The sequence below is a fragment of the Winogradskyella sp. genome (genome assembly GCF_045105575.1).
Classification (GTDB): domain Bacteria; phylum Bacteroidota; class Bacteroidia; order Flavobacteriales; family Flavobacteriaceae; genus Winogradskyella.
Genome location: NZ_JBGCDQ010000006.1, coordinates 1 through 57671 on the forward strand (window position 1 = coordinate 1; position 57671 = coordinate 57671).

53 protein-coding genes (1 of these 53 running past the window's edge) are annotated in these 57671 nt (G+C 34.4%); 32 read left to right on the plus strand and 21 right to left on the minus strand.

What is annotated here, in order from left to right:
* Both AB8B52_RS00985 and AB8B52_RS00990 read left to right on the plus strand, forming a co-directional pair.
* The coding region (locus AB8B52_RS00985; protein ID WP_406024528.1) for a T9SS type B sorting domain-containing protein at window positions 1–179 on the plus strand (179 nt) is incomplete at its 5' end.
* 65 nt (window positions 180–244) lie between these two features.
* Entirely contained in the window at window positions 245–955 is a 711-nt protein-coding gene (locus AB8B52_RS00990; protein ID WP_406024339.1) for a GDSL-type esterase/lipase family protein, read from the plus strand.
* Between the two features lie 13 nt (window positions 956–968).
* Here the strand turns inward: AB8B52_RS00990 and AB8B52_RS00995 are convergent, their stop codons facing one another.
* The 5 genes from AB8B52_RS00995 to AB8B52_RS01015 form a co-directional block, all read right to left on the minus strand.
* Entirely contained in the window at window positions 969–1304 is a 336-nt protein-coding gene (locus tag AB8B52_RS00995; protein ID WP_406024341.1) for an antibiotic biosynthesis monooxygenase family protein, read from the minus strand.
* A gap of 144 nt (window positions 1305–1448) precedes the next feature.
* The gene (locus AB8B52_RS01000) at window positions 1449–2351 is read right to left on the minus strand and encodes an SH3 domain-containing protein (RefSeq protein WP_406024343.1); all 903 of its coding nucleotides are present in this window, start codon (window positions 2349–2351) and stop codon (window positions 1449–1451) included.
* Window positions 2352–2562: 211 nt separating this feature from the next.
* On the minus strand, window positions 2563–8151 hold the full coding sequence (locus AB8B52_RS01005; protein WP_406024345.1) for an alpha-2-macroglobulin family protein: 5589 nt from the start codon (window positions 8149–8151) through the stop codon (window positions 2563–2565).
* Window positions 8152–8273: 122 nt separating this feature from the next.
* The gene (locus tag AB8B52_RS01010; protein WP_406024347.1) at window positions 8274–9344 is read right to left on the minus strand and encodes an isoaspartyl peptidase/L-asparaginase family protein; all 1071 of its coding nucleotides are present in this window, start codon (window positions 9342–9344) and stop codon (window positions 8274–8276) included.
* 67 nt (window positions 9345–9411) lie between these two features.
* Window positions 9412–9804, minus strand: a complete 393-nt coding sequence (locus AB8B52_RS01015) for an endonuclease domain-containing protein (protein WP_406024349.1) — start codon at window positions 9802–9804, stop codon at window positions 9412–9414.
* A gap of 178 nt (window positions 9805–9982) precedes the next feature.
* On the opposite strand from AB8B52_RS01015, the gene AB8B52_RS01020 reads away from it, so the two are divergent.
* The 7 genes from AB8B52_RS01020 (at window position 9983) to AB8B52_RS01050 (ending at window position 17255) form a co-directional block, all read left to right on the plus strand.
* The gene (locus AB8B52_RS01020; protein WP_406024351.1) at window positions 9983–11536 is read left to right on the plus strand and encodes an aldehyde dehydrogenase family protein; all 1554 of its coding nucleotides are present in this window, start codon (window positions 9983–9985) and stop codon (window positions 11534–11536) included.
* Window positions 11537–11658: 122 nt separating this feature from the next.
* Window positions 11659–12357, plus strand: a complete 699-nt coding sequence (locus tag AB8B52_RS01025) for a hypothetical protein (RefSeq protein ID WP_406024353.1) — start codon at window positions 11659–11661, stop codon at window positions 12355–12357.
* Window positions 12335–12991 (plus strand): hypothetical protein, encoded by a 657-nt coding sequence (locus tag AB8B52_RS01030; RefSeq protein WP_406024355.1) that lies wholly within the window; start codon window positions 12335–12337, stop codon window positions 12989–12991. The genes AB8B52_RS01025 and AB8B52_RS01030 overlap by 23 nt, the downstream gene beginning before the upstream one ends.
* 109 nt (window positions 12992–13100) lie before the next feature.
* Window positions 13101–14030: an OmpA family protein gene (locus tag AB8B52_RS01035; RefSeq protein WP_406024357.1), complete on the plus strand. Its 930-nt coding sequence runs from the start codon at window positions 13101–13103 to the stop codon at window positions 14028–14030.
* Between the two features lie 23 nt (window positions 14031–14053).
* Window positions 14054–14581 (plus strand): hypothetical protein, encoded by a 528-nt coding sequence (locus tag AB8B52_RS01040; protein ID WP_406024359.1) that lies wholly within the window; start codon window positions 14054–14056, stop codon window positions 14579–14581.
* A 113-nt stretch (window positions 14582–14694) separates the two neighbouring features.
* Window positions 14695–16056, plus strand: coding sequence for a DUF1800 family protein (locus AB8B52_RS01045; protein ID WP_406024361.1), 1362 nt, complete (start codon window positions 14695–14697; stop codon window positions 16054–16056).
* An 11-nt stretch (window positions 16057–16067) separates the two neighbouring features.
* Window positions 16068–17255, plus strand: coding sequence for a DUF1501 domain-containing protein (locus AB8B52_RS01050; RefSeq protein WP_406024363.1), 1188 nt, complete (start codon window positions 16068–16070; stop codon window positions 17253–17255).
* 215 nt (window positions 17256–17470) lie between these two features.
* On the opposite strand, the gene AB8B52_RS01055 is transcribed toward AB8B52_RS01050, so the two are convergent.
* The 4 genes from AB8B52_RS01055 to AB8B52_RS01070 all read right to left on the minus strand — a co-directional run bounded on the left by AB8B52_RS01055 (window position 17471) and on the right by AB8B52_RS01070 (window position 21031).
* Window positions 17471–18604: an ATP-binding protein gene (locus AB8B52_RS01055; RefSeq protein ID WP_406024365.1), complete on the minus strand. Its 1134-nt coding sequence runs from the start codon at window positions 18602–18604 to the stop codon at window positions 17471–17473.
* 29 nt (window positions 18605–18633) lie between these two features.
* Window positions 18634–19260 (minus strand): hypothetical protein, encoded by a 627-nt coding sequence (locus tag AB8B52_RS01060; RefSeq protein ID WP_406024367.1) that lies wholly within the window; start codon window positions 19258–19260, stop codon window positions 18634–18636.
* On the minus strand, window positions 19257–20048 hold the full coding sequence (locus AB8B52_RS01065) for an SDR family NAD(P)-dependent oxidoreductase (protein ID WP_406024369.1): 792 nt from the start codon (window positions 20046–20048) through the stop codon (window positions 19257–19259). The genes AB8B52_RS01060 and AB8B52_RS01065 overlap by 4 nt, the downstream gene beginning before the upstream one ends.
* A gap of 119 nt (window positions 20049–20167) precedes the next feature.
* Window positions 20168–21031, minus strand: coding sequence for an aldo/keto reductase family oxidoreductase (locus AB8B52_RS01070; RefSeq protein ID WP_406024371.1), 864 nt, complete (start codon window positions 21029–21031; stop codon window positions 20168–20170).
* A gap of 104 nt (window positions 21032–21135) precedes the next feature.
* Here AB8B52_RS01070 and AB8B52_RS01075 point away from each other — a divergent pair, with 104 nt between their 5' ends.
* The 15 genes from AB8B52_RS01075 to can all read left to right on the plus strand — a co-directional run bounded on the left by AB8B52_RS01075 (window position 21136) and on the right by can (window position 39285).
* Window positions 21136–21699 (plus strand): DUF4382 domain-containing protein, encoded by a 564-nt coding sequence (locus AB8B52_RS01075; protein WP_406024373.1) that lies wholly within the window; start codon window positions 21136–21138, stop codon window positions 21697–21699.
* Window positions 21700–21880: 181 nt separating this feature from the next.
* Window positions 21881–22882, plus strand: a complete 1002-nt coding sequence (locus AB8B52_RS01080; RefSeq protein ID WP_406024375.1) for an AAA family ATPase — start codon at window positions 21881–21883, stop codon at window positions 22880–22882.
* 96 nt (window positions 22883–22978) lie between these two features.
* Window positions 22979–23845 (plus strand): DUF58 domain-containing protein, encoded by an 867-nt coding sequence (locus tag AB8B52_RS01085; protein ID WP_406024377.1) that lies wholly within the window; start codon window positions 22979–22981, stop codon window positions 23843–23845.
* A 15-nt stretch (window positions 23846–23860) separates the two neighbouring features.
* Window positions 23861–25588 (plus strand): hypothetical protein, encoded by a 1728-nt coding sequence (locus AB8B52_RS01090; protein ID WP_406024378.1) that lies wholly within the window; start codon window positions 23861–23863, stop codon window positions 25586–25588.
* Entirely contained in the window at window positions 25588–26592 is a 1005-nt protein-coding gene (locus AB8B52_RS01095; protein ID WP_406024380.1) for a vWA domain-containing protein, read from the plus strand. Before AB8B52_RS01090 ends, AB8B52_RS01095 begins: the two co-directional genes overlap by 1 nt.
* Window positions 26585–27625 (plus strand): VWA domain-containing protein, encoded by a 1041-nt coding sequence (locus tag AB8B52_RS01100; RefSeq protein ID WP_406024382.1) that lies wholly within the window; start codon window positions 26585–26587, stop codon window positions 27623–27625. Before AB8B52_RS01095 ends, AB8B52_RS01100 begins: the two co-directional genes overlap by 8 nt.
* Window positions 27626–27709: 84 nt before the next feature.
* Window positions 27710–28561 carry a tetratricopeptide repeat protein gene (locus AB8B52_RS01105; protein ID WP_406024384.1) on the plus strand — a complete coding sequence of 284 codons (852 nt, stop codon included), beginning with the start codon at window positions 27710–27712 and terminating at the stop codon, window positions 28559–28561.
* Between the two features lie 71 nt (window positions 28562–28632).
* Window positions 28633–29457 carry a BatD family protein gene (locus tag AB8B52_RS01110; protein ID WP_406024386.1) on the plus strand — a complete coding sequence of 275 codons (825 nt, stop codon included), beginning with the start codon at window positions 28633–28635 and terminating at the stop codon, window positions 29455–29457.
* Between the two features lie 20 nt (window positions 29458–29477).
* Window positions 29478–31247, plus strand: coding sequence for a BatD family protein (locus tag AB8B52_RS01115; RefSeq protein WP_406024388.1), 1770 nt, complete (start codon window positions 29478–29480; stop codon window positions 31245–31247).
* Window position 31248: 1 nt separating this feature from the next.
* Complete coding sequence (locus AB8B52_RS01120) at window positions 31249–32007, plus strand: tetratricopeptide repeat protein (protein ID WP_406024390.1); 759 nt, start codon at window positions 31249–31251, stop codon at window positions 32005–32007.
* Window positions 32008–32182: 175 nt separating this feature from the next.
* A complete protein-coding gene (locus AB8B52_RS01125) occupies window positions 32183–33631 on the plus strand; it encodes a proton-conducting transporter membrane subunit (protein ID WP_406024392.1) in 1449 nt (482 codons plus the stop codon).
* Between the two features lie 2 nt (window positions 33632–33633).
* Window positions 33634–36012, plus strand: coding sequence for a DUF2309 domain-containing protein (locus tag AB8B52_RS01130; protein WP_406024394.1), 2379 nt, complete (start codon window positions 33634–33636; stop codon window positions 36010–36012).
* 22 nt (window positions 36013–36034) lie between these two features.
* Complete coding sequence (locus tag AB8B52_RS01135) at window positions 36035–36547, plus strand: universal stress protein (protein ID WP_406024395.1); 513 nt, start codon at window positions 36035–36037, stop codon at window positions 36545–36547.
* 221 nt (window positions 36548–36768) lie between these two features.
* The gene (locus AB8B52_RS01140) at window positions 36769–38631 is read left to right on the plus strand and encodes a SulP family inorganic anion transporter (RefSeq protein WP_406024397.1); all 1863 of its coding nucleotides are present in this window, start codon (window positions 36769–36771) and stop codon (window positions 38629–38631) included.
* 12 nt (window positions 38632–38643) lie between these two features.
* The gene (gene can / locus AB8B52_RS01145; RefSeq protein ID WP_406024398.1) at window positions 38644–39285 is read left to right on the plus strand and encodes a carbonate dehydratase; all 642 of its coding nucleotides are present in this window, start codon (window positions 38644–38646) and stop codon (window positions 39283–39285) included.
* On the opposite strand, the gene AB8B52_RS01150 is transcribed toward can, so the two are convergent.
* Complete coding sequence (locus tag AB8B52_RS01150; RefSeq protein ID WP_406024400.1) at window positions 39282–40244, minus strand: sodium-dependent bicarbonate transport family permease; 963 nt, start codon at window positions 40242–40244, stop codon at window positions 39282–39284. The genes can and AB8B52_RS01150 overlap by 4 nt on opposite strands.
* Window positions 40245–40335: 91 nt before the next feature.
* On the opposite strand from AB8B52_RS01150, the gene AB8B52_RS01155 reads away from it, so the two are divergent.
* A complete protein-coding gene (locus AB8B52_RS01155) occupies window positions 40336–41259 on the plus strand; it encodes a LysR family transcriptional regulator (RefSeq protein ID WP_406024402.1) in 924 nt (307 codons plus the stop codon).
* On the opposite strand, the gene AB8B52_RS01160 is transcribed toward AB8B52_RS01155, so the two are convergent.
* Window positions 41256–41774 carry a CvpA family protein gene (locus AB8B52_RS01160; RefSeq protein ID WP_406024404.1) on the minus strand — a complete coding sequence of 173 codons (519 nt, stop codon included), beginning with the start codon at window positions 41772–41774 and terminating at the stop codon, window positions 41256–41258. The genes AB8B52_RS01155 and AB8B52_RS01160 overlap by 4 nt on opposite strands.
* A gap of 292 nt (window positions 41775–42066) precedes the next feature.
* On the opposite strand from AB8B52_RS01160, the gene AB8B52_RS01165 reads away from it, so the two are divergent.
* From AB8B52_RS01165 to AB8B52_RS01175, 3 genes are all read left to right on the plus strand, one after another.
* Window positions 42067–42423 carry a hypothetical protein gene (locus AB8B52_RS01165; RefSeq protein ID WP_406024406.1) on the plus strand — a complete coding sequence of 119 codons (357 nt, stop codon included), beginning with the start codon at window positions 42067–42069 and terminating at the stop codon, window positions 42421–42423.
* A gap of 156 nt (window positions 42424–42579) precedes the next feature.
* Complete coding sequence (locus AB8B52_RS01170; protein WP_406024408.1) at window positions 42580–43599, plus strand: phenylalanine--tRNA ligase subunit alpha; 1020 nt, start codon at window positions 42580–42582, stop codon at window positions 43597–43599.
* A gap of 73 nt (window positions 43600–43672) precedes the next feature.
* A complete protein-coding gene (locus AB8B52_RS01175; protein WP_406024410.1) occupies window positions 43673–44068 on the plus strand; it encodes a hypothetical protein in 396 nt (131 codons plus the stop codon).
* Window positions 44069–44124: 56 nt separating this feature from the next.
* Here the strand turns inward: AB8B52_RS01175 and AB8B52_RS01180 are convergent, their stop codons facing one another.
* Window positions 44125–45126, minus strand: a complete 1002-nt coding sequence (locus AB8B52_RS01180; protein WP_406024412.1) for an NAD(P)H-dependent glycerol-3-phosphate dehydrogenase — start codon at window positions 45124–45126, stop codon at window positions 44125–44127.
* A 110-nt stretch (window positions 45127–45236) separates the two neighbouring features.
* Window positions 45237–45374 (minus strand): hypothetical protein, encoded by a 138-nt coding sequence (locus AB8B52_RS01185; protein WP_406024414.1) that lies wholly within the window; start codon window positions 45372–45374, stop codon window positions 45237–45239.
* A gap of 45 nt (window positions 45375–45419) precedes the next feature.
* Between AB8B52_RS01185 and AB8B52_RS01190 the strand changes: the two genes are divergently transcribed.
* Complete coding sequence (locus tag AB8B52_RS01190; protein ID WP_406024416.1) at window positions 45420–46352, plus strand: nicotinic acid mononucleotide adenyltransferase; 933 nt, start codon at window positions 45420–45422, stop codon at window positions 46350–46352.
* A 136-nt stretch (window positions 46353–46488) separates the two neighbouring features.
* Here the strand turns inward: AB8B52_RS01190 and AB8B52_RS01195 are convergent, their stop codons facing one another.
* The 3 genes from AB8B52_RS01195 to mfd all read right to left on the minus strand — a co-directional run bounded on the left by AB8B52_RS01195 (window position 46489) and on the right by mfd (window position 52272).
* Window positions 46489–47790, minus strand: a complete 1302-nt coding sequence (locus AB8B52_RS01195) for a TlpA family protein disulfide reductase (protein WP_406024417.1) — start codon at window positions 47788–47790, stop codon at window positions 46489–46491.
* 56 nt (window positions 47791–47846) lie between these two features.
* Window positions 47847–48710, minus strand: coding sequence for a DMT family transporter (locus AB8B52_RS01200; protein WP_406024419.1), 864 nt, complete (start codon window positions 48708–48710; stop codon window positions 47847–47849).
* A gap of 211 nt (window positions 48711–48921) precedes the next feature.
* A complete protein-coding gene (gene mfd / locus AB8B52_RS01205) occupies window positions 48922–52272 on the minus strand; it encodes a transcription-repair coupling factor (RefSeq protein WP_406024421.1) in 3351 nt (1116 codons plus the stop codon).
* Window positions 52273–52387: 115 nt separating this feature from the next.
* Between mfd and AB8B52_RS01210 the strand changes: the two genes are divergently transcribed.
* A complete protein-coding gene (locus AB8B52_RS01210) occupies window positions 52388–52819 on the plus strand; it encodes a TerB family tellurite resistance protein (protein ID WP_406024423.1) in 432 nt (143 codons plus the stop codon).
* A 130-nt stretch (window positions 52820–52949) separates the two neighbouring features.
* On the opposite strand, the gene AB8B52_RS01215 is transcribed toward AB8B52_RS01210, so the two are convergent.
* The 5 genes from AB8B52_RS01215 to fbp all read right to left on the minus strand — a co-directional run bounded on the left by AB8B52_RS01215 (window position 52950) and on the right by fbp (window position 56653).
* Complete coding sequence (locus AB8B52_RS01215; RefSeq protein WP_406024425.1) at window positions 52950–53813, minus strand: alpha/beta hydrolase family protein; 864 nt, start codon at window positions 53811–53813, stop codon at window positions 52950–52952.
* 69 nt (window positions 53814–53882) lie between these two features.
* Entirely contained in the window at window positions 53883–54536 is a 654-nt protein-coding gene (locus AB8B52_RS01220) for a Crp/Fnr family transcriptional regulator (protein ID WP_406024530.1), read from the minus strand.
* Window positions 54537–54632: 96 nt separating this feature from the next.
* On the minus strand, window positions 54633–55193 hold the full coding sequence (locus AB8B52_RS01225) for a helix-turn-helix domain-containing protein (protein WP_406024427.1): 561 nt from the start codon (window positions 55191–55193) through the stop codon (window positions 54633–54635).
* 11 nt (window positions 55194–55204) lie between these two features.
* On the minus strand, window positions 55205–55543 hold the full coding sequence (locus tag AB8B52_RS01230) for a type II toxin-antitoxin system HigB family toxin (RefSeq protein ID WP_406024429.1): 339 nt from the start codon (window positions 55541–55543) through the stop codon (window positions 55205–55207).
* 105 nt (window positions 55544–55648) lie between these two features.
* Window positions 55649–56653 carry a class 1 fructose-bisphosphatase gene (gene fbp / locus AB8B52_RS01235; protein WP_406024431.1) on the minus strand — a complete coding sequence of 335 codons (1005 nt, stop codon included), beginning with the start codon at window positions 56651–56653 and terminating at the stop codon, window positions 55649–55651.
* Window positions 56654–56781: 128 nt separating this feature from the next.
* Between fbp and AB8B52_RS01240 the strand changes: the two genes are divergently transcribed.
* Both AB8B52_RS01240 and AB8B52_RS01245 read left to right on the plus strand, forming a co-directional pair.
* Complete coding sequence (locus tag AB8B52_RS01240) at window positions 56782–57258, plus strand: GNAT family N-acetyltransferase (protein WP_406024432.1); 477 nt, start codon at window positions 56782–56784, stop codon at window positions 57256–57258.
* Window positions 57258–57671, plus strand: the beginning of a protein-coding gene (locus tag AB8B52_RS01245) for an aspartate kinase (protein WP_406024434.1). It continues 837 nt past the right edge of the window; the window shows 414 of its 1251 coding nt (coding positions 1–414); it begins with the start codon at window positions 57258–57260; its stop codon lies beyond the right edge, outside the window. Before AB8B52_RS01240 ends, AB8B52_RS01245 begins: the two co-directional genes overlap by 1 nt.

Genomic DNA, 57671 nt, shown 5'->3' on the forward strand with positions numbered 1-57671 from the left:
ATATATTTGACCGTTACGGAAAGCTATTAAAGCAATTAAGTCCCACCGGAACAGGTTGGGATGGTACCTTTAATGGCAGTATGATGCCAACGAGTGATTACTGGTTTACAGTAGAGTACACCGAGCCAGGCACCACAGAACCTAAAGAATTTAGAGCCCATTTTACTTTAAAGCGTTAAAGAAATCTATCCTTATTAATAACTTTAAGACTATTATATCATAGTTGTTAGGTGCATAAAAGTTCATGAAAATTTTATTTCAAAAAATCACTTTAATAGGGTGTTTATTGGCTATTACAACATCATGTTCTCCCTTAAAAAGATATACTGGTACAGCTAAGACGTTTGAATCTCAGGTTAGAGATCTTGAAAGAAGAGATAGAACAGAAACTTTCCCAGAAGATTATATTCTTTATATCGGGAGTTCTAGTATTCGTCTTTGGGATTCTATTCACAAAGATATGGCACCTTATCATTCTGTAAAAAGAGGCTATGGTGGTGCGCATTTTTATGACTTAATACAATTCACAGAACGTTTAGTTACTCCTCATAAAAAAGCAAAAGCTCTTGTCTGTTTTGTAGCGAATGATTTGACAGGTGTTTGGGACGAACCTAAAACTAAAGTTACACCAAAAGAGGTCAATCGTTTATTTAGGTACTTCACAAAACAAGTTGAAAAAATAGCTCCAGAGATGCCAATTTTTTTAATTGAAATTACAGCAACACCAAGTAGGTGGAATATTTGGCGCAAAACGTCTAAGGCTAATGATTTAATGAAAACCTATTGTGAAACGAAGGATAATCTTCATTTTATTTCTACAAGTCAAGAGTTTTTGGATGAAAATCAACAGCCAAGACCAGAGTTGTTTGTTGAAGATCAGTTGCACTTAAATAGGGAAGGCTATAAACTTTGGACTCAAATAATTAAGTCTAATTTAGATAGAATTTTAAAGTAATAAATTATATAGTTTAAACATTAAATTCATATTCACGCTCTACTTTACAAATTCTTACATTATACCAATTGTACCATTGCTCACGTCCTTTTTGCTGTGCGAATAAGTGCTTTGAATTTGCTTTCCAATTTTTAATAGCTTCTAAACTTTCCCAATAACTTACTGTAATACCTACACCTGAACTGAGTTGAATTGAAGTGTCATTTCTTGCACTATCAACACTAATGTAGCCTTTTTGTTGTTTGGCTAAAGTCTCCATTTTGTGAGCCATTTCGGCATAACCTTCGGCATGTTCTGTTTGCGTTGATGTAAATATTACAGCAAAGTATGGTTTAAAGTTTTCCTTCATATTATTTCTATGATGTCAGGTTGAGCGCAGTCGAAACCTATTTGAAGTTCTTAGTTTCAAAAGACCTTTCGTATTGCGTTGCAATGTACTTTCAATGAAAATATATTTTCATTTCAGTAATGCTCAAGGTGACATTTTTATTGTTCAAGAGCCTTTAGGTATTTCAAATTCAATAATTTTTTCTGTGATATTATCTTCAAAATCGGTTAGGATAAATTTAACAAAAACACGATTAGTAGCTACACTAACAGGAATGTCCTTTATGTTTTTAATGTTACTTACATAAGCTAACCAATCTTCACCGCATTTCTCAATGACATCATCTTTTAGGTTATTTGTTGCTGCTTCAATAAACTGCTTCCAGTCGTTTTCAGTATAAGTTAAGGTTTCAAACGAATTAGAATTTAATTGCTTTAGTGGCTTCCAATCGGTGTCAAATGTTTTCCATTCGTTTGTATTACAGTTAGCATCTGCACTTATAAAAGAGAAACTGTTTTCGTAGCGTTGAAATAGGCTCACTTGCTTATAATCATTGTCTATAAGGACAATGTTTTTCCCTTCAGGTGAATCACTTTTATCTACATTAATGGTAATAGACTCATCTTCTTTCAATCGATGCGATCTTTTATAGTCACTAGTAGCTAAATTCTTAACTTCAACATTTAAGTTATTAAGTGTAACTCTAATTGTTCGCGCTATTTTGTCTGGTGATAAATAACCATTAAACACATAACCAATATGGTTATTGGTTTCTACCTTTACCCATTTTCCGCTGATTTTTTCTCCTCCATCTAGTACTACCAAATTTTTATCTGTTTCTTCTAAAATTCCAATAACATCGCCATAGGCTAATTTCGTTAGCATTTTTGCACTAACATCTGGTTGATCTCTAAGTGATAATCCACTTTCTGCTGCTACATACGCTTCTTCTTGTGCTGTTGCTATTGCCATATTGAATACCAATGCAATCGCTAAAATCATTTTTAAACTGTTACTCACGCCGCTTTTATTGTTTAAGTGTTCGTGATTTTTCTTTGAAAAATTCATAATTTCTTGTTTTTAAGTTAAACATTTTAGCGGTTTAGTTTTTCTTAGAGTTCTTGTCTGTCGACCGACAAGTTTTAGTTTATACTGAACTTGGTTCAGTATCTAGTTATGCTTACTTATCCTGCAAGGTCTTTTTTCGACCTTGTAGGTATTGGTTTATCTGGTTTAATAGACCTACAAGGTCTTCAAAACCTCGTAGGTCTTCTTCAAGTTACTTCTCAACGGTTACCCATTCTCCTTTATTTCGTACCAAATAATCATCATTATCATACATGGCTTCGGCTTGTGCTCCTGGTAAATAATAGGTGCCTAAGTAAGATGCATTTAGCATTACAGTAAAGTTTTTTGTACCATATTTTCCATTTCTGTTCATATCAAAATAGAAATTAACACGGTCATCTCTTATATCTGTATATCTCGCATTACTTACTGTGGTGTCTCCAAAATCTGTAAAACGTGTGTTTAAAATATCCCAACCTGAAGGGAAAATTTGTGTTAATGCCACATCATTGACATAATCTCTCGTAAGGTTAGAAATACTAACCGTTGCCACAAAATCTTGACCTTGTTGTAATTTAGTGACGTCAATTTTGTTGCCTTGTAAATCTTTATAGACTGTTGAAATTGAGAAACCACGCTGTTCTGCTAGTTCTTCGCCAAGTTTTAGCTTACCCGAATTTAATACACGCACATAAACCAGATTATCTTTTCCGTTCGTGATTGACATTTTATTTACTCCTTCGTTAATAGGAATGTTGCGTTGTGCAATGCCGTTTTTAGTATCAATAGTTTCTGTTTTTCCATTAATCGTGTAAGTCAGTTTTAATTCTTTTCCACCGTTTTGTGTAATCATTTTACCGATGGCTAATAAGTTATAGGCTGTCGTTTGTGTACTCATCCAACGGTCGCTAGCCAAAGATTTTGCAATGGATTTTGCCAATTCTGTTTTCTTAGGATGATTGGTAATCAACATGGTTTCTAAAGCCATAGCTCTATTTCTGTAGAGCGAACCGTAGGTGTAATTATCTCCTTCAGCATCTTGAAAATTAATATTTGCTGTTTTAGAAATGGCGTCGCTCGCCTCTTTTTGTCCTGCTAAAGCATAAGCTGCTGCTAATCTCCATTTGGCATCGTTAGAAATTTCGCCGAATTCTCTTAAGCGGTTCATGCTGGCTAAGTCTGGTGCGCCAGCCAAAGCCAAAGTATATAAACGATACGCTTGTGCAAAATCACTGTGGTAACTTTTATAGCTTGGTCTCCAATTACGAGCCGCTTGTCTTTGGTAGGCAATCCAATTACTTTTAAAGGATAATGGCAATATGAAACCTTTTTTTTCGGCCTCAATCATAAAATGACCAGCATAACTTGTGCCCCAATCATTGGCTGTATTTTCGCCCATCCAATAACCTAAACCACCACTTGCGTTTTGAAAACCTCCTAAACGTCTAATACCGTTTTCAATATTACGCTGTACTTGCTGTTTCTTTTGAGGTGTTAAGTCAAAGATATCTGCTAAGAATAATTGTGGAAATACGCCTGATGTGGTTTGCTCAACACAACCATGAGGATAACGAATTAAATACTCCATTCGTTTTGTAAAATCCATTGGAGGCAATGTTGAAAATTCTACGGTTGCCGAATTAGTTCCCGTGACTCCAAAGGTTGTAATGTCTAGACTTTGTTTTGCATTCGCTTGTAATTCACTATCTATGACACGTGATGTAAAAGGATTAGGATTCTCAACATCAATCTCTACTTTGTAGGTTGATTTTTCGCCATTTCCTGTAGCAACAACTTCTATGGTGTTGATGCCTTTTGCTTTGGTGACGTCTAATTCAAAATAGACCATTTTTTCATCTGGTTTACTGAATTTAAGCGATTGTGATGTGTTACCTTTTATAGTAATGCCATCACTTACATTTACGGTAAGCGTTACGTCTTTCACTTTGTTTTCCATGGCGAAAACTGTTACAGGTAATGTTACTTTTTCACCAGGACTTAATTTTCGTGGTAAGGTGGCCAACACCATTAATGGTTTTTTGACTTGAACTGATTTTTCTGCACTACCATAAGCTTCAGTCGCACTGTTTCCTGCAACGACCATTGTGCGCACAGCGCCAACATAATTTGGCATTTTTAATTGGTGCGTTTTTGTTTGTCCGGCATCTAAAAGAAACGGTCCTAAATACGTCACGACTGGTTTAAAACGATTTGCTTTTTTGTTTTTGCCTTTGGCTGCAGCTCCATCTCCACCAATGGCGAAGACTTGATCGATACTGCCAGAATACGCTCCAATAACATCATCAAAAATATCCCAAGTTTTTACTCCTAAGGCTTCACGCGCATAAAAACTATCCCAAGCATTTGGTGTTTTAAATCGGGTTAAATCTAAAAGCCCTTCTTCAACAACAGCAATGGTATAGGTCATGGCTTTATTGTTCTTTTCAGAGACTTTTATCTCGTATGATTGTTCTGGTTGAATGGCATCAGGCATCTTCAATACAGGTTCTAACTTTGTTTCCGGATTTTCTACGAGCATCGGAATCACACCATACAAACGAATCGGTAAATCATTTGAGGTGATGGCATGTGGTTGCAATAATGAAATATTAATGAACACATTCGGAGCCATTTCTGCAGTCACCGAAATATCAATAGTCGTTTCGCCTGGCTTTGTTTTTACCCATTGGTGTTGTAATATTTCAGTGCCGTTTTCTATACTGACTAAAGCTCTGCCTTCGCTTCCAGAAGGGAAGGTGAGTTTCGCAGTATCACCAACATTATATTGGTCTTTATCTGTTGAGAAGACCAACATTTTCGCCGCTTCCTTATCTCCTGAAGCCGAATTAGACCACCAGTTTTTATAGAAATAAGCGGTTCGTCCTGTGGCATGACCACTAACAGGATCAACCACTCTAATTAAATAACGTCCACGATCACTTTCAGGAATATTTAGTTTAAAACTTGCTTTTCCATTGGCATCAGTATCGACCAAATATTGCTGAACAGGTCTGTGGTAATTACTAGACACATAGCTCGATAGATTATCGTAAGAGGAATTCCACCACCAACGCCATTCAATTTTATAAACTTTTACTTCTAGTTTTTTACGCTGAATTGGTTTGCCATCCGCAGTGACTGTTGCGATATTAAAGGTTTGATTTTCGTCAGTAAAAAACGAGCCATAGTTGTTGCCTTTTGGCGATTGTAAACCAACGAAACTTTCATAAGGTGCGTAAGGCATGGTGAAGGCATCGAGTGAAAAATCACCACCATTTTCAAAGGCTCTTACTAAGAATTGAGCCGTTAACATGCCTGGAGCGTTCTTTCCAATATTTAATTTTGAATTGACTTTTGCTTTTCCGTCTGCATCTAAATTGCCTTCAAAAACATTAGTTTCTTCCGTACTGAAGGTTTTGGTTGGGTCACTGAAAACGTAACCTTTATAGCCTTTAAATCCTGCGTAAGAGGTTGTAAATTTCGCTTTAATTTCAGCTTTTAAATTTTTTGCTGGTGCACCATGTAGCCAAGCCACGTTTAAGTCTCCTTGCAACGGTTTGGTATCAGTTAAAACGTCGTCTTCAAAATCTATTTTAATCTTTAATCGGTTAGGTTTTACGGTTTCAATTTTTAAACTTTTTGAAAAGGACGCTCCACCAACCGAAACTTTCGCATTATAGTTTCCAGTTTTGTAATCTGGTGATGTTGGTACTGTAAAATCAAAGAAATTATTGATGTTATCTATGGATACTTTTCTGTAAACCAATTTGCCAACAGGATCTGTGATTTCGAGTTTTACAGGATGACTTTTAGGTAGTTTATTTGCTTTATCATTTAATACAAAAGTTAAAAATAAACTGTCTCCTGGTCGCCAAACTCCACGTTCTCCGTAGATGTAACCTTTAAGTCCGCGTTGTAATCTGTTACCAGAAACATCAAACTTACTTAGTGATAAAGAATTACCATCAAAAAGTTTCACATAGCTGACGCTTTTACCCTTGGTAACAATAGCAAAAGCTGCACGTTTTTTAGCGTCGATTTCAATAATACCGTCTTTATTGGTGTTACCACTTGCCAATTCTTGTTGCTGGTAATTATATAAAGTAACTTTTGAATTCGCTTCAGGATCTGTAGATAAGATATTTGTCACCGCAAAGAAATAGGTGTTATCATTTCCTTGCTTAGCAATGACACCAAGATCTGAACTCACTAAATTTAATGAGACGGTACGATTTCCGAAGTTAAAATAAGAATCTGTACAAGGGTTATCTCGGTCTCTATATCTGTAATTGGTGTTTCTATAGCTGTAAGTTAAATTGTCCCAATAGCGTTCTTCACGAAGTTCTTGTTCTTCTTCGGTAATATCTTCGGAAGCATAGAAATCTTCTTCGTAATAGTCATCGTAGTAGTCGTCATAGTATTCATCTTCATCGATTTCGGTAGTTTCTGAATTTGATGTACAATCGTATAAGGAATAATCTTTCTTAAAACCGACTTCTACTCTGTAAATAGCACCAGGATCTGCTTGTATATATTTAGATAAATCGATACTGTAGGCTTTCCATTCACCTGTATTTTGGTCTTTATCTTGAATAAGTGTAATCGTTTCTTTAGCAATACGACGACCGACTTGTTTTATGGCGTTTTCATAGTTGCTATTCATGTTATTTTCTTGAAGAAATTGAAGGACGTTATCTTCAAATATTTTAATAATGCGGACATCTACTTTACTAAGATTTACAGCTTCAAAATTGAATTTTAAATCTGATGAATTCGGAAGGATTGAACCATTACTAATAAGTCTGACTTGAGGTTTTAGTTCTTCAAAAGTTAAGGTTTGTGTGAAGACCGTTTTAAGTTTAAAACCATCGGTATTTTTGATGCCAGTAAACACATCGACTTTAATTGCGCCAACTAATTTTGTGTCTGGATAGACTTTTAGCACATTGCCATCAACGATATATTTCGGATTTTTTACATTTTGAATGGTGACTAATCCTGCAAAGTTTTGTTGCTTTTTTAAAGGATCTGAAAAATTAATAGATAAGTATTGTTCTGGATTTTGAATCACCTGTGTTTCAGTAATGGTGAAGTTATTTTTCCCAGGAATATTGATAAAGTTTTCACCTTTATTTTCGGCTTTAATCGCTTTTCCATCCCAAGCGATATCAATTTTACTATCTTCTACTTGGCGTTTGATGCTATCGATTCTGAATTCGAAATATTTAGACTGTTCTGGCATTTCTAACCAAACTAAATTCAGGTCTTTTTTATTCTGCTTTGCAGATACTAATTGTTTTGCATCTTCTAAAGAAATGACATCAGAAGAGCGCAGTTGACCCAATACGTATTGCCATTCTTTACTGTAAGATTGTAGGTTGTTTGTGTTGATACTAAAACTTGGCGTGATGGTTTTAAACTGAAAGGTGTAGTTTTTAAATTCTGCAGGAATGGTTTTATAAATATCTCCCAATTTTACCGTAACTCCATATGCTGTTGCTGGTTCTAAGGCTTCGTCTGGTGTAAACAATAACGTGTGTTTATTGAGTGCTTTTAGTGTGCCTTGAATGTATGGTTGTGTAGAAATTAAGCCAGCATCTAACTCTTGTTCTGTCTCCCAGCCTTCAACTTCTTCGGCTAAATTAATTGTAATCGGAGCTGTTACTGAAACGACTCCAGATGTAGTATAACTGATGTAATCTCTATACTTAAATATATTATCGGTTTCTACTGGCTTCTTTTTACACGAAAATACAAGCGTTACAATAAGGAGTAGGAGGAGGTGCTTTTTGATGTGCATAATTGTTGATGGATTTAGTGTGATACTTCGATTAAAAAGAAGAGTAGGTACTTTCTTGTTAATTAAGTACGCTGGTATTTTAGTGTTTAGACTTAGGGTTTTTGTTAAATTGTTCACAAATATTATTTCTCATAAATGCCAATGGTTAATTCACCCTTATCATTCATGGTTGCACGATACATGCCAGCAGTATTAAATTCCATAACCATATTGCCATTTTTATCCACAGCAATAATACCACCTGTACCACCTAAATCAGTGAGCTTATCTTGAATTACAACTTTTGAAGCTTCTTTCAATGACAAACCTTTGTATTCCATAAGGGCAGAAATATCATGTGCTACCTGCGCTCGTATAAAATATTCTCCCCAACCAGTGCTCGAAACGGCACAGGTTGCATTATTAGCATAAGTGCCTGAGCCTATTATTGGTGCATCACCAATTCTGCCGTAGCGTTTGTTCGTCATGCCACCTGTTGAAGTTCCTGCGGCTAAATTGCCGTTTTTATCTAGAGCAGCGCAACCTACGGTTCCGTATTTTGAGTCTTTAATATAAGGATCGTAAAAGGAGGTTTTGCCATCGTGATCTAGCTCTATCTTTTCTCTGTCTTTGGCGCGTTTTAACGAATTAAACCTGTTTTCGGTATAGAAATAACTTGGTTTAACTAAGGTTAAGCCTTGTTCCTGTGCAAAAGTTTCTGCCCCTTCACCAGACAGCATTACATGTTCTGATTTATCCATCACTGCTCTAGCCAGATTTATAGGATTTCTAACTGTCGTGGTACCTGCGGAAGCTCCTGCATTTAATGTTTTTCCATCCATTATTGAAGCATCTAGTTCATTGGTTTCAGCATTGGTAAAAACAGCTCCTTTTCCTGCATTAAAAAGCGGAGAATCTTCCATAACGTTAATGGTTTTTTCAACAGCATCTAAACTGCTTCCTCCATTTTTCAGAATTTCGTAACCTACTCTAATCGCTTTTTCTAATTTTGCTTGGTACGCGGCCTCTTTCTCAGGAGTCATATTCTTTTTAAGAATCGTACCTGCTCCTCCATGAATGACTATGGCGAATTCTGGCGTTTTAGTTAGTGATTCTTTTGAAGTTTCTGTGTTAGAGATGTCGTTAGATTTTTCAGAATGGTTACAAGAGAAACACAGTAAAATTGTTAGAATGAATGTTAAGATTTTTTTCATGGTATTTGAATAATGATATATGATTTAAAGATAGTGTAAATAAAGCCTTTGCGCTCGCCATAAATCCCTAAAGGGAGCCAGCGCTAAGTTCTGCGTTTATTTTAGACATTACAATTTCAATATTATTTATCACTTCTTTATTTGTAAAGCGCATTTCTTTAATTCCTAATTCGTTTAAAATTTTGGTACGCTCTTTATCTTTAGTTTGTTGTTCTTTCGTCAAATGATAACCTCCGTCAATTTCAATAGAAAGTTTTAGTTTATAACAATAGAAATCAAGAATAAATAGGTTGATTGGATGCTGTCTTCTAAATTTAAAGCCTGAAGGTTTCAGTCTTAGTCGCTCCCAAAGTAACTTTTCAGTTTCTGTCATGGTATTTCTTAAATGAGCGGCATTTTTAAATATACCAGGTGGAGCGTTATTATGCATACCACCATTTTTAAGTTCGTCTTTTTCCATAAATTATCTTTTTTTAGTCAAACGAAGAAAATTCACCCTTTAGGGTTGGGGAAAAGCTTTTCGGCATGATTTTTAACTGCTTTAAAGTTACATTTTTAGAGCAAGCATTTCAACAAAAACAGACAAATTATTAGTAACTTCGCGTGATAATTTAATAATTCACAAAAAATAAGCATATATGGAAGCAAATGCTACCGATTTCGAAATGAAAGACGCTTTAAGACAGTTAGGTGTTAAAGACATTAATGACGGAACATCAACAGGTTCAAATAATTTTTCTAATGGAGATATTATTGAATCTTATTCGCCAGTAGATGGCAAATTAATTGGTAAAGTAAAAACCACAACAAGAGCAGATTACGATAAAGTAATGGATGCAGCAACTACTGCATTTTTATCTTGGAGAGATAAGCCAGCACCACAGCGCGGAGAAATTGTACGTCAGTTTGGTAATAAACTAAGAGATTTAAAAGAGCCACTAGGTAAATTGGTGTCTTATGAAATGGGTAAATCTTTGCAAGAAGGTTATGGTGAAGTTCAAGAAATGATTGATATCTGTGATTTTGCTGTTGGATTATCTAGACAATTAAATGGCCAAGTCATTCCTTCAGAACGTCCATTCCACGTTATGAAAGAACAATGGCATCCAATAGGTGTGGTTGGGATTATTTCAGCATTTAATTTTCCTGTAGCAGTTTGGGCTTGGAACACGGCTTTAGCTTGGATTTGTGGTGATATTTGTGTGTGGAAAGGGTCTGAAAAAGCACCTTTATGTACCATAGCATGTCAAAACATCATTGCTGAAATTTTAAAAGAAAATAATTTACCAGAAGGTATTTCTTGTATCATCAACGGAGATTATAAAGTAGGTGAAATGATGACGACAGACCATAGAATTCCTTTAGTATCTGCTACAGGTTCTACACGTATGGGAAGAATAGTTGGTGCTACAGTTGCAGAACGTTTTGGTAAATCTTTGCTAGAATTAGGAGGCAACAATGCCATTATTATTACACCAACGGCTGATTTAAAAGTTGTGGTGCCAGGTGCTGTATTTGGTGCTGTTGGTACTTGTGGACAGCGTTGTACATCAACAAGACGACTTATTATTCACGAATCAGTTTACGATAAAGTAAGAGATGCTATTGTTGGTGCCTATGGACAATTAACAATTGGAAACCCGTTAGATGAAAAAAATCATATTGGACCATTAATCGATCATGATTCTGTAAATACGTATTTAGCTGCTATTGAAAAAGCAAAAGATGAAGGTGGAAACGTATTGGTTGAAGGTGGAGTTTTAAAAGGCGAAGGTTACGAAAGTGGTTGCTACGTGAAGCCAGCGATTATTGAAGCTGAAAATCATTTTGAAATTGTACAGCACGAAACATTTGCACCAATTTTATACATCATGAAATATTCTGGTGATGTTGAAAATGCTATTGCACAACAAAACGGAGTAAAGCAAGGTTTGTCATCAGCAATTATGACCAATGAATTAAAAGAAGCTGAGAAATTCTTGTCTTATGCAGGTTCGGATTGTGGAATCGCTAACGTCAACATCGGAACATCTGGTGCAGAAATAGGTGGTGCTTTTGGTGGTGAAAAAGAAACAGGTGGTGGACGCGAGTCTGGCTCTGATGCTTGGAAAGTATATATGAGAAGACAAACCAACACAGTTAATTATTCTGATGAATTGCCATTAGCGCAAGGCATTAAGTTTGATTTGTAGACCGTATTAAATTCAAATTAATAGTACTAAGCCATATCGAAAGATGTGGCTTTTTGTTTTTTAACATATTGTAGCGCAACCTTTTCTTACTTTTAGCATCTTTAGTTGACATGCTTTTACTTATGAAATTGAACTTTAGAAACATTGTAAGTTTTACCCTTTTAGTCATGCTTTTTTCTTGCGAAGTACCTTATAAAGACAATGCTAGATTGTTAATTAAAGGCCAAGTACTCGATGAAAATAGCCAACCGATTTCAGGCGCAAATATTTCAATTTTAGCAAGAGAAGGAGTTAGCTTTCTTTCGGGTAGCGCAACAACATTATTAAATGAAATAGAAAGTCTTTCTGATGGCTCTTTTTCAACCATAATGCTATTACCTTTGGACGAGAATTTTGCTATTGAAGTTGCTGTTAATACTGATTATTCTTTATACCAGTATCGTACAAATACCCTAACCTTTACGCCAGATAATTATCTAATTGACCTTGGTACAGTTCCCATAAGGCGCAATGCCATAATGGATTATAATATAGTAAGAGAAAATGTGTCTAATACTGCATTTACTTATACATTTCATTACCAGTTCAATCAGTGTGTAGAAATTTATGCTAACGATGAACTTGATGTAGATGAAACCTTTTGTTTCGAAATGACCTCGAGAGGCAGATCTTTAAGTAATGATAACCCTAATGATATGGGTAATTTTATAACTCCTTTAGGTTCTGAGGTGGTATTTACATATTCCACAAATGGCCAGCCAGAAGAGTCACAAACTATAATTATTGATGAAACAACTAATGAATTTAACTTTAGTTACTAGGCTGCTGTTTTTGTTGCTGATAGCAACATCAGCAAGTTATGCTCAAAGTGATCTTGTACAAAACGAGAATTCTGTAGATAGTTTAAATATCACTAGCAAAGAGAAAGCGGTCATACTAACTGTTGGGTTTTACAAACCTTTTACTACAGAAAATAGTTTTATAGGTCAGGGAACAACTGGTCAAGCTGGTTTCGATTTAGGAATGCAAGTATTTCTATACAAAAACTTTTTTATCGGAGGTTTTGGTGGGTATTTCTTTTTAGATGTAACCGACGCCGATTTAGTTGGTGATTACAGCAGAAGTAGAGTGTTCAGTGCTTCTTTAGAAGTAGGTTACGAATTGCCAATTCATAAAAATATAGACTTAGGTTTAAGTATCGCTCTATTAGGCTATGCGAGTTATCGTAATTTTATCAGTGAAGGTAGAACAAGACAGCAACGTGATGGAGCATCTTCCCGTTTATATCGCGCTTACCTAAGTTATCAATTTGCTAAACATTTCGCTTTTTTTGTCAATTACGCCTTCAGAAACGACAATTCCAGCATAGAAACAGCTCCCGAAATTCAGGATAATTTTAATAAAATACAATACCATAATGTAGGCTTTGGATTAAAATTTACCTTGTTTAAATAGCCGTTTAGATGCTTTATTAGTGACTTTTTTAAGCATTGTGTTTCAGATTAATAGCTAGATATGTTAAATTTTTAATATATTGAAGGCTAATTAACTAAAACACTAACTAATGAGTAAAAAAACAACTTACCTTTTTGGTATTTTTCTTACGATCATTATTGGTACTTTGTTTTATTGCTATCTCTGTGACAACTGTCATTGTTTTCCTAGTGGAGAAGCTACAACCGAAGATACTAATACTGTCGTATTAGAACCAGAAGTGATTCCAGCAACCAGAAATGCCTTTGCTATTTCTGATGCCGACGGAGACTTCAACATTAAAATTAATGACAATTTTAATTTTAAAACGTCCAACTATTCCATTTTAGAACCACTTTCTACGGAAGTAACATCTGGTGTTTCTAAATTGAAAGATTATCTTTTAGCGAATCCTTTAAAGGATATTGATATTACGGGTTACTATCGTAATGATGAAACTAACGATTCTGCCTATCCAAATTTAGGTTTGGCAAGAGCAAACGCGGTTAAGAATTATTTGATAGCGCAAGGTATTCCTTCAAAACAAATTGATACTAGAGGGCAACTTAACGATGGGATCAATCCTAATGATGCTAATACCTTATTCGGACCATTAAAATTCGGGATCATCACCTTAGAAGAAGGAGCTACAGACGACGCTTTGGTAGCAGCTTGTGATGCCATCAAAAAAAATCCGTTGGTATTGAATTTCAATACTGGTCAAGCACAAATTAATTTAACGGCTGAGCAACGTCAAAAAATTGCAGATATTTCAAAATGTGTCGATAAACTTGGTGTAAAAGTTCAAGTGGTTGGGCATACGGATAATACTGGTAATGCAGACAATAATATGGCTTTAGGTCAAGGTCGTGCCGATTTTGCAAAAACTTATTTGGTAAGAAATGGTATTTTGGGTGAAAATATTGAAGCCATGTCCAAAGGGCAAACGCAACCTGTTGCAGACAATAATACAGAAGAAGGACGTACCACAAACAGACGTACCGTAATTACAATTAACTAACTAACTTAAAACATTATAAAATTATGAATTGGTGTATATTAATCCCATTACTTGTAGGTGCCATTTGTGCGCTATTAGGCTATTTATTAGGAAAACTTCTTGGAGGAAGTAACCATGACGACTGCAATGATAGAGTTGCAAAACTAGAAGCGGATTTAGAAGCTTGTAGAAAAGCGAGATTACAATTAGAATCAGATTTAAAACTTGCACAGACAGCAAGTGCTAAAGTTGCAGCACCAGCTGTTGCGCTACTTCCGTTTAATGCGGATGCTGCCAAAGCGGTTTTTGGCAAGAAAATAAAACAAGATGATTTAACGGTTGTTGAAGGTATTGGTCCAAAAATTCAAGAATTGTTCCATAACCACGATGTTAAAACATGGAAAGCATTATCAGAATGTAGTGTAGATAAATGTCAGAGTGTTTTAGACAGCGGAGGAGAACGTTTTAAAGTGCATACGCCAAGAACATGGCCAGACCAAGCTAAAATGGCTTATGAAGGAAAATGGGCTGAACTTTTAAAATGGCAAGATGAACTTGATGGAGGGAAATAGGCCTTCAAAATAATATGAGTAAAAAACCGTTTCTTCTTATACCAATAAGAATTGAAACGGTTTTTTTTGTTTCGTATATTTAAACCAATTATAAATTATAGAGTCTCACTAAAATGAAACAAAAGGAATTGCAACATTTGTATTGGCGTGCCGGATTTGGTTTAAATCCTAAATCGCTAAGTCCAAAAAATAAGGACAGAGCTAGTGTTGTTGAAGCCCTTTTTGAAAATTCTAAATTTAAAACCTCACTACATATAGACTTATCTTATTTAGATGGTGTAACACCTGAGGATGTTAAAAATTTTCCAACCTTAAAGAAAGACATACAAAAAAAAGGACAACAGAAAATACTAGAGCTTAATTATGCTTGGGTGAAACGGCTAATTAACCCTGAGGAATTACTCAGAGAACGGATGACCTTATTTTGGGCCAATCACTTTGTCTGTAGAGATCGAAACCCGCTTTATGCCGAACAATTTAACAATACCCTTCGGTATTTTGCCTTAGGCGATTTTAGAGAATTTGTAAAAGCCATTTCTAAAGAACCAGCCATGCTCAGGTATCTTAATGGCAAACAGAACAGAAAAAACAGGCCTAATGAAAATTTTGCGCGCGAGTTAATGGAACTCTTTACTTTAGGTGAAGGTCAGTATTCTGAAAAAGACATTAAAGAAATTGCAAGAGCATTCACAGGATATAATCATGATTTTGAAGGCAACTTTGAGCTAAGAGAAAAGCAACACGATACCGAAACTAAAATTGTATTTAATAGCATCGGAAAATTTAATGGCGATGATGCTATCGATGTCATTTTGAAAGAAAGACGCTGTGCCTATTTTATTTCAAAAAAAATCTACCGTTATTTTGTAAACCCGAAACCTAACAAAGCACATATCGATGCTATGACCGATGTGTTTTACAAAGATTATAATATTACGAATCTAATGCGCTTTGTATTTATGGCAGATTGGTTTTATGATGACAAAAATATTGGAGTGAAAATAAAATCACCGATAGATTATTTAGTCGGTATGGCCAACACAGTGCCTTTAATTTTTGAAAGAGAACGTGACCTTTTAAAAATTCAGAAATTATTAGGGCAAATTCTCTTAGATCCACCAAATGTAGCCGGCTGGAAAGGTGATAAAGCATGGATTGATGCCAATACCATTATGGCACGTTTAAAATTGCCATCCGTTTTATTGAATAATGGTACGATTTCTTTAAAAGCTGAAGGTGATGTATCTGAAACGTCCTCAGAGCGTAAAAAAATAAAACGCCCTTTTAAAACGCAACCCAATTGGAAGGCATTTTTAAATAATTTTGAAATCGCTAAAACAGAAGAGCTTCAAGAGTATCTTATTCAAGGAAACATTAATAAAGGAACTTTAGATTACTTAAAAAGTTTAAGTAAATCGTCTAAACAAGCCTATTGCATTCAGCTGATGTCCTTACCAGAATATCAAATGTGTTAATACTATAAATTATGGACAGACGTAAATTTATAAAAAATTCTGCATTAGCAAGTAGCCTGTTTTTTGTGCCTAATTTTGTCAAAGCGTTTGAGTCTCTGGCTTCAGAACGTTTAGGTTACAAGCGTTTGGTGATTATTCAACTCGCTGGTGGTAATGATGGTTTAAATACCATAATTCCATATTACAACGATTTATACTACAATGCCAGACCTCGATTGGCTATTATAAAAGGCATTATAAAGTTGAATGACGATTTAGGATTTCATCCAAGTTTAGCACCTTTACAAGCGCTGTTTGATAATGGTGAACTATCGATAATAAATAATGTTGGTTATCCAAATCCGGTACGTTCGCATTTCAGATCTATGGATATTTGGCAAACGGCAAGTGCCTCAGATGAATATTTGCAAAGTGGTTGGTTGGGTCGTTATTTAGATCAGCATGGCAAAAAACCATATAACGCTATGGAAATGGATGAGCAACTCAGTTTAGCCATGAAAGGCAACCATTTTAATGGCATTGCAACTAACGATTATAAAGTACTGTACAATACTGCAAAAGAGCCTTATTTTAAAAATGTGATCAACCATTACAACGATGCACACCTAAGCGAACACAATCTGGGCTATTTGTACCAAACTATGATCGAAGCAAAGTCTTCTGCCAACTATATTTTTGAAAACACCAAGGTGAAATCATCACAAGAAAGTTACCCTCAAAACGGATTTGCAAGACAACTTAAAAATGTAGGTCAATTCATTAATTCTGGTTTAGACACCAAAGTATTTTATACCTCGTTAGGCGGATTTGATACACATGCCAATCAAAATAATAAACAAACACGATTGCTAAAAACCTACGCAGAAAGCGTTTCAGCCTTTGTAAAAGATCTCAAACGAAATGAAACATTTAACGATACGTTGATATTGACCTTTTCAGAATTTGGAAGACGTGTTAAACAAAATGCAGCCAACGGTACAGATCATGGTTCTGCTAATAATGTGTTTATTATTGGTAAGCACCTAAAGAAAGCAGGTTTCTATAACGATTTGGCTAGTTTAAGCGATTTAGACGATAATGGTGATTTAAAATATAGTGTGGATTTTAGAGCCATTTATGCTACAATTCTTTCCAATTGGATGAACGTTTCTACAGAAGGTATTATTCCAACAAAGCAGAACAACCTCAATTTTATATAAGGACATAAAAAAAACCTTGTTTCGGTTTGAGAGTTAACTCAAGAAGAAACAAGGTTTAATAATTGATTAATAGCAATACAAAGATGTGCAATATTCCTCTTGGTCAACAATTTTTTTGATGAATGGTTAAAAAAAATGTATAATCAGTCGCATTTTTAAAGCACTTCCGATAAGGTGCAAAAATCAAGGTTAAAAAATCTATTATTTCCGACGAACTAGTTGTATTTTACTTTTCTTAAAATTCGCATCGTCTCTTTGTAAGACGCATAGAGTTCTGAATTGTAGTCTTTTATATACGGTTTTATGATTTCTAATTTCAATAAGGCGTCTTCAAAACCGTTGAGAAAACAGATTAAATAACTTGCCGCTAAGTTTTTTAAATCTTCGTTTTCAGATGAAGTTAATCTACTATGATTTAGAAGTTTTTCTACAATTGAATTGTTCGCATTAAAAATATGATGTAATACTTTTTTATCAAATTGAGGTGGCTCAAAAATAAGATTAGTGGCTATGGAATAATGTGCATTAGGTTGAAAATGAATGATTTTTTCTTCAAGTTTATAATACTTGTAAGATTTTTGTAAACCAAGTTTTACATATTCTATTATTTTGAAGGCATCTTCGGAATAAGAAATAGACACTTCATCTAAAGTGGAATAAAATATACGTACCTGCTCGTTTACCAATTCAATATCAACTCTAGAGAAAAAGGTTTCATCTTTCACTTGTTTTTTATCGCCAGACCAACACAATACAAAGTACTCTTTAAACACTTTGTACTGCGGTTTGTAATCTTGGCGTTTGTTCATAAAATCAAACACACCATCGAGTGTCAGTTTTATATTGTTTTGCGCATGATTTTCTATCGCAGCAACAATTTTAGAATTGACATCCACAACCTCAATATCAAAAACCTTTGGCATACTAATGCTACCATCTCTAAAAAAGACAGCACCACCATAATATTTCCAAATATTTTTTCTCAGGGAAGTGATCTCGTCAATGGGTCTAATAGTAACCAAACCAACCACCTTATCATCTGGTAAATGCGGAAACGGAATGTTTTCGTATTGCACAATTGGCGGATTATTGAGATAGGCATTAATGAGATTCTGAATTTTGCTGTCATCAAAAAAATCGACACCTACAATTTTATTATCCTCATCGTCAACGCCAATAACGATATAAGCATTGTTTTTAGGATTGCTATTAGACAGCGCACAAACGTGCTTTAAGAATTTTGCTTTACCTTCTTTAAAACCAATATCAATCTTTCGCTTTTTGTCATAGAAACTGTTCTCATCGTTGTGAGCAAGTAAGTTTTTAATTAAAAGCCTTTTGTTTATCATAAAGCCCCTAAATCCCCAGAGGGGACTTTTTAAAGTAGTTTAATTTCTTTTTGTAGATTTTCTCTAGCTTGTTCTTCAAATTGAGCTCTAAATCTTTCTGTGAAATATAAGGTGTCTCGTTCTAGAAAATGTTTGAGCACTTTCTTTCGACCAGGTTGGTACAAAAAATCTGGATAGATGTTATATTCCTTTCTAATATTTTGAATGTATTGACTATAAGTATTCCAATCTGTACCTAGAATAGAAAGGTCTAAATCCAAAAGATAAGCATTATCGGTGTTTTCTGTTGAAATTAATTCGTGGCTTTTAGTCGAAATGATGTTGTTTTTAACTTTTTCTATTTTAAAAGCATCATATTTAAGAATTTTTAAAGCTTTTTCAGCAAAAAACGCACTTTGAACTTCATTGTCTTTTTTCGTGGATTTGTATATAACATCGTGATACCAAATCGCAAATTTCAAACTATTTAAATCTTCAATAGCTGTTTTTAAATCTTCGAGTTGAAGAAACATATTATAAAGATGTGTCAGATTATGATAGTGTCTTTTTTTGGTGTTGTATTTAGTTTCAATAGCCTTCCAAAAAGAATCAACTATGGCATCATCAGCATAACCTGAAGCTAAATCATACCAATAATCTTTTAGCCATTTATTCATAAATCCTTTTTAACAATTGTAGAACTAGCTTGTGCCGTACAAAACATCAAAATATCTGCAATATTTACATGAGCTGGTCTAGATACCGCAAAATAAATCGCTTCAGCAACATCTTCCGCTTGCAATGCTTTGAAGCCTTTATAAGTGTTATTAGCATTTTCCGCACCTTTATATCTTACCTCAGAAAATTCAGTTTCTACCAAGCCAGGATTAATCGCTGTGACTTTTATGCCAAAAGGATTCAAATCAATACGCATACCTTCCGTAATGGCTAAAACGGCATGTTTGCTACCACAATACACATTGCCTTTTGGATAGACTTCTTTTCCTGCAGAAGACCCAATGTTAATGATATGGCCAGATTGTCGTTCGGTCATACTCGGAATAATCGCCTTACTCACGTAGAGTAAGCCCTTTACATTAATATCCATCATGGCATCCCAATCGTCTAAATTTCCCGTTTGTATTGGGTCTAAACCATGCGCATTTCCGGCATTATTAATTAAAATATCTATGGTTTGAAATGCTTCTGGTAAAGAGCCAATAGCCTTAAAAGTAGCATCCTTATCACGTACATCAAAATTTAGGGTATGTACATTCACATGTTTAGACAAGTCTTTTTGTACAGTATCCAAACGTTCTTGCCGTCGTCCACATAATACTAAATTGATACCATGTTTTGCAAATTCCTGAGCCGTTGCTCGTCCGATGCCACTTGTTGCTCCTGTAATTAACGCTGTTAAAAGCTCCTTTTTATTTCCCTTAAGGGGAAGAACACTGTCGCTCATATATGATCTATTTTTATCGTGAAAAACCAATAACTTTAATTAATTGAAGCTTGAGAATGAATACCATAAACAAGCTAAAGCCCTTCCCCTTGGGAAGGGTTGGGATGGGCTGTTTTTTTTTAAGGCACCTTATGACCTTGAGCAGCCACTAAAATCAAAAACCAATCTTCTAATTCTAGTTCAATTTTAGACGCTTCAACGGCTAATTTTAAACGTTCTTTCGTTGTTGTACCAACCACAGGATGAATGTTTGAAGGATGTTTTAGTATCCAAGCCAATAACAACTGATCTTCAGTTGCATTGTATTTATCTACCAATTCACCAAGCTGCTTGTGGATGCGTCTGGTTTGTTCATTATCGGTTTTAAAAACACGTCCTAAAGGAGACCAAGCCATAGGCATTATTCCATTAGTCGTCATATAATCTAAAGTACCGTCATGCATGGCATTATGTTCAGTTAATGAAAATTCTATTTGGTTGACGTCAATATCCATGCGTAAACCAACCATATCCATTTGCGATGGTGTAAAATTAGACACACCAAAATCTCTAATTTTTCCATCTTTTTTTAAAATGGTAATGGCTTCGGCAATGTCTTCTGCTACCATCAACGGACTAGGTCTATGAAGTAACAATAGGTCTAAATATTCAGTTTCAAGATGTTTTAAGGATGCTTCAACAGAATTTATAATATAGTCTTTACTGTAATTGTAATGTTTTACCTTATTGTTCCTAGGGTCACCTTCAAGTTGAAGTCCACATTTAGAAATCAGCTGAATGGCTTCACGTTGTATTCCAGAACTTGAAAAAGCAGCGCCAAAGGCGGCTTCTGTCGTATAAGATCCGTAAATATCGGCATGGTCAAAGGTGGTAATGTTATTAGAAATACAGAAGTGTATTAGAGCTTCCATATCTTTTTTTGAGAGCTGTTTTCCCCAGTTTCCCCAGGTCATTGTGCCTGCTATTAATCGAGAATATGTCACTTAATTTTCAGTTTATATAGGTTTTATTGCAATTCATGCATAAAAATACTGAAAACATTATCAATAGGGTATTATTGATATGTAATTATTCAAAACCCCAAATCATGAAGCATTTACAAGTCACGAAACTAGTCGTTTTAATCTGTCTTATTTTTTTCAGTCTTACCAGTTGTTCTAAAGAAGAAGTAGGTAGAGACCAAGATTTTGCTGGTATTACGGTGAGCCTAAAAAGTGATTCGGGCGAACTGAATAACGTTTTTTTAGATATTGAAGATATTCAGGTTAAAATCACTGAAGATGATAATGCGTCGAGCGCATGGATGAGTTTAAATACAATAAATACAGGTTCACACAATGTTTCTGATTTAAGAGGTGATACAGAATTACTATTAGTCAATCATTATGAAATTAAACCAACTTACATTCACGAAATTAGATTAGTACTTGGTGATAACAATTTTATCAATGTTAATGATATGTTAGTGCATTTAGATGTTACAGAAATAGGAAATGCCAAACCATCTAATTTCGTAAAAAAGGCATTTGAAGGCAATCATATTTATCAGGTAGTTATTAATTTAGATATTGATGCATCTGTAGATTTTAATGCTACTGAAAACATGACCGTTCTCAACCCAAAATTATACACACAAATTAGAAAATTTTAATATTAATTATCCTAATCCACGATTAATAGAACGCTTTACCTGCGTTCAAACTTTAAAAAGAGCGATACTTCGGTATGGCTCTTTTTTTTAACCAATTGTTAACAGCATCTCACGAAAAAAATTAACACTTTGCATCGTCTAAAATTTTTAAATAGAAGTTTTATTCTTAAACCCTTAAATAATGGAAGAAACGAGTACAGTTGATATCAAATCAATTAACGAAAAGATAGAAAGAGAAAGTGCATTTGTAGACTTATTAACCTTTGAAATGAACAAGGTTATCGTTGGGCAAAAACACATGGTAGAGCGCTTACTCATCGGTTTATTAGGTCAAGGTCATATTTTATTAGAAGGTGTACCTGGTTTAGCAAAAACCTTAGCTATTAATACGCTTTCTAAGGCGATAGATGCTAGTTTTAGTAGAATTCAGTTTACACCAGATTTATTACCTGCTGATGTCGTGGGTACACTGATTTTTAATATGAAAGAGAATGATTTCACTATTAAAAAAGGACCAATTTTTGCCAATTTTGTTTTAGCAGATGAAATTAACAGAGCACCAGCCAAAGTACAATCTGCGTTGCTTGAAGCCATGCAAGAAAAACAAGTGACTATTGGTGATGAGACGTTTGTTTTAGACAAACCATTTTTAGTCATGGCAACGATGAACCCTGTTGAGCAAGAAGGAACTTATGCCTTACCAGAAGCGCAAGTGGATCGTTTTATGCTAAAAACAGTGATTGATTATCCGACAATCGTAGACGAACAGCAAATAGTAAGAGCCAATTTAAAAGGGACTTACGAAAAAGTAAATCCTGTGGTTTCCATTAAACAAATTCTCAGCGCTCAAGAAGCTGTTAGAGAAGTTTATATGGACGAAAAAATTGAAAAATACATTCTAGATATCATTTTTGCCACACGTTATCCTGAAAAATACGGGTTAGGTGATTTAAAGCCTTTAATTTCTTTTGGTGCATCGCCTCGTGGAAGTATCAACTTAGCTACATCTGCTAAATGTTATGCTTTTATTAAAAGAAGAGGTTATGTTATTCCAGAAGATGTGCGTGCTGTTGTGCATGATGTGCTACGTCATAGAATAGGCATCACTTACGAAGCCGAAGCTGAGAATGTTACTTCAGAAGATATTATAAATAAGATTGTAAACGAAATCGAAGTGCCATAAATAGTTCGCAGTATTCAGTTACAGTACACCGTTAATTGTGTACGAGATGCTGAATTTACCTACTGAAAACTGAGACTGTCAACTGTTAACTGAGAAATGGATACTAAAGAACTTCTAAAAAAAGTACGAAAAATAGAGATCAAGACACGTCGTTTGTCTGATCATATATTTGGAGGCGAATACCACTCGACTTTCAAAGGTCGTGGTATGACTTTTTCTGAAGTGCGCCAATACCAATTCGGTGATGATGTTAGAAATATAGATTGGAACGTTACCGCAAGAACCAATCAGCCACACATTAAAGTTTTTGAAGAAGAACGCGAGCTTACCATGATGCTTATGGCTGATGTCTCTGGAAGTAAATTATTTGGAACTCAGAATCAATTTAAAGACGAAATTGTAACTGAAATTTCAGCAACCTTAGCGTTTTCAGCTACTCAGAATAATGATAAAATCGGTTTGATTTTGTTTTCAGACGAGATTGAACTTTACATTCCGCCAAAAAAAGGACGTTCTCATGTCCTCAGGATTATACGAGAATTAATAGAGTTTAAGCCAAAAAGTAAAAAAACCAACGTTGCAGAAGCGTTTAAGTTTTTATCTAGCGTCATGAAAAAGAAAGCGATTGTTTTTGTGCTTTCAGATTTTGTGGCAGACGATTACAAACAGAATTTAAAAATTGCAGCCAACAGACACGATATCACAGGCATTCGAATTTACGATAAGCACGAAGAAACCATTCCAAATATTGGTATGGTGCAAATGGAAGATGAAGAAACAGGTGAAATGATGTTAGTCAACACAGCATCAAAAGCGGTGAGACAAAATTACAGCCAATATTATAACGACAAGGTGAATTATTTTAAAGAGAGCTTTACAAAATCTGGAGCAGGAGTTATTGATTGCCGTGTCGATGAAAGTTATGTAAAGAAGTTGTTGGGTTATTTTAAACGAAGAGGATAAGTGGATTTTAGATTTATGAATTACGATTTTAGATATAAAAATATAAACGCAATGGTGAACCGTCTTCGGTCTTCCATCTTCGGTCTATGTTCTATGTTCTATGTTCTTTTCTCATTAACTGCGTCAGCACAAGTCACATCCGAAGCCGACACCACAAAAATCAGAATCGGAGAGCAAATCACCTATAAAATTAACGTAGAAGCAGATTCTTTAGCATTGGTTGTATTTCCAGAAGGGCAAACCTTTATGCCTTTAGAAGCTGTTGAAGCTTTAAAAATTGATACCACAAAAAAAGCGTCTAAATTTTTATTGTCAAGAATTTACAAACTCACACAGTTCGATTCAGGAGTGTACACCATTCCACGTCAAAAAATCATCATTGGCGAAAAACCATTTTTTACAGATTCTTTAAAAGTTGCTGTCAACACTGTTGAAGTTGACACTACCAAACAAAAGCTCTTCGATATAAAACCTATTATAGAAGTTGAGAAGAGTGGTGGCAATTGGTGGAAATGGCTGTTAGGCATTTTGGCAATGATAGCTTTAGTAGCCTTTTTACTCTATTGGTTTATTTGGCGCAAAAAACCATTGACCGAAGAAGAAGAGATTGCCTTGTTACCGCCTTACGATCGTGCAAAATTAGCCTTGAAAAAACTCGATGAGAGTCAGTTTTTAATTCGTGCTGAGGTCAAAGAATATTATTCAGAATTAACCTTTATTATCAGAAAGTATCTTGATGAAAAAGTATATGATCGTGCTTTAGAAAGTACCACGTCAGAACTTATTAGCCGTCTTAATCTATTAAAAGATGGTAATCAAATTCCATTATCTCAAGAAACAATTCTTCATATTGAAAGCATTTTGCAACGTGCCGATTTAGTAAAGTTTGCAAAATCTGCACCAGATATGGCACTTGCAGAGATGGATAAAAAAACGATAGATAAAGCCATTGATAACGTTAAAGTGAGTTTGCCAGAGCCTTCGGAAGAAGAAAAGTTACTCGATCAGAAATACAAAGAAGAACAAGAACGTAAAAAGAAGCGCAGAAAAGTTTTTATTACAGTGGCCATTTCAATCTTTTTATTAATTGCGACGTTTGTCGGTTTCGGAATGAAATATGGTTTTGGCTACGTTAAGGATACCATTATTGGTCATGAAAGTAAATCGCTTTTAGAAGGTAATTGGGTAGAAAGCGCTTACGGATTTCCACCAATTTATATTGAAACACCACAAGTGTTAAAGCGTGAAGCTTATGAAGTTCCTGAGGAATATAAAGATAAACTGAGCACCACGTTATTTAGATATCTTTCGGAAAAAGCAGGCATAGATATTCAAGTAAGTACAACAACGTTTACAAATGCTTCAGATCCTAGTGGTCAAGGTGGTCAACCAAAACCATTAACAGATGAAGAAAAAGCAGCAGATTTAATGCGTGCTACAGAATCTTATCTAAAATTGTTAGAGTCTCAAGGAGCTAAAGATATTGCTGTAAAACGAGAGAAGTTTTCCACACCAAATGGTGCGGAAGGATTAAAAGTATATGGAACAAAAAATATCGTTCTCGATGCCAATGATGTAAGACCAGCTAATTACAAGCTCTTTTTATTTAGAGGAGACAATGTAAGACAGCAAATTATTTTAACGTGGCGAGGAGAGGATAATTATGCGGATGATATTATAGAGCGCATTGTAAATTCCATAGAGTTAAAACCAGACGAGGTCTTAGAAGAAGAGCAAGAATAATGTTGGAGAGTATAGAATTTTTAAATAAAGAATTATTTTGGTTGTTATTGCTTTTGCCAATAGCCATCATATGGTATGTCCTTAAGCATAGCCAACAAACGGCTGAATTAAAAATATCGAGTATTCAAGGATTTAAAGGCGGATCTGGTTTTTGGTCTAAATTCAAATATTTTCTTTTTGCATTACGTTTAATTGCTTTAGGCCTACTAATAACTGCGCTTGCAAGACCAAGAACGGTTGATGTTTCTACCAAAACTAAAACTACACGTGGTATCGATATCGTTATGGCAATTGATGTTTCGGCAAGTATGTTAGCAAAAGATTTGCGTCCTAACCGATTAGATGCTTTAAAGGAAGTAGCATCAGATTTTATAAACGGTCGTCCAAATGATCGTATTGGTTTGGTGGAGTACGCAGGTGAAGCGTATACCAAAACACCAATTACAAGCGATAAATCCATAGTACAACGTTCTCTAAGAGATATTAAATACAATACCATTATAGAAGGCGGAACTGCGATTGGTATGGGATTAGCAACTTCGGTAAACCGTTTAAAAGATAGTCGAGCAAAGAGTAAAGTCATTATTTTATTGACGGATGGTGTTAATAATTCAGGATTTATAGATCCTAAAATTGCAAGTGAATTGGCTGTGGAATTTGGCATTAAAGTCTATACCATTGGTTTAGGAACAAACGGTATGGCATTATCACCAAATGGCATTAATGCTAATGGAACATTTAGATACGGTCGAATGCAAGTAGAAATCGACGAACAATTATTAAAAGAGATTGCCGAAGAAACAGGTGGTAAATATTTTAGAGCAACAAATAATAAGAAGCTAGCAGAAATTTATAAGGAAATAAATAAGCTCGAAAAAACGGAAGTAGAAGAAAAGAAATATTACAATTACGAAGAAAAATACAGACCTCTAGTTTTGTTAGCAGGACTGTTATTATTGATAGAATTAATATTAAGAAATACACTATTTAGAAGCTTTGTTTAGAATTGACGAGAAAATATGGTTTTGGACCTTACTGGTAATCCCAGTGATTGTGTTGTTGTTTATATTACTTCAAATATGGAGGCGTTCTGCGCAGAAAAAATTTGCAGATTCAGCGTTATTAAAACGTTTAAGTCCAAACCAATCGCTTTTTAAAAGTGTTTTAAAAGTTTTAGTGCTTTGTGGAGCGTTTGCATGTTTCTCATTGGCCTTAGTCAACCCTAAAATTGGCACCAAATTAGAAACGGTTAGAAGTCAAGGAGTCGATATTGTATTCGCTGTCGATGTGTCTAAAAGTATGCTCGCTGAAGATATTGCACCTAACCGACTAGAAAAATCAAAACAACTAGTCACGCAAATTATTAATAGTTTGGCGAGTGATCGTGTTGGTATTATCGCCTATGCAGGCAAAGCATTTCCGCAATTGCCAATTACAACAGATTACGCTTCGGCTAAAATGTTTTTACAAAATATGAATACTGACATGCTATCGTCTCAAGGTACAGCCATTAGTGAAGCCATTCAGTTAGCAAAAACGTATTACGATAATGAAGAACAAGCCAATCGTGTGTTAATTATCATTTCAGATGGAGAAGATCACGATGGTGAAGCTCTTGATATAGCCGAAGAAGCCAATGAGCAAGGCATAAGAATTTTAACCGTTGGTGTTGGCGATATTAAAGGAGGGCCAATTCCTATAAAGCGAAATGGTGTTGTTCTCAATTATAAAAAAGATAATAATGGTGAAACGGTTATTACGAGATTAGATGAAACCACATTAAAAGAAATTGCAGCAGAAGCGAACGGAGTTTATATTAATGGAAGAAATACAAACGATGTTGTAGACGCTATTAAAGGTGAATTAGATAAAATGGATAAGCAAGAATTTGAATCGAAACAAATCGCAGATTTTAAAGATCAGTTTCAATGGTTTTTGGCTTTCGGAATTTTGTTAGTATTCATTGATATCTTCTTTTTAGAACGAAAAACAGCTTGGCTAAAGAAGTTAAACCTGTTTAATGAAGCCTCAATCTAAAGAATTAAAACTTTTAGAATTATTTTAACGCTAAGTAAGCCATGGCTTTAGTAATTTAGAGTTTGCTACAATAATAAACACATTATGAAGGGATACATATTATTTATAACACTTTTAGTGGTTAACTTAGGATTTTCGCAAGATATTGAAGCGCAACTGAAAGCAGAAAAAAATGCGACTAATTACGTCTATAAAGCCAATACATTATTAGAAGCGTCTAATTATGTAGAAGCTGAAATGGAATATAGAAAAGCAATTTCCGAAGCTCCAAGTAAAGCTGTTGGAGCATACAACTTATCACACTCTTATTACAAAAATGGCAGTTTAGATGAGGCGTTGTTCAGAAGTCAAGAAGCAGCAAAAAATGCCACAACGAAAGATGAAAAGCATAGAGTATTTCATAACATCGGAAATATTTTAATGAAAAATGAACAGTGTAAAGAAGCGGTTGAAGCCTTTAAAAATGCACTTAGAAACAATCCATCTGACGAAGAAACACGTTACAATTTGGCTTTAGCGAAAGAATGTGCCGAGCAACAAAAGCAAGATGGTGGTGGCGAAGATGATAAGGAAGACGAAAACAAGGACGAAGAAAAAGATAAAGAAGACGAGCAAAAGAAAGAAGACGAAAACAAAGACGATAAAGATAAAAAGGACGACCAAGATAAAAAGGACGAAGGTGATAAGGATAAGAAAGATGGTGACAAGGATGAAGATGAAGACGGAAAACCAAAAGACGATAAAAACGATGATGGCAAAGGTGACAAAGATAAAAAAGATCAGAACCAGAAACCAAAGCCACGACCAGGACAAATGTCTCCTCAACAAATGAAAAATATTTTAGAGGCCATGCAAAACCAAGAGCAGAAAGTTCAAGAAAAAATGAATGAGCAAAAGCAAAAAGGCGCTAAGGTAAAAACGGAAAAGGATTGGTAAATCGAATTACGATTGTTGAATTATGATTTATCTACTTGATAATCTTAAATCTGAAATCGACAAGAATACCTATGAAGATTAATATTAAAAATTATATATCACTCTTATTCTTAATACTTGCTACAAGTATCGCTTCTGCACAAGTAAAATTTGAAGCTAAAGTTAGCAAGAAGAAAGTAGGTCTTAATGAGCCATTTGTGATTTCTTTTATAATCAATAAAGACTCTATAGATTTTGAACCACCAGACTTCAAAGATTTTGTGTTAATGAGAAATTGGGAAAGTGTTTCTGAAGATTCTTTAAAAACAATTAATAACGAGTTTAAAAAAACTATTTATTTTAGACTAGTACCAAAAACTGCTGGAAAATTTTTAATTGAGAAAGCGCGTTTGATTTACAATAAAAATTTATACTTATCTGAAAATTTAGAGATTGAAGTCGTAAAAGAAGATGTTTATTTACCAAAAGAAGAGGAAACAATAGAATCTAAATTTAATAAAGGCGTTCACTTGGTAGGAGAACTCTCTGAGGCTAAAATATCGGTTAAAGATTCTTTGATTATAACTTATAAGTTATATATTTCTCCTGAAATAGGTGTCTCAAAATGGAAACTGATAGATGTGCCAGATTTCAAATTTTTTAAAACTCAATTTATCAAGAAAAATAATTTTGAAGTTTATAATGGAAAGTTTCATGGTAAAAGTTATAGATATGTAATACTCCAAAAAATAATAGTATCTCCTAGAGAGAAAGGTAAGTTTAATATATCAGCACTAAAACTTGGAATAGAAGCTGAGATACCTATGATAGGAGATGATATTAGAGGAAATGAAACTTTAATAAGTAAAGTAACTAGAACTATCAAGTCTAACCAATTAATTATAAATGTTAATTGATAATAATTCCGTATTCGGTAATGAAATCAATAAAAACTATATCGTTATTATTCTTAATACTTGCTACAAGTATCGCTTCTGCACAAGTAAAATTTGAAGCAACAGTGAGTAAGAAAAAATTGGGTATCAATGAGCGCTTGCGGATTGATTTTAAAATGAATAAAGATGGAGATAATTTTTCACCTCCAAGTTTTGCTGATTTTGACGTGGTTGGCGGACCAAATACCTCTTTAAGTAATTATTCTAGAAATGGAGTACGTTCCTATTCAAAGACCTATTCTTATTTTTTAGCACCTAAAAAACGTGGAAAATTTACCATAAAGCAAGCCACTATAGAAATAGATGGTGAAACCTACAAAACCTTTCCTATCACTATCAATGTTACTGCGGCTGTGAGTGCGCCTAATGGCAACGCTTCTGCTTCAGAAATTGCCTCAGAAAATGTACATTTAATTGCGGAAGTCAGTAATACAGATCCTTACTTAAATGAAGCCATTACTGTGGTTTATAAATTATACGTGTCTTTAGAAACAACAGTTACGGGCTGGCGTGAAAAAGACAATCCAAGGTATAACGATTTCTGGAGTCAGAATATAGAAGTAAAAGGGTTTGATGTAAAGAATGGTGAATTTAAAGGTAAGGAGTATCGCTATGTTGTGCTTAAAAAAGTAGTGCTTTATCCACAAAAAACAGGAGCTTTAAAACTAGAACCTTTAGTGTTAGACGTGAGTGTAGAAGTCCCAACCAAACGACGCGATATTTTTGGAAGACCCTTAATGACCAAAGTCCCTAAAATAGCCACAGCAGGAAGCAGAACAATCAACGTAAAACCTTTACCAGAACAAGGAAAACCGTCCGATTTTAAAGGTGCAGTGGGTGATTTTTCTTTTAAAGTAACGACGAGCAAAACCCAATTGAATGCCACGGAATCGCTACAAGCAAAAATAGAGGTTGCGGGAAAAGGAAATTTGAAGTTGTTTGAATTACCAAAACTTAATGTTCCAACCTCTTTAGAGGTGTACGAGCCAGAGCATCAAGAAAATGTCCGAACCAATTTAAGCGGAATGCAAGGTAATATTTCAGATACGTATACCATTGTGCCACAGTTTAGAGGAAAATACCCTATACCAAGTATTTCATTTTCGTATTTCAATCCTAAAACCGAAAGCTACAAACGAATGAGCTCAGATGAGATTGTCATCGATGTTCTTGAAGGACCAACCGCTGCGATTAACAACGCTGAAAATACAACAGCAAACGTAAAGCAGAGCGTTAATACAAATGCAAACTCTTTTGCCTTTATAAAAACAACAACGGATTTAACGTCTGTAGATACATCACAATTTTTTAAATCCAAAGGCTTTTGGTCGTTGATTTTATTGCCATTTTTAGCCATTCCTTTAGCCATAGTTATACGACGAAAAACCGATGAACGAAATGCCGATGTACAAGGAAATCGCACCCGAAAAGCAGATCGTTTGGCTAAAAAGTATTTAGGTGAAGCTAAAAAAGCACTTGGGCAAAAAGAAACTTTTTATTTGGCTTTAGAGAAAGCACTTCACAACTATTTAAAGGCAAAACTTAACATTGAAACGAGTGATTTTAATAAAGAAAAAATTGAAGAACTTTTGGTAAAGCGCAATGTTGAAGCGACTGTTGTTTCAGATTTTATTTCAATTTTAGAAAATTGTGAATTGGCACGTTACACGCCAATTACACAAGTCACCATGAAGAATGATTACGATAAAGCTGCCCAAACCATTTCATTAATTGATAAGCAACTGAAATAATATGAGAACAATTATAGTTTTACTTGTTTTTAGTTTAAGCATTTTTGGCTTTGCACAAAATAGTAGCACTTTTGAGTTGGCTAATGGTTTGTATAACGAAGGAAAGTATCAAGAAGCGATTGATGCCTATACTTCCATTTTAGAAGGTGATGTACACTCGGCAGAATTATATTTCAATCTTGGGAATGCCAATTACAAACTCAATAACATTGCACCAAGTATTTATTATTTTGAAAAAGCACTATTGTTAGCTCCTAACGATAAAGATATTCAGAATAATTTAGCCTTTGCTCAAAACATGACGATTGATGCGATTCAGAAAGTGCCTAAAGTTGGCTTTTCGAGAATTATCAATAATATCGTAAATACATTTCATACGGATACGTGGGCAAAAATGGCGATTGCTGGTGTCTTACTCTTTGTGTTGCTCTTCTTAATGTATCATTTTTCTTATGCAACATCAAAAAAGCGTATCGCATTTATAACCAGTATTGTCGGACTTTTAGTGGCATGCTTTTCTATAGCTATGGCATTTCAAAAAGACCATTTAGAGAAAAAGGATAATCCTGCCATAGTCTATGTTCAAGAAAGTAGAGTAATGTCTGAGGCCAATAAAACTTCAGAAGAGCTATTCCGACTGCATGAAGGCACTAAAATTCAGGTTTTAGAAACCTATGAGGATTGGCAAAAAATTCAATTATCTGATAATTCTATAGGTTGGATTCCATTAAAAGAGATTAAACTGTTGAAGGATTTTTAAAGTCAATAGGTATTTATTTTAAATTTAAAGAGTGTCTTATAGGCACTCTTTTTTGTTTCATTATAAATACATAAATAATATTTATCAATACCATTTAATATATAAATAAAAATTAATGAAATAGTTTTTTAACATTTGCACCAACAATTAATCCAAACCAAGAGATTTTATAGTTATGTCAACAACCAGTCATCTAGAAAATTTAAACAAAAAATCACTTTTATCTCAGTTTCTAATTCCGTTTACGTGGTGCATGTTTTTAGGAAGTGCAGCTACTATGATTTATTATTTTTCTGATTTCCCGAGTTGGACGTTTGGAGAACTCTTTCAAATTAATGGCTTTAGCATGGTGATTTGGGCAGTAGTAACGTTCTTTAGTGCTATTGTACAAATGTATGCCACCAATTATATGAAAGGATTTAAACGAAAACACAGCTTTCTATTGTATTGCTTGGCTTTTTCATTTTCAGTCATGCTGTTTGTTATTTCTAATCACATTGTTTTATTAATGTCCTTCTGGCTATTAATGGGATTAATAATGTCTAAATTAATTGGCATTGATTCAGAATGGAAAGAAGCGCAGCATGCTTCAAAATTTGCAAGACTCAATTATGTTGGCGGAGCCTTCTTTTTAGCGATTGCCCTTGGTGTTTTAGCTTATGGCACTGGCACTTATACTAAAAATGAGATACTTGCTAATTTAGACATGGTACCAAGTTGGATGAGCACAGTTTCAGCATTATGCATCATTGTTGCAGCTATTATTCAATCTGCAATTTTTCCATTTCATAAATGGTTGTTATCGGCAATGACGTCTCCAACTCCAGCATCTGCATTAATGCATGCAGGTTTTGTCAATGGATCTGGTATTTTGTTAACCATTTTTGCACCTTTATTATTTACAGCTAATGTGCTTTTATTAATCTTCATTATTGGAGGTTTAACAGCCATTGTAGCGCAGTTTAGCAAATTAATGCAAGTTAATGTAAAACAAAAGTTGGCCTGTTCAACTATTGCACAAATGAGTTTTATGGTGATGCAATGTGGTCTTGGGTTTTTTACAGCTGCCATTACGCACCTTATACTTCATGGATTTTACAAAGCCTTTTTGTTTCTTTCTGCAGGTGAAGAAATTAAAAATTCATTACCAAAACAGCCAGATACTATTGTTGTAAAGCCTTTACAGACGGTTATTATTGTGATTTCGGCAGTTCTCGGAGGTTTGCTTTTTGGATATATTACAGGAAAAGGATTAAGCCTAGACAGCGGACTCTTCCTTACGTTTATTGTAGCCATAACCGTCGGTCAGGTGGTGTATAACATTCTTAATCAAGCCAGTTTAGGAGTTACTCAAAAACTGATGGTCACCCCATTAATGATTGTTGCAGGTATTGGTATTTATGCCCTTGTGTTTAATGGTGTCACCATTTTAATGCACGATATGCCAATGGCGAATATGCCAATTGTATTAACACCAACGCATATTGTATTTGGTATTATTTTCTTAATCGGCTTCCATATAATGCTGTCTGGTGTGTATAGAAAAATACCTTGGCTCTATGTAAAGCTTATGAATATTTCGCAGCCTACTAGTAAATCAATTGTGTCTTTTAAATCAAAATAAGGATGACTAAGCAAGAACAAATTTCATTAAGTATAGCAGCTGCCTCACAACGCATTGGTACCACTTGGCCCTTATATTCGTTTGTAACATCTAACCCATTATCTGGTTACGAGAAATTACCTTTTGAAGAGGCTGTGCAAGAAGCTGGACGTTTTTTAAAGTCTAACGCTTATCCTACAGCAGCAATTTATAAACAAGCTTTTGATAAAAACGATATTGATACTAAGGTCTTATCTGAAATTTTAATAGAAAATGATTTACGTGAATCTCCAGAGGCATATTTGAACCTCATGGAGCGCGATGATCTTGTTGCCATTACTAAAACAACGTCTAAATTAGATGTTATGATGTCTAAATGGTTAGCGCAATTTATGGACGAAGGTTTAGCAGAATGGCAAATGCCTTATAAAGAAAAAGGGTTTTATAAAGCTTGGAAATCTTTGGTGATTTATGATAATGATATGGGAAGTTCGCGCTTAAAGAATTTACCAGATTCTAGTATTGAAGCGTTAAACCTCGTTTTAGATGGTTATAAAGATGTCAACTATAATGAACTATTTAGTGCACACATTGCAGCACTTTCTGGTTGGACAGGCTATATAAAACATAGAATTGATACCAATTCGGTTTGGCAACAACAATTTCCTATTACTATTGAAGACTATTTAGCAGTGCGATTAACCATTGCTAAGCACTTAAAAATGCCTTTAGAGATTTCAACGGAAACGAGCCATAATGAGACTTCTATGAAGTTGAAATACCTTTGGTTAAAAGCTTGGGAGAAAACGTTTCAAAACCGATTGATTTCAGATTTAGAAAATAGTAACAGTACAGAAACAAAGAACGCATCACCTGAGGCACAATTGGTGTTTTGTATCGATACAAGGTCTGAAATGATACGTCGACATGTCGAAAATGCAGGAAACTATGAAACTTATGGATATGCTGGTTTTTTCGGAATTGCAGCAGATTACCAACACTATCAGGAAGATATTAGCATTAAATCCTGTCCTCCAATTGTAGGATCTCCTTATAAGATTACCGAAAACCCGAATGAAGCATTAGCGCAACAAGCGACTGATTTTAAGGATGAAAAAAGAATGACTAAAGCTAAAACGCACATTCTAAAACGTCTTAAGAATATGTTACCATCGTCTTTTGGGTTTGTGGAAGGAGCAGGTGCTTTTTATGGCTTGTCTATAGTAGCGCAGTCTTTTGCACCACGTTGGTATTTCAAAATAAAAAATAGAAATAAAAGGAATTATGAGTCTTTTTGCGATCCTATAATCTCATATAATGGAGGTGATAAGCATCAGCAAGATGTGGTGACTCACGAAAAAGTGGCCATCGTAAAATCTGGATTCGATTTAATGGGTTGGGATGATTTTGCACCTTTAGTTGTATTTGCTGGTCATGGAAGCCATACCGCTAATAATCCATTTGGGTCTAGTTTAGATTGTGGTGCTTGTGCGGCAAGTCCTGGAAGACATAATGCCAGACTTTTAGCTACATTAGCAAATGATAAAGCGGTAAGAGCCGTTTTAAAATCAGAACATCACATTAATATTCCTGAAGACACCATTTTTATAGGTGCAGAGCATAATACCACTACGGACGAAATTGTACTCTTTGATGCTTTGGTACCAGAGACGCATCAACAAAAGTTAGGCAACTTAAAGAAAAATCTAGAAAAAGCACAGGAAACAGCAACAGCCGAACGTCTTATGGTCACTTCTGGAAGTGTAGCATTGGCGCAAAAGAAATCTCTAAATTGGGGAGAAACCAGACCAGAATGGGGTTTAGCAAAAAACGCAGCCTTTATAGTTGGGTCTAGAGACTTAACAGCCTCCATGAATTTAGATGGCAGATGTTTTTTACATTCTTACAATTGGAAAACAGATCCTGAAGGTGCTGCATTGGCAGGCATCATTGGAGGACCAATGGTAGTGACGCAATGGATTAATAACCACTATTATTTTAGTACTATCGATAATGACAAATTTGGAGGAGGTACTAAAATCACACACAATATTACAGGTCAATTTGGTGTAGTTCAAGGTAATGGAGGCGATCTAAAAATGGGATTACCATTACAATCGCTTAAAGCTTCAGATACAGAGATGTATCACCAACCTTTGCGGTTAACAGTTATTATTAATGCACCTTTAAATCGTGTAGAGTCTATTTTAAAACAAAACAGTCATCTACAAACGTTGTTAGATAATGAGTGGATTTATTTAAAAGTAATGGATAGTAATGATGGTAATCAATTTAAAAACTACAAGAAAAATTACAATTGGAGTATAGAAGGTGGTGATAATTCAAATGCATCCAGCATTAAGGAAACAGCACCTGTACTTGAAGAACTGAGTACGTTTTAATAATTTTTAAAAAGGAAATGATATGAAACAGAACAATAAGTATAAAATACTAGTCTTATCAGACTTAAAGGAACCGACAAAAAATGCCTTAAAAAATGCAGTTCAATTAGCAAAAACGATTGATGCTAATGTTGAGTTTTTCCATGTTAAAAAACCAACGGATATTGTAAGTACCGATAGTCAATTGTCTGCTATGCGAAGTATTAATAAAGAATATGTAATTACTGAAAAGAAAATTGAGAAGCTGGTAGCACCAATAATAGAAGGTGAAGCTATTGCTATAGACACCTCTTTCGTGTTTGGTAATGTTAAAAATGAAATTAAGAACCACATTAATAATGTACAACCAGATGTTATTATTTTGGGTAGTCGAAAACCAAAAGTTTTGAGTTTTATTGGTGATAAAATCACTGAGTTTGTCTCAAAATATCATAAGAAGACCACAATTATAGTTTCCACTGGTAAGCATTTCGATTTTGAAACCCTATTTTCTTTAGATGTTTTAAAACAAGAGCACCAAGTTATAGAAGCTTAATAAGAAGCATCTATTTTTTTAAACTAAGGCTAAAACCTTCATGAAGATTCGTACGAATTTTATGAGGGTTTTTGTTGTTTTATATAAGTTCTATTGTAAAGTTGTAAGCACCATATTTAGTTATTCTAAAAATTAGGTTAACTTCGGAAACTAATGATGCGATATTTTGAAACAAATCAACTGTTATTTGTCGGTTACAATATCTTAGATCAAATTAGAACATGAAGAATTTGTTTGCTAACATAAAGGGAGATGCCTTTGGTGGAATTACGGCTGGTATTGTGGCATTACCTTTAGCTTTGGCTTTTGGTGTATCGTCTGGTTTAGGTCCAGAAGCAGGCTTGTATGGAGCGATTTTTATCAGCTTTTTTGCAGCACTTTTTGGAGGTACAGCCACACAGATTTCAGGACCAACAGCACCAATGACGGCTGTGAGTATGGTCATTATTGCTGGGATTGTGGCTACAAATGATGGTAGTGTAGAAAAAGCGTTGCCAGCGATATTAACAGTCTTTGTTTTGGCTGGTTTAATGCAGATTGGGTTTGGCCTTATCGGTTTAGGTAAATATATTAGATATATTCCATATCCTGTTGTTTCTGGTTTTATGACGGCTATTGGAGTTATTATTTTGCTCACTCAAATTTTGCCGTCTATAGGGTATTATCCAAAAGAAGACGAAGCTTATGTTGAAAAATTTAAACCGCAAGCTGAAGAGCTAATTCTTGAAAATATTCTAAAGGAAGAAGCAGGAGAAGGTATTTTGGTTCTTGAAAATTTTGAAGAAACAATAAATCGTGCGCATCTCATTACATCAGATCAAATATTGAATGAATCGCAGACTTTAGCAGCGAAAGACGCCTCAGGTACTATTGGTGCATTAAAAGTATTACCAAGAGCTTTGAAACAAATTAACTGGTTAGAACTTTTACTAGCCTTAGGAACTATTATCATTATTTATGGTTTTAAGCGCATCACTAAAGTCATTCCAAGTACCTTAGTTGCCCTTGTAGTTATGTCTGGTATTGCGTACGGATTTAATTTAGGATACAGACCTATTGCCGAGATTCCAGGAGGTATTCCCACGCCAAAATTAGAGATGTTTACCAACTTTAGCTTAACCAGTATTACTCCTTACATTTTTACAGCTTTGGCTTTATCATTGTTAGGAGCCATAGATTCTTTATTAACTAGTGTTGTTGCCGATAATATGACCAAAACAAAACATAACCCAAATAAAGAACTCATTGGTCAAGGTATTGGTAATAGTATTGCTGCTGTATTTGGCGGTATTCCAGGAGCTGGCGCAACAATTAGAACCGTTGTTAACATTAATGCTGGTGGAAAAACAAAATTATCTGGAATGATTGCAGGAGTGATGTTACTCATCATTATGATAGCCTTGGGACCTGTTGCATCAAAAATTCCAGCTGCGGTGTTAGCAGGTATTTTAATTACTGTTGGAATTGGAGTGATGGATTATAAAGGCTTAAAAGCCATTCCGAGTTTGCCGAAAGATATCAATTTAGGGCCTTTAAAATTAAGTTCAGAAGTGTTGATAATGCTTATTGTTTTAGTCTTATCTACATTTTGGGATTTAATATATGCTGTGGGTATTGGACTAGTGATTGCATCGCTAATGTTTATGAAAAAAATAGGTGATTTAACAGGCGAACGCTCTGATGTGACCGCTCTAAAAGAAGAAGCTTGGCCAGATGAAGGTAATTTTCCTCAAAATTTAAAGGAAGAAGTGTTTATTAAACACCTAAAAGGACCCTTGTTTTTTGGATCTACTTCTGATTTTCAACAATTAACGCTTCAAATTCCAGATACGGCATCTACAGTGATTCTTAGATTAGGACGCATGCAATATATGGATCAGTCGGGTTTATATGCTATGGAAGATATGTTGTTAGAATTAAAAGCACGACAGGTTGAAGTATTATTCGTAGATTTATTGAAACAACCACGCTACATGATGGAGCGTATTGATATTATTCCAGATTTTGTTCCAGAAGAACATATTTTTAAATCCTTTAAAAATTGTTTAACATGGATAAAACAAAATATTAAAGACATACACTAAAACAAACACCACATGCCAAATACATACTACAGAAAACTACTCAGTAATAATAAAGAATGGGTAGAAGAAATGACCATTAAAGATAAAGATTATTTCGAAAATTTATCGAAAGGTCAAAAACCGCCAGTACTATGGATTGGTTGCGCAGATAGTAGAGTGCCAGCTAATGAAATTACAGGTACGCATCCTGGCGAATTATTTGTACATCGTAATATCGCCAACATGGTAGTGCACACAGATATGAATATGTTGAGTGTTTTAGATTATGCTGTTAATCATTTAGAGGTACAGCATGTTATTGTTTGTGGCCATTACGGTTGTGGAGGAGTGCAAGCAGCCATGCAAAACAAATCTTTAGGACTCATTAATAAATGGGTTAGAAATATTAAAGAAGTTTATAAAGACAATCTTACGGAGCTAAAAAAAATAGATTCAGATAAGAAACGTTTTGATCGTTTGGTAGAATTAAATGTAAAAGCTCAAGTTTACGATTTGGCTAAAACATCTATCGTTCAACAAAAGTGGAAGGATAAATCCGGACTGCAAATACACGGTTGGGTATATGACCTTCATGATGGAATTATCAAAGATTTAAAAGTTTCAATGGAAAGCGCAGAACATTTAAATGATGTTTTTAGATTAGATCTCGATTAGGTCATTTGAATAAACGCATAATAAATAGGCATACCTATGGTGATATTAAACGGGAACGTAATGCCTAAAGCCATTGGTATATAAATACCTGCATCTGCTCTAGGTTCGGCCAGTTTCATAGTTGCAGGTACCGCAATATAAGAGGCTCCAGCGCCAAGAATAGCAAATAACAAACGGTTGCCTTCACTTTCCGTGATGAATCCACTAAGATAAGCCACAACCAATCCATTAACTAATGGAACTAAAATTGCAAACAGAAATAGAGAAATTCCATGTTGCTTAAAGCCTTTAATTCGCTTGGCAGTTACCATTCCCATTTCTAAAAGGAATAGCGCCAAGAAGCCTTTAAAAATATCGGTTGTAAAAGGCTCAATGCCTCTAGCTTGCGTGGCATCTGCAATAAGACCTATAACCAAACTACCAATAAGCATCAGTACACTTCCACCTGTTAGAGAATGTTTTATAATAGAACCCATAGAACGTTCTTTAGGCTTCATTTTGTCATTCAACATAATTAAAATAACACCAACAATAATGGCAGGTGACTCCATAATAGCCATAATAGCCACCATATGTCCACCGAATGCAATGCCTTGAATTTCTAAAAAAGAGACTGCAGTTACAAAGGTAACAGCACTAACAGATCCATAAGCGGCTGCAATAGCTCCTGCGTTTGGCACTCCTACTTTTTTCTTAAGGATATAAAAAACATATAAAGGCACGGCTGCTGATAAGACTATTGCAAATAAGATTGAGTTCGATATTTCTGTATTAAAATCGCTATGAGAAAGTTCTTGACCACCCTTAAACCCAATAGCAAATAAAAGATAAAGTGAAATAAATTTTGATGAAGATTCCGGAATTTTCAAATCACTTTTTACCAACGTCGCAATAATGCCTAGTAAAAAGAATAACAAAACAGGATTAGTAATATTACTGATTAAAACATCAACATTCATACACTATGGGTTTTTAAAAACTCGGCAAAAGTAAATCTAATTATTCATAAATTTTTATTTAATTTTGTTATTCTAGGTATAAATAGTATTTATGAATTTTACGTTACATCAACTCAGGGTATTTACAGTTATTGTTCAAAATAAAAGCATTACAAAAGCCGCTAATGAGCTCAATATGACGCAACCAGCAGCGTCAATTCAATTAAGAAATTTTCAAGATCAGTTTGATATTCCTTTATCTGAAGTTATTGGTCGGCAATTTTATGTCACCGAATTTGGTAAAGAAATTTATCAAATAGCAGAACGTATTTTAGAACAGGTGAATACCATTCAGTATAAAACGGAAGCTTTTAAAGGTTTACTTTCAGGCAAGTTAAAAATCTCAGTGGTTTCAACAGGAAACTATGTGATGCCATTTTTTCTAAAGGGCTTTTTAAGAATGCATCCAGGCGTTGAGTTGGTTTTAGATGTGTCTAACAAAACACAAGTTATACGAGATTTAGAGAAGAATATTGTTGATTTTTCACTAGTAACCGTGAGTCCGCGGCATTTAAATATTGAAGAAGAATCGATTGTAGATAATAAGTTAGTACTGGTTGCAGCAAAGGATAATCCCGTAGACGATAAGATAAAATCAAAACAATTCTTTAAAACGACTCCTTTAATTTTTAGAGAAGAAGGATCTGGTACACGTTTTACCATGCAGCAATTTTTTAAAGAGGAACAAATTGAACCTAAAATAAAATTAGAACTAACGTCTAACGAAGCGATAAAACAAGCTTTAATTGCTGATATTGGCGTTTCTATTGTTGCACTTTTAAGTATTAAAAATGAATTAGAACAAAACGAACTAAAAATTGTACCTGTAAAAGGCTTACCATTACATTCTAATTGGAAATTGATTTGGCTTAAAAAGAAAACCCTTTCACCTGTAGCAGAGGCATTTTTAGACTACGTGAGGAAAGAAAAAGAAAATGTCTATAAAACCTATTTTAGCTGGACGGACGATTACTAAGCCGTATTACCATCATCAACAGTTTCTTCGTCATCACTTTTTATAATACTAGGAAAAATTGTTGGAGCTAAAGATTTTACAGGATGGTAGAGCATACTTTTTTCTAAATCCTCTTTTTCCATAAAAGGGAGTGTGTTGTTCATTTTATGAAACAAGGTTAAGACCACACTAAGTATCAATCCAAATTTTAAAGCACCAAAAACACCACCTGCCAGTTTATTAATAATGCCTAAAGCTGCAAAATCTGCGAGTTTTGTTAATGCTTTTCCTGCTAAACCAATTGCTAAAACAATGACGACAAACGTTATGGCAAAAGCCACAATATTAATGTTCTTTTCGTTCCAATCGACTTTTGCTTGTAAAAAATTAGCAGCAAAACCACTAAAGTGAATGGCACCATAAACACCCAAAACTAAGGCAAGTAAAGAGGCGACTTCGACAAATAAGCCTTTAAATAAGCCACGAATAAACCCAAATAGTAAAAGGGCTGCTAAAATAATATCAATAATACTCATACGTCTGGTGGTTTAGTCAAAAGTACATGAATTTTTTAAGTTGAAATTTATATCAATCAACTTAATAAAATTTTCGGACTAAGGACGTGTTTCCTTTTATGACATAAGTTTTTATAATGTTTATTTACAAAAATTTCTGTCTCTGAAAGAAACGTACATAAATTTTCTGATTTTAATAGTATAACGTAAATCAAGACCTTATAGTTTATTAACTTTGAAATCTGGAATAGAAGATGAATTTGAAGTTGAAAAACAACTTGAAATCTTCAATTTTAAACTTTGAACCAAAAAAATGGCAAGAGACGAACAATTAAAAGAACGCTGGGATTTGGTGGTAGACAAACTCTCTAATCAATTTGCAGATGGAGATAAACTAGATCTTGATTCTATAATATACCTCATTGGAGTCCAAGAATTAGGACAGATACATCGCGAATATAAAAAAGATCATAAACTCGATTTAATGCACATAGCCATATGCAAGGTGTTAACTCCTTATGGTTTTTATGAATTCGATTATGTTGATGATGATGGTTGGCCGCATTATAAAGTATTAGCACAATTGCCGCATCTCAAAGCTGGTGAGCAAAGTGTATTAATGAAAGAAGCTATTGTTAATTATTTTTTAGAAACGGATTATATTGAATAAACTAAGTATTTAAGTTATTGTGGAGACCTCACAGGTTTTTAATCCTGATTGCTATTGTGGACTGTGAGGTCTTTAACCAAAAAAATCATAAATTTACCGACTGAATAAAAGTGACTTAAATAATTCCGATTGCTATCGGAACAGCCTAAAGAACTCATGATAGACAAGATAAAAGAACTTATAGCCGAAGCCGAAGCCTTTAAAGCCCAATCTAAAGAAGAGGTAGAAGCGTTTAGAATTAAATATTTGGGTTCAAAAGGCCATTTAAAAGCGTTTTATGGCGAATTAAAAAATGTAGCGAACGATCAGAAACGTGAATTCGGACAAATTATCAACCAGCTTAAAAATACAGCCGAAGCCAAAGTCAATTCCTTAAAAGAAGCGCTCGAAAATGAAGAAGAGGATAAAGGAATTTATGGAGATTTATCACGTCCAAGTGAGCCTATAGCTCTAGGAGCACGTCATCCTATTTCTATTGTAAAAAATGATATTATTGATATCTTTTCGCGTATAGGGTTTAACGTAAGTGAAGGTCCAGAAATTGAAGATGATTGGCATAATTTTACGGCGTTGAATCTTCCAGAATACCATCCAGCAAGAGATATGCAGGACACCTTTTTTATTCAAACCGATCCCGATATTTTACTGCGTACGCATACGAGCTCTGTGCAAGTACGTTATATGGAAAATAACCAACCACCAATCCGTACTATTTCACCAGGTCGCGTGTATCGTAACGAAGCCATTTCGGCACGTTCGCATTGTTTCTTTCATCAGGTAGAAGGTTTGTATATTGATAAGGATGTGAGTTTTGCAGATTTAAAGCAAACGCTTCAATATTTTACGACAGAAATGTTTGGGAAATCTAAGATTAGATTGCGTCCATCGTACTTTCCATTTACAGAACCAAGTGCTGAGGTCGATGTGTATTGGGGACTGGAAACAGAAACCGATTATAAAATCACCAAAGGTACAGGTTGGTTAGAAATTATGGGTTGTGGAATGGTAGATCCTAATGTTTTAGATAACTGTGGTATTGATTCTAAGCAATATTCTGGTTTTGCTTTTGGCATGGGAATCGATCGTATTGCGATGCTCTTGAATCAGATTAGTGATATTAGATTGTTGAGCGAGAATGATGTTAGGTTCTTGGAGCAGTTTAAGTCGGCTTTATAAAAGCCCCTTTAATTCCCCAGAAGGGGAAACTCAATTCTAAAAAGGCTTCTTTTTTATAAAGGTTGAAGTATCAATGAAAAAAGACATAAAAATCCCAAAAGTAAAAGACGTATACGTCGCTGTGGTACAAGAGCAGCATCAAGAATACAAAACACAAGATTGGAATGCCTATATCATTAACAATAGCGATAATGATTTAGAAACCGTTTTAATTGTTACTAAAGGGTATACAGACAAAAAAATAACACCTGTAATGCGACATACCATTACAAAATTACCAGCAAGAAGTTACGCTAAGATTGAATACCTACAAGAAAAAGTCTTAGAACTCAACAATGAATTTAAAATCACGTTTTTTGAAGGCAACCAAATGTTTGATAAAACCTATTTGTTTAGAAAAAATACGATAAATACTAAGGCTTTGCAGACGATTCCTTTGATGCAATTGCGAGGTGTTTTGGTAAAATAGCTGTTAGCTCTTGGCAGTTCGCTAATAGCAAAAGGCTAATAGCCAAAAGCTAATAATTAATCCAGCTTATCCGTCAACTTCTTAAACACCTTCTTGGCATCCTTACCTTCATAAAGAATGGCATAAACCGCTTCTATAATTGGTAGTTGTGTTTTCTTTTTATTCTTTTTGTTGAGTTCGTGTGCACTTTTTGTGGCATAATAGCCTTCTGCAACCATGTTCATTTCCATTTGTGCAGATTTTACGGTGTAGCCTTTACCAATCATGTTGCCAAACATGCGATTTCGAGAAAACACCGAATAACCCGTAACTAATAAATCGCCCAAATAGGCTGAATTATTAATATTACGTTTCATCTTGTGCATTTTTTTGATAAAACGTTTCATTTCACGAATACCGTTACTCATTAACACACTCTGAAAATTGTCACCATAGCCTAATCCATGAGCAATTCCGGCTGCGATGGCATAAATATTTTTCAACATTACAGCGTATTCGATACCAATAATATCATCACTTATTTTCGTTTTTATGTAATCACTAGATAAATTATCTGCAATAGCTTGTGCTTTTTCAGCATCTGAGCAAGAAATGGTGAGATATGATAAACGCTCTAAAGCAACTTCTTCCGCGTGGCAAGGACCAGCAATAACTGCAATGTTTTCAAACGGAATTTTATAAACATCATGAAAATGTTCTCCCACTAACAATCCTGTTTCTGGCATAATGCCTTTTACAGCAGAAACCACAGTTTTATGACTAATATCAATAGTTAGTTTTTCGAGTTCAGCATGAATAAACGCAGAAGGAATCACAAAAATAAGCACGTCAGCCCAATCAGCAATTTCGTTAATATCATTACTTAGTTTAAGTTGTTCGGTTTTAAATTCTACCGAACTTAAATAACTGGGATTGTGTTGCTCTTTTAAAATGTGTTCTTTAGCGTAAACGCTTCGCATATACCAACCGACTTCATCTAAATTTTCACAAAGCATTTTCACAATGGCTGTGGCCCAGCTTCCTGCACCAAATACGGCATATTTTGTAGTGTTACTCATAAGATTGAAATCAATTTATACCTTCAAAAATAAGGAAAGTTTTAATGAAAGACGAATGTTACATTAAGCTTACTTGCGTTGAATTTATTTCAGTTTAGAAGTAGTAATAATTATGAGTTTTCTGCGTGAGATAAAAGAATTCCGCACAACGTTATAGAAACAAAATGCGCTACAAATTCCTCTTTGCAGCGCTGCGTTTTTGCACCAAAAATAGCGCAGAGCCAACTATCAAAATCATTTTTTGGCATACGTTTTGAATAGATATATAGTAATAACCTTAAAACCGTTAGATTATGAAAACTTTAAAACTACTCTTAGGATTTGCACTCAGTGCTACATTATTCACCTCATGTTATACAGAGGAACTTTATATTAACGATACTCCAGCTGTGTCATTAAATCAGTTACTAAATTCTTACGAATTATGGTATGTGGATATTAATGCTACACAAGGTTTTGGTGACACACCATTTATGCAAATCGCATTTACGTTATCTTTTGACAATGGTCGTTTATTTGCTAATAATAATTTAGTTGGTTTTGGTAGCCAAGGCAATGGATTTGGTGTACAAATAGGAAATTACGATGCCTATGATATGATTTTAGATGTTGACCATATTATAGATGGTTTTGACAGTTTTGATGTGTATCAAATAGATTTTAATACCATTGAATTATACAATCCATTTACTGATACGTCTTATTTTTTAGAGGGTTATCAAAGATCTAATTTCGATTATGATTTTATCTTTTACGATAATATTCATTATTTCTTACAAGAATATAACGCTTGGGAAAAAACAGCGACTAGTAATTTTGGAGCTTTAAATGAGTTTGACAGTGAGAATTTTTTACAGTTCTTATCTGGTGCAAATGACGATACATTTAGAAGTTCGCAAGATCAAAATATGAACAACATCTTTTGGGATTTTACAGGACGTTATGGAGTAGGAAATGTTCCAGGTACGATGTACCAAAAAACATTAACATTAGATTATGATTTCTTCAACAATGAATTCTTTGAACTCAACGTTATTAATGATAGTACAATAGAGTTGTTTCACGCAAATTCTGGTACAGTGTATGAATTTAGAGGAAGAGGCTACATTCAGTATTACAGAAATGCAAACACAGAAGGAAAATCTAGTACAGAAATAGATGAACCTAAGAAGCGTAAGCAAAGCACAAAAAAAGTAGAGAATACTAGAGAAAATACAAGAACATAAGAAACTAAATTTTGGTTGGTTATTTAGTTTCAAAACGCTCAGATAAAACGCTTGTTTTACTGGGCGTTTTTCTTTTTTTTTAAAATAAAATATATCTAAAGAGTAAACAACCGCTTCTAATAACAGTTCTTAAAATTTACAACCCTTTCAAAACAACTTCCAAATCTTCAATGCCATAAGGCTTAGCCATAATAATTTTGTCGGCACTCAAAAGAAAATACATTGGTGTTGCAGAAATACCATAGGTTTTTACAACTGGATTTTTCCATTTGTCTAAACCAATTTGGTGCACAAAATCGGGATAGTTTTTAATTTCAGCCTCCCAATTATTGTCAGCTTCTTCTAAGCCAAAGGCCACAACTTTTATATTGGGTTGATTGGCAACCATCGCTTTCACTTTTGGCAATTCGCTAAGGCAATGTCCGCAAGCACTACTCCAAAAAATAAGTAAATACTGTTCAGCACCTTCTAACTGATGTAAGTTGGTGTTTTTTCCGTTTGAAGTGATATCAAAATTAGGAGCTTTAGAACCTATGGATGTATTTTTATAAGAAATCACCATGTCTTTTAAAACGTTATTGTCTGTGGCTGTGGCTAACTCGAGTAAGTAATTAGTCGTAATATAATTAGCAACATCATGGTTGTCTTGATCTACAAAATGCTGCCAGAGCATTTCTAACAAACTGGTTTTAATAATTAAATCATTGCTATTAATAGCAGCTGCAACGTCATCTACATGCTGTTTATAAGTCGCATCACTTGGGTCTTTTACCATATTAAAGACATAAGCGGTAATGCGATCCACTAAGAAAGATGAACTTTGAAGCAGGTAATCACTAAAATCAATTTGATTTAAATAATGTGCTTTAAGGTTTTCAGAATAGCTAGAAAGATCCTCGTATTGTGCAGGAATATAAGGTCGGTTCGCTCTGATGAAACTTGAGACCAGCTTTCCGTTTGCTAATTCTTCATAACCCGTTTGCGTATCTTTTAAAGTTTTAAAAATAGATTGAAACCCTTTTTCGTCTTTGTTGTCTTTACCGTAATAATTGCTGATGGTTTGGTTAACCATATCAATACTTTTAAGATAGGAATTCCAAAGTTTATTTTCTTCAGACGTTGTAAAGTGGACGCCTTCTTTATAGCTAAAATTAAAAGCAACAGATTCTTTTCCATCGTAGATAAAATCGAAATTATTTTCTTCAGGCGGAATCGCATATACTATTTTATAGATACCAGCAGTGACTGATGAATCTAGTTGTATTTCAAAATTACCAAGACTATCTAGTTGTCCTCTGTTAACATAATTAGCACCTTCTGGAGTGGCCTTGTATAAAAATGCATATGTAAAATCTTCAACAGGTGAGAAGCTTCCTTTTACAGTCTGAGCAACTATTAATAATGGTAATGCCCAGAATATGATCACTAATTTTTTCATAATAAAATAGTATTGTACTGCTGATTTATCTCAATAATTAAGCCAATATAAGGCTATCAAATCCTTTTTGATCGTATACTTTCTATAATCACAGTGCCTATAATTAAACTACCTCCAACAAATGTATGTAATGTGGGAATCTCATTCAAGAAAAAGTAAGCAATTATAATTCCAAAAACAGGTTGTGCACTTCCAATAATACTCGCAGTACTTGCTTTAAAATATTTTAAACTGTTTATAAACATGGTATGGCCAATCGCTGTAGTGAGTAAAGCTAGTACTATAACGTATGGATATTGCGTGGTAATATTAGCGGTTCCTAGTGTAAATACAAATGGCATCAACAAAACCGAAACGATAGCAACTTGATAAAACATGAGCATGGTACCATGATACTTTTTAACTTCTCCTTTAAGGATGAGAATGCGCAAAGCATAACAGAGCGCTGAACATAAGCCAAATAAAATACCTTTAAGTTGATCGCTTTCTAAATTAAAGTCTGGTGCTAAAATATAAATACCGAGAAGTACCATGCCTCCCAGTAGCATATGAATAGGATCGAATTTTGTTTTTGAAAAAAGCGGTTCTAACAGTGCAATCATCACTGGAAACGTAAACATGGATAACATACCAATGGCAACATTAGTCAGTTTTAAAGCATGGAAGTACGTTACCCAATGTGCTCCCATTAAAACGGCTCCTATAAAAAAGGTGCGACGGTCTTTAGGTGTTTTTATTTTAAGATCAATCTTTTTGTAAAGACAATAGACGAGTAAAAACAGTGCTGCTAAAAATGATCTCCAACAAATAATCACAGGAGTAGGTAAGTCAATAAATTTTCCTAAAGCACCAGATGTACTAATAAATAGTGTGGCAACGGTAAGTAGTAAAATATGATTTAAATGACTTTTTTCTTTCATAAATGAAAAGTGATTTATTTACTTTTTCTTCAAATTACATCTTATAAGCACTCCACGTATCTCAGTGAAACCACCGTGAATCTCTGTGTAATTTTAAGTTCAAAATTTCAAAAAAAATTCGTGATTTTTAACACCTAACACCTAACACCTAACACCTAACACCTAACACCTAACACCTAACACCTAACACCTAACACCTAACACCTAACACCTAAACACCTGAAAGCGCATTCAAAGCTTGTCGTGTAGACTTTATATTTTCAAAAGTAAGTATCAATCGTAAGCCTTTTCGAGTTTGTTTTTCTTTCATTTTGCATCTGCCAACATTGGCTTGTACAAATTTTAGCACCTTTGCAAAACCATCACTCTGATAAAAACCACTTTGTTGATCTTGAATAAAATAACCGATCATTTTACCTTGTTTCATTATTAGTTTTTCGATACCCATTTTAGTAGCCATCCATTTGAGGCGCACGCTGTCTAATAAATCTGAAACTTGGGTTGGCAATTCGCCAAAACGGTCAACGATTTCAGTTTCAAACGTAGCTAATTCTTCTTCTGTTTTAATTTGATTGAGTTTGGTATATAGATTTAAACGCTCAGTAATATTGTTGATATAATCGTCTGGAAATAACAATTCAAAATCCGTATCAATAGTAATATCTTTTACATATTTTTTAGGTTTACCATCATCTTTATATAAATCTGAAAACTCAGTTTCCTTAAGTTCTTCAATAGCTTCATTTAAAATTTTCTGATAGGTATCAAAACCAATATCATTAATAAAACCACTTTGTTCTCCACCTAAAAGATCGCCTGCACCACGTATTTCTAAGTCCTTCATGGCAATATTAAATCCGCTACCCAATTCTGTAAATTGCTCTAAAGCCGAAATACGTTTTCGGGCATCAGTGGTCATGGCGGAATAATCTGGTGTAATAAAATAACAGAAGGCTTTTTTATTGCTTCGTCCTACACGTCCTCGCATTTGGTGTAAATCACTTAGCCCAAAATTGTTGGCATTATTAATAAAAATGGTGTTAGCGTTTGGAACGTCTAATCCGCTTTCTACAATCGTTGTGGCTACTAAAACATCAAATTCGCCATTCATAAAAGCGAGCATCAAATTTTCTAGCTTTTTACCATCGAGTTGACCATGACCAATACCAATTTTTGCGTCAGGAACAAGTCGTTGAATCATACCAGCAACTTCCTTAATATTCTCAATTCTGTTGTGAATAAAAAAGACTTGACCACCACGTTGAATTTCATAACTAATCGCATCGCGAATCGTTTCTTCACCAAAACGAATGACATGACTCTCAATAGGATAACGATTTGGTGGAGCTGTGGTAATCACAGATAAATCACGTGCAGCCATTAAACTAAATTGCAATGTTCTCGGAATAGGAGTTGCTGTTAAGGTCAGTACATCCACGTTTTCCTTTATGGTCTTCAACTTTTCTTTCACTGCGACTCCAAATTTTTGTTCTTCGTCTACAACCAGCAAGCCTAAATCTTTAAACTTTACGTTTTTACTGGCGAGTTGATGCGTGCCAATAATAATATCTACATTTCCTTTTTCTAAACCTTCTAAAGTTTCACGCTTTTCTTTGGCTGTTCTAAATCGATTGACATAATCCACAGTCACTGGAAAATCTTTTAATCGCTCCTTAAAGCTTCGTGAATGTTGATACGCTAAAATAGTGGTTGGTACCAAAACAGCGACTTGTTTGCCATTATCAACCGCTTTAAAAGCCGCTCTTATAGCCACTTCCGTTTTACCAAAACCAACATCTCCACAGATGAGACGATCCATAGGACGTTCACTTTCCATATCTGCTTTTATGTCTGCAGTTGAGGTGATTTGGTCTGGAGTATCTTCATAGACAAAAGAGGCTTCGAGCTCTAATTGCATATGGCTATCTGGTGCGTATTGAAAGCCTTTTTTTAGTTTTCGCTTCGCATATAATTTTATAAGGTTGAACGCAATTTCCTTAACCTTCGATTTTGTTTTTTGTTTTAAAACCTTCCACGCTTTGCTTCCTAATTTATAAACCGTTGGAGGTTTGCCATCCTTACCATTAAACTTGGTGATTTTGTGGAGCGAGTGAATACTGAGGTATAAAATATCGCGCTCACCATAAACCAGTTTTATGGCTTCTTGCTTTTTACCTTCAACATCTATTTTTTGAAGCCCTCCAAATTTACCAATGCCATGATCGATGTGCGTCACGTAATCTCCAATTTCGAGATTGGTTAATTCTTTTAAGGTTATAGCTTGTTTTTTAGCATAGCCATTTTTAAGATGGAATTTATGGTAACGGTCAAAAATTTGATGATCTGTATAAACAGCAATTTTATTTTCGGCATCTATAAAACCCTGATGTAATGAAAGTACAATCGTTTTATAATGCACTTTTTGTTCTAAATCTTGGTCGCTGAGCGAATTTGAAGTGAAAATATCATGAAATCGTTTGGCTTGCTGCTCACTAACACAAGCAATGTAATTGGTAATGCCTTTAGCGTGATTGTTGTTCAAGTCTTCAATCAACAAATTGAATTGTTTATTGAAGGCTGGTTGTGGCTTGGTATAAAATGGAATGAGTTGTTTTGCAAATAGGGCTTCCGAACCAAACTCCACCATAGCATATTCTAAAAACTGACGCTTTAACACATCGGAATTACAGAATAAGGCTTCTGGTGAGGCTTGTTTTATTTCACCTGATAAATTATTAAACGCTTCTTCAGCTTTACCATAAAAATCATCAATTCTTGAAAAAATAAGCGAAGCATTCTTAGAAAAGATAACCGTTTTATTAGAAATGTATTTTAGAAAACTTTCACGGTCTTCAGCAATCAGTTTATTGGCCACATTCGGAATAATACTCACTTTCTTAATGCGCTCTGTAGAGAGTTGTGTTTCTACATCAAAAGTTCTAATGCTATCTACTTCATCACCAAAAAATTCAATGCGGTAAGGCTCATCATGCGAAAATGAAAAGACATCAACGATACCACCTCTTACTGAGAAATCGCCAGGTTCTGTAACAAAATCGACACGTTTAAATTTATATTCGAATAAGACTTCATTTACAAAATCGATACTCAATTCGTTACCAACTGCAATCTTTAAGGTATTTTTTTCGAGCTCTTTTTTTGTTACTACTTTTTCAAAAAGGGCATCAGGATAAGTGACAATAATACACGGTTTTTTACGTGAATTTATACGGTTTAAAACTTCGGCACGTAAGAGTACGTTGGCATTATTAGTTTCTTCTATTTGGTAAGGTCTGCGATAACTGCCAGGATAAAACAACACATCTTTATCGTTAATGAGTTGTTCTAAATCATTGAGATAATAAGCGGCTTCTTCTTTATCATCAAAAACCAGTAAAAAGGGTTTGTCGGCTGTTTTAAAAATTTCAGAAACTACAATAGAAAAAGAAGATCCGACAAGGCCTTTTAAATGTAATTTACTTTCGGATGAGGCAATAGCAGTTTGCAGATTTTGCAGTTGCAAAGTCTGTGCGAATGTTTGGGCAATAGACACTTTACTCAAGTTTCTTTGTTTGGATTTGCAAATATAAAAGTTTTGAAGTGTTCCTTAATGATAATTCTGTGAATAGAATTATATTTGTTCAGAATTATTAATTAGATATTTAAAAACACTATATATGTCATTTTCAAATTTGTTCGAAAGCGGATTTAAAAAGCGAAATGAAGATCATTTTGCTGCCATTGTAAGAGTTGCGATGAGTGATGGAATTATTAATGAAGCAGAAAAAGCGTTTTTAGATCGTTTGGCCACAAGATTAGATATTACGGAGACGGAATACAAAACCATTTTGAAGGATTATAATACACATCCCATAAATGCACCACATTCTTACGATCAACGTTTAGAGCGTTTGTATGATTTGGCACGTATGGTGTGGGCAGATCATATTGAGGGACCTAATCAAGTAGCCTTATTAGAAAAGTTATGTATTGGCTTAGGTTTTAATCAAGACAACGTAAAGTATATTGCTGATAAAGCACTTAATTTAGTGCATTATGAAGTGGATGTGGATGAATTTACAGACCGAATGAAAAAAATGAATCAATAACCATAAGATTTAAAACATAAAAAAAGCGAACAGAGATGTTCGCTTTTTTATTTTGGATGCTTTTATGGTTTGTGTGTATCTTTAGTTGTGTGGTTGGGCAATTGATTATACACTTTGTTAGCAACTGGCTTTATTCTGCTTTTAAATGTTCTTCTAAAAATTCGTAAACTAGATTAAATTGCTTTAGAGGTTCCACGTGTCCACCATTCAATGTAATGTGTTCTTTATAGAATTTGAAATTTTTATCATTTAATCTTTCTATTATTCTGTCCGACATTTGTGTTGCTGGCCATTGATTGTCGTCTTTTCCTGAGATAATTAAAATAGGTCCATTTATATTCTCGACTGCTATTTCCGCTTTCTTTACAGCTTGCTTATCTTCGAGCATCATACTGTGAGCGGTATATAAATCACCTTTTATTGCTGGCGAGATAGTTTTTAAAGGTGCTGGCACGTATGTAACTTCCTTATTTTTATAAGTCCAAGAAGATGTGTTTGCAGACCAAGTAATAGCTGGAAAGCTAACATTTGAAGTTGACATTGCGATAACTGCATTGAAATGGTTAAATCTGCTTGCCAAATTTAAAACCAACTCACCACCACGAGAGCCACCAATTAATGCGATTTTGGTTTCGTCTATTTTTGGATGTTTTGCAATTTCCATTATCGAGTCGGAAATAGCATCAAGGGATATTCTATCGAGACTTTTTGGTGTTCCGTTAGAATTAAAATAACCAATTGCTAAAACCGAATACCCTTTTCTAATCAAGCTATCTCTTTTACCTTTCATATAATTTCTTGACCAATCGTTACCACCACTTCCACCACTAAAAGCTACTATTAATGGTTGATTATCGGAATTCCGAATGTAAAGTTTAGTTTCAACAATTCCGTGTTGTTCAGAAAGTGGTGGAACGTAAGTGAAAATGTAGATAATACCAGCTAATAAAATTAAAGCAATGACAAGTAAGATTTTTTTGGTACTTTTTTTCATAGCGACATAAGTGTTAGGTCACAATATTAAGTAATGAAACTACCATTTTACTTGACTTATGTCAAATAATTATTTTGCCCTTATTCTACTTAATGTTTCTTGGGTTATTCCCAAATACGAAGCAACCATTCTCAGAGGAATACGATGATAAAAACTCGAATAAGTCTCTCGAAAGTGGTCGTACTTTTCTTTTGCTGTTGAAAATCGCAATGACGTTACACGTTCCATTAGGTGTCCGAAAACACTACCCATTGATAATCGAGCATAGCGTTCCATTTCTGGGAAATTATCAAATAGATAAACAAGGTCTTTTGCGTCTATACAATATGCTTGAGTGTTTTCAATTGCGTCAATGTAGTAAATGTCTTTTACTTGATGAATAAAACTTTTAGGAGAATTTACCCATTCGTTTATTCCAGAAAAATACTCGGTGATTTCTTTTCCGTCTTTGAAGTAATAAGTACGTAGGATGCCTTTATGAATGAAATAACTTTTTGTACAGATGTATTTTGCATCTAAAACGAGTTGACCTTTCTTAAAATTTACTGGTTTTATTCGTTTTGAAAGTTCAGATTTTAACTTTTCCGAAAGTTCAATGAAAATCTCAAAATGGGTAAATATTTCTTTCGTTTTTTCGATAATGTTTAATTTGTATATAAGTGTTTTTTTAGCTTGTCGCGAACGTGTTTGTGTATGTTTTGTTGCGTGATTTAAGCACCTGATTTAGCAAATAAAACCCGAATAAAAAATCCGCGAGAATTTTTTGGTAAGCAGGCTTGAACTAGCAATAAATTATATACGGTGTTGGCAGTAGTAATTTTACGCTAATGCTAGATCGTCTTTACTTAATTTCAGTTTTGGATTATCCAATTTTTTAATCGTTGTTTTAATTTTTACTCTATCAGATTGTGGTAGAAAAGTTGGGACTAAATCGGTTAAATCAATTTTCAAAATTCTATTTATAACAATCAAATCTTTTAATGAAAAAGGACTTACTCCATTTATCAGTTCAGACATATAGGATTTGCTTTGGTGTCCTAAAACTTTTCCAAAGTCTTGTTGTGTTAAATTTAAATTCTTTAGTTTTTTTCGGATAAGCTCCTTTCTTCTCTGAATAAATAACCGTTCTTTTTCGGCAATCAGTTCTGCTACATCGCTTTCACGTAGTTTTTTTTCTGAAATATTAGAATCTGCACTCCAATTTTGATTTTCGTACTGTTCAATTAAATCTCTTAATTTTTTTCTAACGGATTTGAATTTGGGATTTCCTTTTGAAAGAACACGTAATTTTCTGTCCGCAATCATTGCTCTTTCAAAATCCAGTTCGTTTAGGATTTCCCCATTTTCAATTAGTTCTGATATGTCGAATTGTGTTTTCATAATTTTATTTTTTAAATCCAATCATTAGACTTTAACCACTTTCTAATAGTATTTCTATTATTTTTAAAGGTCGTTTCATATTCTTGATGTGTTCCAACCCAAACAGCAGTAGCTTCATTGTCATCAAACTCAATTAAAATCATTGTTCTGTGAATATTGATGTTGAAAAAGTAAAATCCATCGCTATGAACGTTGTCTGCATCTTTTCTTGTCTTATTCAGTTCAGTTTGATTCTTCCAATTATTATCGTTAATATCCTTAATGAGTTGGTCAATAGCTTTGGCTAAAGGAATATTTCCTCTGTTTTTTCTTTTAAGCTTTTCTAATATTTTTTTATTGGTCAGTCTCATCTTCGATTGTAAATATAAAAAAAGTTCGGTTATTATCCGAACTTTTTAGATTTTCTTTTTTTACTGCCAACATATAATATAAGCACTTAAACAGCTTTTAAACGCCTAATTATTACGCATAAACTCTTCAGCTTTTTCCACCATATTTTTGCTACCACAAATAAATGGTACACGCTGATGAAGTTCGGTAGGTTCTACATCCATAATACGCATATAACCATCACTGGCTTTTCCATTTGCTTGTTCTGCGATAAAAGCCATAGGATTACATTCGTATAACAGACGTAATTTTCCGTTGGAGTTTTTAGAACTTTTAGGATACATGTAAATGCCTCCTTTAATCATGTTTCTATGAAAATCAGAAACTAAAGAGCCAATATATCTGCTAGTATAAGGTCTGTTTTCATCTTCTTCTTGGCAATACTTAATATATTTTTTAATGCCTACTGGGAAATGAATATAATTACCTTCGTTAACCGAGTAAATATTGCCATCTTCTGGAAATTGCATGTCTGGATGCGATAAATAAAATGTACCAATCGCCGGATTCAATGTAAATCCATTGACACCATGTCCTGTAGTATAAACCAACATCGTCGATGTGCCATAAACCACATAACCAGCAGCCACTTGTTTGTTTCCTTTTTGAAGAAAATCATCTATTGTTACAGGTGTTCCAACAGGAGTCACACGTCTGTACACAGAAAAAATAGTACCTACAGACACATTAACATCGATATTAGAAGAGCCATCAAGCGGATCAATTAAAACAATATATTTATTTTGGTGATTTTCATCCTGACTGTTAATTGCCACAAAATCATCCTCTTCTTCACTTGCAATACCACAAACAATATTTCTATTAATTAAGGTCTGAATAAATTTGTCATTAGCATAAACATCTAATTTTTGCTGATCCTCACCTTGAATATTGGTATCACCAGCTGCACCAATGATATCGACTAAGCCAGCTTTGTTAACTTCGTGGTTAACGACTTTTGCAGCAAGACGAATGGAATTAATGAGTCTGGAAAGTTCTCCAGAAGAGTATTTAAACGAGGTTTGATTTTCAATTATAAATTCCCCTAGCGTTTGATTTCTTTTAGACATGAAGTAATATATTGATTAGTAGCGCACAAATATCGCATTTTTTAACAAACTATAACGTTTTCGTACTTTAAAATTATTGTGATGTCATTAGAGTTGCGTTATATTTGAATTTAATATTTAAGCAACCAATGAACCAGCCAAGATTAGCCGTTAGAGAAGATATGCCAAGAGTTTTAGAATTGATACAAGAGTTGGCAAAGTACGAAAAAGAACCAGATGCAGTAGAGGTAACACTGTTAGATTTAGAAAAAGACGGTTTTGGAGAACAGCCAAAATTTACGTGTTTCGTTTTAGAAGTTGATGCTACCATTGAAGGTATTGCTTTGGTTTATACCAGATATTCGACTTGGAAAGGTGAAGTACTGCATTTAGAAGATCTCATTGTTAGCGAAAAATGTAGAGGACAAGGTTTAGGCACAAAACTTTTAGATGTTGTTGTAAAACACGCAAAACAACTCGGAGTAAAACGCGTGTGTTGGGAAGTTTTAGATTGGAACGAACCTGCTATAAAATTCTACGAGAGCAAAGGCGCAAATGTGATGCGAGATTGGGATGTAGTGCAATTAGACGAAAACGGAATTACTAATTATTTAAACCAATTATAATGCAAGTTTATAAATTTGGTGGTGCGTCGGTAAAAGATGCGCAAGGTGTAAAAAATTTAGCTAAAGTTTTACAAACAACGGGTTACGATAAAACTTTGGTGGTGGTTTCTGCCATGGGTAAAACAACCAATAGAATGGAATTGGTGATTAAAAATTATTTTGAAAATAAAGCCGAATTGCAAAGTGCTATCCATGAGGTGATACAATGCCATGATGCTATTCTTGTAGATTTGTTTGAAAATAAAAATCATCAGGTATTTACTGAGGTCAAATTACTTTTTGATGAACTCAATTTGTTTTTTAGTAGTAATAAATCGCCAGACTATAATTATGTATATGACCAAACCATTGGTTTTGGTGAGTTAATTTCTACCACAATTATCAGTTATTATCTCAACAACATCGGATTAAAA

What these genes read in the sequence shown, in the direction of transcription:
- AB8B52_RS01140 (WP_406024397.1), top strand. Translation starts at nt 36,769, where the DNA reads ATGAAGAATTTGTTTGCTAACATAAAGGGAGATGCCTTTGGTGGAATT.
- AB8B52_RS01080 (WP_406024375.1), top strand. Translation starts at nt 21,881, where the DNA reads ATGGAAGAAACGAGTACAGTTGATATCAAATCAATTAACGAAAAGATA.
- AB8B52_RS01165 (WP_406024406.1), top strand. Translation starts at nt 42,067, where the DNA reads ATGGCAAGAGACGAACAATTAAAAGAACGCTGGGATTTGGTGGTAGAC.
- AB8B52_RS01130 (WP_406024394.1), top strand. Translation starts at nt 33,634, where the DNA reads ATGACTAAGCAAGAACAAATTTCATTAAGTATAGCAGCTGCCTCACAA.
- AB8B52_RS00990 (WP_406024339.1), top strand. Translation starts at nt 245, where the DNA reads ATGAAAATTTTATTTCAAAAAATCACTTTAATAGGGTGTTTATTGGCT.
- AB8B52_RS01030 (WP_406024355.1), top strand. Translation starts at nt 12,335, where the DNA reads ATGAATTTAACTTTAGTTACTAGGCTGCTGTTTTTGTTGCTGATAGCA.
- AB8B52_RS01125 (WP_406024392.1), top strand. Translation starts at nt 32,183, where the DNA reads ATGTCAACAACCAGTCATCTAGAAAATTTAAACAAAAAATCACTTTTA.
- AB8B52_RS01180 (WP_406024412.1), bottom strand. Translation starts at nt 45,126, where the DNA reads ATGAGTAACACTACAAAATATGCCGTATTTGGTGCAGGAAGCTGGGCC.
- AB8B52_RS01190 (WP_406024416.1), top strand. Translation starts at nt 45,420, where the DNA reads ATGAAAACTTTAAAACTACTCTTAGGATTTGCACTCAGTGCTACATTA.
- AB8B52_RS01025 (WP_406024353.1), top strand. Translation starts at nt 11,659, where the DNA reads ATGAAATTGAACTTTAGAAACATTGTAAGTTTTACCCTTTTAGTCATG.
- AB8B52_RS01225 (WP_406024427.1), bottom strand. Translation starts at nt 55,193, where the DNA reads ATGAAAACACAATTCGACATATCAGAACTAATTGAAAATGGGGAAATC.
- AB8B52_RS01020 (WP_406024351.1), top strand. Translation starts at nt 9,983, where the DNA reads ATGGAAGCAAATGCTACCGATTTCGAAATGAAAGACGCTTTAAGACAG.
- AB8B52_RS01060 (WP_406024367.1), bottom strand. Translation starts at nt 19,260, where the DNA reads ATGAATAAATGGCTAAAAGATTATTGGTATGATTTAGCTTCAGGTTAT.
- AB8B52_RS01150 (WP_406024400.1), bottom strand. Translation starts at nt 40,244, where the DNA reads ATGAATGTTGATGTTTTAATCAGTAATATTACTAATCCTGTTTTGTTA.
- fbp (WP_406024431.1), bottom strand. Translation starts at nt 56,653, where the DNA reads ATGTCTAAAAGAAATCAAACGCTAGGGGAATTTATAATTGAAAATCAA.
- AB8B52_RS01210 (WP_406024423.1), top strand. Translation starts at nt 52,388, where the DNA reads ATGTCATTTTCAAATTTGTTCGAAAGCGGATTTAAAAAGCGAAATGAA.
- AB8B52_RS01010 (WP_406024347.1), bottom strand. Translation starts at nt 9,344, where the DNA reads ATGAAAAAAATCTTAACATTCATTCTAACAATTTTACTGTGTTTCTCT.
- can (WP_406024398.1), top strand. Translation starts at nt 38,644, where the DNA reads ATGCCAAATACATACTACAGAAAACTACTCAGTAATAATAAAGAATGG.
- AB8B52_RS01000 (WP_406024343.1), bottom strand. Translation starts at nt 2,351, where the DNA reads ATGAATTTTTCAAAGAAAAATCACGAACACTTAAACAATAAAAGCGGC.
- AB8B52_RS01115 (WP_406024388.1), top strand. Translation starts at nt 29,478, where the DNA reads ATGAAATCAATAAAAACTATATCGTTATTATTCTTAATACTTGCTACA.
- AB8B52_RS01005 (WP_406024345.1), bottom strand. Translation starts at nt 8,151, where the DNA reads ATGCACATCAAAAAGCACCTCCTCCTACTCCTTATTGTAACGCTTGTA.
- AB8B52_RS01105 (WP_406024384.1), top strand. Translation starts at nt 27,710, where the DNA reads ATGAAGGGATACATATTATTTATAACACTTTTAGTGGTTAACTTAGGA.
- AB8B52_RS01110 (WP_406024386.1), top strand. Translation starts at nt 28,633, where the DNA reads ATGAAGATTAATATTAAAAATTATATATCACTCTTATTCTTAATACTT.
- AB8B52_RS01095 (WP_406024380.1), top strand. Translation starts at nt 25,588, where the DNA reads ATGTTGGAGAGTATAGAATTTTTAAATAAAGAATTATTTTGGTTGTTA.
- AB8B52_RS01065 (WP_406024369.1), bottom strand. Translation starts at nt 20,048, where the DNA reads ATGAGCGACAGTGTTCTTCCCCTTAAGGGAAATAAAAAGGAGCTTTTA.
- AB8B52_RS01090 (WP_406024378.1), top strand. Translation starts at nt 23,861, where the DNA reads ATGAATTACGATTTTAGATATAAAAATATAAACGCAATGGTGAACCGT.
- AB8B52_RS01035 (WP_406024357.1), top strand. Translation starts at nt 13,101, where the DNA reads ATGAGTAAAAAAACAACTTACCTTTTTGGTATTTTTCTTACGATCATT.
- AB8B52_RS01040 (WP_406024359.1), top strand. Translation starts at nt 14,054, where the DNA reads ATGAATTGGTGTATATTAATCCCATTACTTGTAGGTGCCATTTGTGCG.
- AB8B52_RS01185 (WP_406024414.1), bottom strand. Translation starts at nt 45,374, where the DNA reads ATGCCAAAAAATGATTTTGATAGTTGGCTCTGCGCTATTTTTGGTGCA.
- AB8B52_RS01200 (WP_406024419.1), bottom strand. Translation starts at nt 48,710, where the DNA reads ATGAAAGAAAAAAGTCATTTAAATCATATTTTACTACTTACCGTTGCC.
- AB8B52_RS01215 (WP_406024425.1), bottom strand. Translation starts at nt 53,813, where the DNA reads ATGAAAAAAAGTACCAAAAAAATCTTACTTGTCATTGCTTTAATTTTA.
- AB8B52_RS01230 (WP_406024429.1), bottom strand. Translation starts at nt 55,543, where the DNA reads ATGAGACTGACCAATAAAAAAATATTAGAAAAGCTTAAAAGAAAAAAC.
- AB8B52_RS01160 (WP_406024404.1), bottom strand. Translation starts at nt 41,774, where the DNA reads ATGAGTATTATTGATATTATTTTAGCAGCCCTTTTACTATTTGGGTTT.
- AB8B52_RS01055 (WP_406024365.1), bottom strand. Translation starts at nt 18,604, where the DNA reads ATGATAAACAAAAGGCTTTTAATTAAAAACTTACTTGCTCACAACGAT.
- AB8B52_RS01045 (WP_406024361.1), top strand. Translation starts at nt 14,695, where the DNA reads ATGAAACAAAAGGAATTGCAACATTTGTATTGGCGTGCCGGATTTGGT.
- AB8B52_RS01075 (WP_406024373.1), top strand. Translation starts at nt 21,136, where the DNA reads ATGAAGCATTTACAAGTCACGAAACTAGTCGTTTTAATCTGTCTTATT.
- AB8B52_RS01195 (WP_406024417.1), bottom strand. Translation starts at nt 47,790, where the DNA reads ATGAAAAAATTAGTGATCATATTCTGGGCATTACCATTATTAATAGTT.
- AB8B52_RS00995 (WP_406024341.1), bottom strand. Translation starts at nt 1,304, where the DNA reads ATGAAGGAAAACTTTAAACCATACTTTGCTGTAATATTTACATCAACG.
- AB8B52_RS01015 (WP_406024349.1), bottom strand. Translation starts at nt 9,804, where the DNA reads ATGGAAAAAGACGAACTTAAAAATGGTGGTATGCATAATAACGCTCCA.
- AB8B52_RS01155 (WP_406024402.1), top strand. Translation starts at nt 40,336, where the DNA reads ATGAATTTTACGTTACATCAACTCAGGGTATTTACAGTTATTGTTCAA.
- AB8B52_RS01135 (WP_406024395.1), top strand. Translation starts at nt 36,035, where the DNA reads ATGAAACAGAACAATAAGTATAAAATACTAGTCTTATCAGACTTAAAG.
- AB8B52_RS01170 (WP_406024408.1), top strand. Translation starts at nt 42,580, where the DNA reads ATGATAGACAAGATAAAAGAACTTATAGCCGAAGCCGAAGCCTTTAAA.
- AB8B52_RS01240 (WP_406024432.1), top strand. Translation starts at nt 56,782, where the DNA reads ATGAACCAGCCAAGATTAGCCGTTAGAGAAGATATGCCAAGAGTTTTA.
- AB8B52_RS01120 (WP_406024390.1), top strand. Translation starts at nt 31,249, where the DNA reads ATGAGAACAATTATAGTTTTACTTGTTTTTAGTTTAAGCATTTTTGGC.
- AB8B52_RS01175 (WP_406024410.1), top strand. Translation starts at nt 43,673, where the DNA reads ATGAAAAAAGACATAAAAATCCCAAAAGTAAAAGACGTATACGTCGCT.
- AB8B52_RS01085 (WP_406024377.1), top strand. Translation starts at nt 22,979, where the DNA reads ATGGATACTAAAGAACTTCTAAAAAAAGTACGAAAAATAGAGATCAAG.
- AB8B52_RS01050 (WP_406024363.1), top strand. Translation starts at nt 16,068, where the DNA reads ATGGACAGACGTAAATTTATAAAAAATTCTGCATTAGCAAGTAGCCTG.